This is a genomic window from Mesorhizobium sp. B283B1A, assembly GCF_020165735.1.
Taxonomy (GTDB): Bacteria; Pseudomonadota; Alphaproteobacteria; order Rhizobiales; family Rhizobiaceae; genus Mesorhizobium; species Mesorhizobium opportunistum.
Window position 1 is genome coordinate 1 of sequence record NZ_JAIUIQ010000046.1, and the last position, 47,698, is coordinate 47,698.

At 63.9% G+C, this 47,698-nt stretch carries 43 protein-coding genes, 1 tRNA gene, 2 pseudogenes and 2 riboswitches; of the genes and pseudogenes, 32 read left to right on the forward strand and 14 right to left on the reverse strand.

The annotated features are described in order from the left end of the window. From LB577_RS27945 to LB577_RS27960, 4 genes and pseudogenes are all read right to left on the reverse strand, one after another. Positions 1-590 (reverse strand): annotated as a pseudogene (locus LB577_RS27945) (cobaltochelatase subunit CobN); the annotation flags it as partial. Positions 591-606: 16 nt separating this feature from the next. Next, the gene (gene cobW, locus LB577_RS27950) at positions 607-1,659 is read right to left on the reverse strand and encodes a cobalamin biosynthesis protein CobW (protein ID WP_224689778.1); all 1,053 of its coding nucleotides are present in this window, start codon (positions 1,657-1,659) and stop codon (positions 607-609) included. 2 nt (positions 1,660-1,661) lie between these two features. Then, entirely contained in the window at positions 1,662-2,090 is a 429-nt protein-coding gene (locus LB577_RS27955) for a DUF1636 family protein (protein ID WP_224689779.1), read from the reverse strand. Positions 2,091-2,127: 37 nt separating this feature from the next. Then, positions 2,128-2,334, reverse strand: a riboswitch (cobalamin riboswitch). Between the two features lie 29 nt (positions 2,335-2,363). Continuing rightward, positions 2,364-3,563, reverse strand: coding sequence for a winged helix-turn-helix domain-containing protein (locus LB577_RS27960; protein ID WP_224689780.1), 1,200 nt, complete (start codon positions 3,561-3,563; stop codon positions 2,364-2,366). Between the two features lie 333 nt (positions 3,564-3,896). On the opposite strand from LB577_RS27960, the gene LB577_RS27965 reads away from it, so the two are divergent. The 23 genes from LB577_RS27965 (at position 3,897) to LB577_RS28075 (ending at position 29,052) form a co-directional block, all read left to right on the forward strand. After that, a complete protein-coding gene (locus tag LB577_RS27965; RefSeq protein WP_010910112.1) occupies positions 3,897-4,262 on the forward strand; it encodes an NADH-quinone oxidoreductase subunit A in 366 nt (121 codons plus the stop codon). After that, complete coding sequence (locus LB577_RS27970) at positions 4,253-4,834, forward strand: NuoB/complex I 20 kDa subunit family protein (protein WP_013894808.1); 582 nt, start codon at positions 4,253-4,255, stop codon at positions 4,832-4,834. The genes LB577_RS27965 and LB577_RS27970 overlap by 10 nt, the downstream gene beginning before the upstream one ends. Before the next feature lie 4 nt (positions 4,835-4,838). Continuing rightward, complete coding sequence (locus LB577_RS27975) at positions 4,839-5,441, forward strand: NADH-quinone oxidoreductase subunit C (protein ID WP_023763311.1); 603 nt, start codon at positions 4,839-4,841, stop codon at positions 5,439-5,441. Further along, the gene (locus LB577_RS27980; protein ID WP_013894810.1) at positions 5,442-6,632 is read left to right on the forward strand and encodes an NADH-quinone oxidoreductase subunit D; all 1,191 of its coding nucleotides are present in this window, start codon (positions 5,442-5,444) and stop codon (positions 6,630-6,632) included. Next, a complete protein-coding gene (locus tag LB577_RS27985) occupies positions 6,633-7,913 on the forward strand; it encodes an NADH-quinone oxidoreductase subunit E (protein ID WP_224689781.1) in 1,281 nt (426 codons plus the stop codon). 10 nt (positions 7,914-7,923) lie between these two features. Then, positions 7,924-9,228, forward strand: coding sequence for an NADH-quinone oxidoreductase subunit NuoF (gene nuoF / locus LB577_RS27990; RefSeq protein ID WP_013894812.1), 1,305 nt, complete (start codon positions 7,924-7,926; stop codon positions 9,226-9,228). Between the two features lie 78 nt (positions 9,229-9,306). Beyond that, positions 9,307-9,996 carry an NADH-ubiquinone dehydrogenase gene (locus LB577_RS27995; RefSeq protein WP_224689782.1) on the forward strand — a complete coding sequence of 230 codons (690 nt, stop codon included), beginning with the start codon at positions 9,307-9,309 and terminating at the stop codon, positions 9,994-9,996. A 73-nt stretch (positions 9,997-10,069) separates the two neighbouring features. After that, complete coding sequence (gene nuoG, locus LB577_RS28000) at positions 10,070-12,151, forward strand: NADH-quinone oxidoreductase subunit NuoG (RefSeq protein ID WP_224689783.1); 2,082 nt, start codon at positions 10,070-10,072, stop codon at positions 12,149-12,151. 2 nt (positions 12,152-12,153) lie between these two features. Continuing rightward, positions 12,154-13,197, forward strand: coding sequence for an NADH-quinone oxidoreductase subunit NuoH (gene nuoH / locus LB577_RS28005; protein ID WP_023763315.1), 1,044 nt, complete (start codon positions 12,154-12,156; stop codon positions 13,195-13,197). Beyond that, positions 13,197-13,688: an NADH-quinone oxidoreductase subunit NuoI gene (nuoI, locus tag LB577_RS28010; protein WP_023763316.1), complete on the forward strand. Its 492-nt coding sequence runs from the start codon at positions 13,197-13,199 to the stop codon at positions 13,686-13,688. Before nuoH ends, nuoI begins: the two co-directional genes overlap by 1 nt. 233 nt (positions 13,689-13,921) lie before the next feature. Continuing rightward, positions 13,922-14,542 carry an NADH-quinone oxidoreductase subunit J gene (locus tag LB577_RS28015; protein WP_013894818.1) on the forward strand — a complete coding sequence of 207 codons (621 nt, stop codon included), beginning with the start codon at positions 13,922-13,924 and terminating at the stop codon, positions 14,540-14,542. 1 nt (position 14,543) lies between these two features. Further along, positions 14,544-14,852: an NADH-quinone oxidoreductase subunit NuoK gene (gene nuoK / locus LB577_RS28020; protein ID WP_013894819.1), complete on the forward strand. Its 309-nt coding sequence runs from the start codon at positions 14,544-14,546 to the stop codon at positions 14,850-14,852. Positions 14,853-14,862: 10 nt separating this feature from the next. Continuing rightward, entirely contained in the window at positions 14,863-16,836 is a 1,974-nt protein-coding gene (nuoL, locus tag LB577_RS28025; RefSeq protein ID WP_224689784.1) for an NADH-quinone oxidoreductase subunit L, read from the forward strand. Then, positions 16,836-18,341, forward strand: a complete 1,506-nt coding sequence (locus LB577_RS28030) for an NADH-quinone oxidoreductase subunit M (protein WP_224689785.1) — start codon at positions 16,836-16,838, stop codon at positions 18,339-18,341. Before nuoL ends, LB577_RS28030 begins: the two co-directional genes overlap by 1 nt. Before the next feature lie 18 nt (positions 18,342-18,359). Continuing rightward, on the forward strand, positions 18,360-19,796 hold the full coding sequence (nuoN, locus tag LB577_RS28035; RefSeq protein WP_013894822.1) for an NADH-quinone oxidoreductase subunit NuoN: 1,437 nt from the start codon (positions 18,360-18,362) through the stop codon (positions 19,794-19,796). Positions 19,797-19,801: 5 nt separating this feature from the next. Continuing rightward, positions 19,802-20,623 (forward strand): biotin--[acetyl-CoA-carboxylase] ligase, encoded by an 822-nt coding sequence (locus LB577_RS28040; RefSeq protein ID WP_023763321.1) that lies wholly within the window; start codon positions 19,802-19,804, stop codon positions 20,621-20,623. 94 nt (positions 20,624-20,717) lie between these two features. Further along, positions 20,718-22,388 (forward strand): ribonuclease J, encoded by a 1,671-nt coding sequence (locus LB577_RS28045; protein ID WP_023763322.1) that lies wholly within the window; start codon positions 20,718-20,720, stop codon positions 22,386-22,388. A gap of 101 nt (positions 22,389-22,489) precedes the next feature. Beyond that, positions 22,490-22,894, forward strand: coding sequence for a methylmalonyl-CoA epimerase (mce, locus tag LB577_RS28050; RefSeq protein ID WP_023763323.1), 405 nt, complete (start codon positions 22,490-22,492; stop codon positions 22,892-22,894). Further along, on the forward strand, positions 22,891-23,175 hold the full coding sequence (locus LB577_RS28055; protein ID WP_023763324.1) for a DUF1467 family protein: 285 nt from the start codon (positions 22,891-22,893) through the stop codon (positions 23,173-23,175). The genes mce and LB577_RS28055 overlap by 4 nt, the downstream gene beginning before the upstream one ends. A 654-nt stretch (positions 23,176-23,829) precedes the next feature. Then, positions 23,830-25,158: a proline--tRNA ligase gene (gene proS / locus LB577_RS28060; RefSeq protein ID WP_224689786.1), complete on the forward strand. Its 1,329-nt coding sequence runs from the start codon at positions 23,830-23,832 to the stop codon at positions 25,156-25,158. Beyond that, a complete protein-coding gene (locus LB577_RS28065; RefSeq protein WP_023763326.1) occupies positions 25,155-26,441 on the forward strand; it encodes a lipoprotein-releasing ABC transporter permease subunit in 1,287 nt (428 codons plus the stop codon). Before proS ends, LB577_RS28065 begins: the two co-directional genes overlap by 4 nt. After that, positions 26,438-27,121 carry an ABC transporter ATP-binding protein gene (locus LB577_RS28070; RefSeq protein ID WP_023763668.1) on the forward strand — a complete coding sequence of 228 codons (684 nt, stop codon included), beginning with the start codon at positions 26,438-26,440 and terminating at the stop codon, positions 27,119-27,121. The genes LB577_RS28065 and LB577_RS28070 overlap by 4 nt, the downstream gene beginning before the upstream one ends. A 680-nt stretch (positions 27,122-27,801) precedes the next feature. Further along, complete coding sequence (locus tag LB577_RS28075) at positions 27,802-29,052, forward strand: site-2 protease family protein (protein WP_224689787.1); 1,251 nt, start codon at positions 27,802-27,804, stop codon at positions 29,050-29,052. Positions 29,053-29,073: 21 nt separating this feature from the next. On the opposite strand, the gene lipB is transcribed toward LB577_RS28075, so the two are convergent. Beyond that, positions 29,074-29,817, reverse strand: coding sequence for a lipoyl(octanoyl) transferase LipB (gene lipB, locus LB577_RS28080; protein ID WP_224689788.1), 744 nt, complete (start codon positions 29,815-29,817; stop codon positions 29,074-29,076). 233 nt (positions 29,818-30,050) lie between these two features. Here lipB and LB577_RS28085 point away from each other — a divergent pair. Then, positions 30,051-30,135: transfer RNA gene (locus LB577_RS28085), tRNA-Leu, on the forward strand. Between the two features lie 157 nt (positions 30,136-30,292). Next, positions 30,293-32,731 (forward strand): FAD-dependent oxidoreductase, encoded by a 2,439-nt coding sequence (locus LB577_RS28090; protein ID WP_224689789.1) that lies wholly within the window; start codon positions 30,293-30,295, stop codon positions 32,729-32,731. Between the two features lie 123 nt (positions 32,732-32,854). Here the strand turns inward: LB577_RS28090 and LB577_RS28095 are convergent. The 6 genes and pseudogenes from LB577_RS28095 to LB577_RS28120 all read right to left on the reverse strand — a co-directional run. Then, positions 32,855-33,067: pseudogene (locus LB577_RS28095) on the reverse strand (4-hydroxy-tetrahydrodipicolinate reductase); the annotation flags it as partial. A 176-nt stretch (positions 33,068-33,243) separates the two neighbouring features. After that, positions 33,244-34,143 carry a succinate--CoA ligase subunit alpha gene (gene sucD / locus LB577_RS28100; RefSeq protein WP_224689790.1) on the reverse strand — a complete coding sequence of 300 codons (900 nt, stop codon included), beginning with the start codon at positions 34,141-34,143 and terminating at the stop codon, positions 33,244-33,246. A gap of 14 nt (positions 34,144-34,157) precedes the next feature. Continuing rightward, the gene (locus LB577_RS28105) at positions 34,158-35,342 is read right to left on the reverse strand and encodes a malate--CoA ligase subunit beta (RefSeq protein WP_224689791.1); all 1,185 of its coding nucleotides are present in this window, start codon (positions 35,340-35,342) and stop codon (positions 34,158-34,160) included. Between the two features lie 18 nt (positions 35,343-35,360). Then, on the reverse strand, positions 35,361-36,338 hold the full coding sequence (locus LB577_RS28110; protein ID WP_224689792.1) for an HpcH/HpaI aldolase/citrate lyase family protein: 978 nt from the start codon (positions 36,336-36,338) through the stop codon (positions 35,361-35,363). A gap of 13 nt (positions 36,339-36,351) precedes the next feature. Continuing rightward, the gene (locus tag LB577_RS28115) at positions 36,352-37,542 is read right to left on the reverse strand and encodes an aminotransferase class V-fold PLP-dependent enzyme (protein WP_224689793.1); all 1,191 of its coding nucleotides are present in this window, start codon (positions 37,540-37,542) and stop codon (positions 36,352-36,354) included. Positions 37,543-37,678: 136 nt separating this feature from the next. Further along, positions 37,679-38,347 carry a LuxR C-terminal-related transcriptional regulator gene (locus LB577_RS28120; protein WP_023779197.1) on the reverse strand — a complete coding sequence of 223 codons (669 nt, stop codon included), beginning with the start codon at positions 38,345-38,347 and terminating at the stop codon, positions 37,679-37,681. Positions 38,348-38,721: 374 nt separating this feature from the next. On the opposite strand from LB577_RS28120, the gene mgtE reads away from it, so the two are divergent. Both mgtE and LB577_RS28130 read left to right on the forward strand, forming a co-directional pair. After that, a complete protein-coding gene (gene mgtE, locus LB577_RS28125; RefSeq protein WP_224689794.1) occupies positions 38,722-40,134 on the forward strand; it encodes a magnesium transporter in 1,413 nt (470 codons plus the stop codon). A 141-nt stretch (positions 40,135-40,275) separates the two neighbouring features. After that, positions 40,276-40,662, forward strand: coding sequence for a MerR family transcriptional regulator (locus tag LB577_RS28130; protein ID WP_006203215.1), 387 nt, complete (start codon positions 40,276-40,278; stop codon positions 40,660-40,662). 338 nt (positions 40,663-41,000) lie between these two features. Here LB577_RS28130 and LB577_RS28135 read toward each other — a convergent pair whose 3' ends face one another. Together LB577_RS28135 and LB577_RS28140 are read right to left on the reverse strand one after the other, a co-directional pair. Next, complete coding sequence (locus tag LB577_RS28135) at positions 41,001-41,477, reverse strand: methyltransferase family protein (protein ID WP_224689795.1); 477 nt, start codon at positions 41,475-41,477, stop codon at positions 41,001-41,003. Further along, positions 41,474-42,472: a heparan-alpha-glucosaminide N-acetyltransferase gene (locus LB577_RS28140; protein WP_023779199.1), complete on the reverse strand. Its 999-nt coding sequence runs from the start codon at positions 42,470-42,472 to the stop codon at positions 41,474-41,476. The genes LB577_RS28135 and LB577_RS28140 overlap by 4 nt, the downstream gene beginning before the upstream one ends. A gap of 236 nt (positions 42,473-42,708) precedes the next feature. Between LB577_RS28140 and LB577_RS28145 the strand changes: the two genes are divergently transcribed. After that, positions 42,709-43,908, forward strand: coding sequence for an MFS transporter (locus tag LB577_RS28145; protein ID WP_224689796.1), 1,200 nt, complete (start codon positions 42,709-42,711; stop codon positions 43,906-43,908). Between the two features lie 3 nt (positions 43,909-43,911). Here the strand turns inward: LB577_RS28145 and LB577_RS28150 are convergent, their stop codons facing one another. Next, positions 43,912-45,153, reverse strand: a complete 1,242-nt coding sequence (locus LB577_RS28150) for an aromatic ring-hydroxylating oxygenase subunit alpha (protein ID WP_224689797.1) — start codon at positions 45,151-45,153, stop codon at positions 43,912-43,914. 143 nt (positions 45,154-45,296) lie between these two features. Continuing rightward, positions 45,297-45,496, forward strand: a riboswitch (cobalamin riboswitch). A gap of 35 nt (positions 45,497-45,531) precedes the next feature. On the opposite strand from LB577_RS28150, the gene LB577_RS28155 reads away from it, so the two are divergent. Genes LB577_RS28155 through cobO form a run of 4 tightly spaced genes read left to right on the forward strand, consistent with a single transcriptional unit; the run spans position 45,532 to position 47,666 of the window. Beyond that, a complete protein-coding gene (locus LB577_RS28155) occupies positions 45,532-45,711 on the forward strand; it encodes a CbtB domain-containing protein (RefSeq protein ID WP_023763342.1) in 180 nt (59 codons plus the stop codon). A gap of 15 nt (positions 45,712-45,726) precedes the next feature. Next, positions 45,727-46,527 (forward strand): CbtA family protein, encoded by an 801-nt coding sequence (locus tag LB577_RS28160; protein ID WP_224689798.1) that lies wholly within the window; start codon positions 45,727-45,729, stop codon positions 46,525-46,527. Next, positions 46,520-47,035 (forward strand): bifunctional adenosylcobinamide kinase/adenosylcobinamide-phosphate guanylyltransferase, encoded by a 516-nt coding sequence (gene cobU / locus LB577_RS28165; RefSeq protein WP_224689799.1) that lies wholly within the window; start codon positions 46,520-46,522, stop codon positions 47,033-47,035. The genes LB577_RS28160 and cobU overlap by 8 nt, the downstream gene beginning before the upstream one ends. 1 nt (position 47,036) lies before the next feature. After that, positions 47,037-47,666, forward strand: coding sequence for a cob(I)yrinic acid a,c-diamide adenosyltransferase (cobO, locus tag LB577_RS28170; RefSeq protein WP_224689800.1), 630 nt, complete (start codon positions 47,037-47,039; stop codon positions 47,664-47,666). Positions 47,667-47,698 lie beyond the last annotated feature (32 nt).

Genomic DNA, 47,698 nt, shown 5'->3' on the forward strand with positions numbered 1-47,698 from the left:
GGCCGGACCCTCCCCTCGAGGGGGAGGGGGACGATGCCGCGTGTGGGCTCGTAGTAGCCGACTTTTGGAACTTCGACCGGCTCGGCAATTTCCGCATCCTGCCCAGCCAGCCCCGCCAGCCTCCGCATCAGCGCACTCATATTGGCCGGGCCGCCCTCGCGGAAATAGCCGAGCAGGCTATCCAACTCCTCGCGCGGCAGCGTCGAGGCTTCGATGAGGCGGAGATCCTCGTCGTGGCTCTCACCCGGCAGCAGCGCCAGTTTAATGCCGTGCGCGCGGGCGGTCGCGGCAAGCTGGTCGCAGCCGTAGCGCCACCAGTCGTGGCCGCCGAGGATGCGCACGAGGATGATCTTGGCATGGCGGGCGACGCTGTCGACCCAGAGGTCGACGGACATGGGATGACGCAGGTCGCGCAGTGCGGCGAGCCGCATCGAGGGCAGGCGGCCGGCGTCGGCCTTCCACGCCGCCGCCAGTCCGGCCAGATCGCTGTCGGTGAAGGACAGCGCCACGATATCCGCCGGCGTCTGCCGCAGGTCGACCGGCTCGGCGAGATCGTCGAGCGAGGCGGAAGTCGTGGTGAGGATGTGCATCGCGGCCTGTCCGAGATCAGCCGGCGAGTATTCGTTCGATCGCCGGGCGGTTCAGCCCCTTGAGGCCGATGACGACGAGGCGCGAACGGCGATCGTCCTCAGCGGTCCAGGCGCGGTCATAGTAATGATTGACGCGCGGGCCGACGGCCTGCAGCAAGAGCCGCATCGGCTTGCCGCCGACCTCGACGAAGCCTTTGACGCGCAGGACGTTTTCCTGTTCGGCGGCGTTGGCGACGCGCTTTGCCAGCTCGTCGGGATTGGCGATCGAGGGAATGTCGACGATGAAGGTGTCGAAGTCGTCATGCTCGTGGTCGAATGCGCCGTCATGATGGGACTTGCGGTTCTCGATGTCGTCCTCGACGGCGAGGCCGAGGCCGAGCAGCACGGAGGGATCGACCTTGCCATGCGAGGTCGGCACGATCTTCACGGCGCGGGCGGAGTGTTCGCTGATGATGGCGTTGGCGCGGGCTGAGCCTGCGGCGTCCATCAGGTCGCTCTTCGACAGGATGATCAGGTCGGCGCAGGCGATCTGGTCCTCGAACACTTCCTCAACCGGGTCGTCATGGTCGAGGCTCTCATCCTGAGCGCGCTGCGCCTGCAGCGCGTCCATGTCATTGGCGACGCGGCCTTCGGCCAGCGCGGGACCGTCGACCACGGCGATCACGCCGTCGACCGTGACGCGGCTTTTCACCGTCGGCCACTGGAAGGCCTGGACCAGCGGCTTGGGCAGAGCCAGGCCGGACGTCTCGATCAGGATGTGGTCGACCTTCGGCGTCAGCGCCAGGATCTGGTCGAGCGCCGGCACGAAATCGTCGGCCACGGTGCAGCAGATGCAGCCATTGGCCAGTTCGACGATGTTTTCCTCCGGGCAGGTGTCGATGCCGCAGCCCTTCAAAATCTCGCCGTCGATGCCGATGTCGCCGAACTCGTTGACGATGATGGCAATGCGTTTGCCGCCGGCGTTTTCCAGCAGATGGCGGACCAGCGTCGTCTTGCCCGCGCCGAGAAAGCCGGTGACGACGGTGCAGGGAACGCGAGAGAGGTTGGCGGACGAATCTGGAACAGTCATGGTCAGTCCTTCAGCATGTCGAGGGGAGGGATGCGGGCAACGAGGCCGCGCTTGAGGCTATCGGGCCGGCCACGCCATGGGATGAGGCCGTCGGTCGAGGTGGCGAAGAGCTTTGCGCCGGCGACAAGGTCGGCGCCGCAGGCCGTGGTCAGGTCGCCGAAGACATAGCTCCAGCAGCCGTCGCGCAGGATGGCGGCGCTCAGCCGGCGCTTGCAATTGCCGAGGCATTCGACAGTACGGACGCGGATATCTTCGCCCGAGGCGGCGTTGCGCGTATCCTCAGCCAGCAGTTCGCCGGCGCGGGGATGGGCGTCGGAGCCGGTTTCGTCACGGCACGAGGCGCAGATGATCACGGTGACGCCGGACAAGGCATCGCTGTCGGCGGACGAATTGTCCGCTGTGCCAGCCGAAAAACTGCTGTTCTGGTCCAAAAACCGGGCTCCTTGCCCGGAAACCCGCCGGGCGATCGGATTAGTTGTCGCAGACGGCAGGTCTCCTGGCTCGCGGGTCATCGCCTTGGTTAGCCGCCTTCCCGGGAATTCCCAGTGGCTTTCGGCCTTGGCTCGTCGCTTACAGTTGCGGGGACAGCCGCGGATTTGAGATTTTTCATCCCGCACCGCATTCCCTCTTAGCCCCTCTCATTGAAGAGAAGAGACCGTCTGGAGCGGATTTAGGCTGTTGCAGGCAGGACTGTCAACGCGGGCCTACGACATGGCGATGTCGGCAAGTGACTGTCCGAGGTCGCCGGCGGGCGTCACTTCCATGCGCTCAAGCCCGAGCCAGCCCTGCATTTGCTTCAATTCCTCGAAAAGCTGGGCGGCGGTTTCAGGCGGTGCGCCAGCTTCGGCATAGGCTGCGTGGACGCGTAGCACACTCGCCGGCCGATCGGCCTTGAGATCGACGCGCGCTACAATCCTGTCGCCGAGCAGGAACGGCAGGACGTAATAGCCGTATTGGCGCTTTTCGGCCGGCGTGTAGATCTCGATACGGTAGTGGAAATCGAACAGCCGCTCCGAGCGCGAGCGTTCGAAGACCACGGGATCGAACGGGGCCAGTAAGGCACGGGCGTCGATTTTCCTGGGCAGACGCGCATCCTTGTGCAGGTAAGCGGGCTTATCCCAGCCTTCGACGCGCACCGGCAGCAGCTCACCGAGTTCGACCAATTCCTCCAGGCGGCCCTTCATGTCGGCGGGGGAAAGGCGGAAATAGTCGCGCAAATCGCCTGATGTCGCCACGCCATGGGCGCGGGCGGAGATGCGCAGCAATTCGCGGTGCGCGTCCTCGGCGGCCGGTACGGGCAGGTCGAGAACCGCCGGCGGCAGCACGCGCTCGGGCAGGTCATAGAAGCGCTCGAACCCGCGGCGGTGCGCCGTCGTGATGCGCCCGGCCCAGAACAGCCATTCGAAGGCATGCTTGGCGTGGCTCCAGCCCCACCAGCCGCCCGAGCCTTTCTGGCCTTCGAGCGCGGAAGCAGCGATCGGGCCGCGCGCGACGACCTCGCGGTAGATCTCTTCTCTATAGGCGGCGTGCTCGCGGCCCCATTTGGCCAGCCCCAGATACATCTCTTTGCCTTGCTCGGCGCGCTGCATGCGCCAGCGCATCAGCGGCCAGGTCTCCACCGGCAGGAAGGAGGCCTCGTGCGCCCAGTATTCGAACACCGTGCGCTTGCGGGTGACGGCGGCGTTGTCGAGCAGAGCGAGCGGGTAGGGGCCAAGGCGCGAATAGAGCGGCATATAATGCGCGCGCACCACCGCGCTGACGGAATCGATCTGCAGCAGGCCGGTGCGGGACAGAACGCGGGCGAAATGACGGCGGTCGGGCGTGCCATTAGGGCGGGAGTCGAGAAAACCCTGAGCGGCGAGCGCGACGCGCCGGGCGGTGGCAAGCGGGATCTTTTCCTTCATTCGGATGCGACTCTTGTAACTCGTTGACCGTCGTTTGATGGGTGATTCCTGTCCATGCTAGCAGGGTTTTGGCGGCATCCATGTCAGGAGAGAAAAGTGGAGTAAAAAGCGAAGGAAATCAAACAGGAGCGTATCGGACCAGTTTCTCCGTATATGCCGTCCAGCACCGCCTTTTGAACAAGGTTTGACTTGCTTCGCTGGAAGTGCTGCGCTAACCCTCGCCGCGTTGCAGCATAGGCCCCTTAAAACGGTTCAGCGGTTAAACTGTCACGCTTCCGCATTAAGGTCCGGTGCTGTAATCAAAATGGATTGGCGCCAACGGAAAGCCGCTGCATGAACGCACTTCTCAGTTCGTACCTGCCCATCGTCCTGTTCATCGGCGTGGCGCTGGTCGTCGGTCTGGCGCTGCTGGCCGCACCGTTCCTGGTGGCGTACCGCAACCCCGATCCCGAAAAGCTTTCCGCCTACGAGTGCGGTTTCAACTCGTTCGACGATGCCCGCATGAAATTCGACATCCGCTTCTACCTGGTGTCGATCTTGTTCATCATCTTCGATCTGGAAGTGGCCTTCCTGTTTCCCTGGGCGGTGTCCTTCTCGAAGATCGGCATGCTCGGTTTCTGGTCGATGATGGTGTTTTTGGCAGTGCTGACCATCGGCTTTGCCTATGAATGGAAAAAAGGAGCGCTGGAATGGGATTGAACGACAGTTCAGGCACCCTCGTCGCGCCGAAGCCCAAGGGTATCATCGATCCCAACACCGGCAAGCCGGTGGGACAGGACGATCCCTTCTTCCTCGAAATCAACAACGAGCTTGCCGACAAGGGTTTCCTGGTCACCTCGACCGAGGCGCTGATCACCTGGGCGCGCAGCGGCTCGCTGATGTTCATGACCTTCGGTCTGGCGTGCTGCGCGGTCGAGATGATCCATACCTCGATGCCGCGTTATGACTCGGAGCGGTTCGGCGTCGCGCCGCGCGCGTCTCCGCGCCAGTCCGACATCATGATCGTCGCCGGCACGCTGACCAACAAGATGGCGCCGGCGCTGCGCAAGGTCTACGACCAGATGCCGGAGCCACGCTACGTCATATCGATGGGCTCGTGCGCCAATGGCGGCGGCTACTACCACTATTCCTATTCGGTGGTGCGCGGCTGCGACCGTGTCGTGCCGGTGGACATCTATGTGCCCGGCTGCCCGCCGAGCGCCGAAGCCCTGCTCTACGGCATTCTTCTGCTGCAGAAGAAGATCCGCCGCACCGGCACGATCGAACGGTAAATCCATGGCCGCATCCCTTAGCGAACTGTCGACCTATCTCGGCGAGAAGCTGCCTGGCCGCTTCAGTGACGCGGTGCTCGCCTATGGCGAACTCACCGTCCATGTCGAGCCGCAAAACCTGGTCGAGGTGGTGACCTTCCTGCGCGACGACCCGCGCTGCCAGTTCATCTCGATCATCGATGTCTGCGGCGCCGATTATCCGTCGCGGGCCAAGCGCTTCGACGTCGTCTATCACCTGTTGTCGCCGAGGCAGAATGTCCGCATCCGCGTCAAGGTGCAGGCCGACGAGGAAACGATGGTGCCGTCGATCACCGGCGTCTTTCCGGGTGCCGACTGGTTCGAGCGCGAGACTTACGATCTCTATGGCGTGCTGTTCTCGGGCCATCCCGATCTGCGCCGCCTGTTGACCGACTACGGCTTCGAAGGCCATCCGCTGCGCAAGGATTTCCCGCTGACCGGTTTTGTCGAAGTGCGCTACGACGACGAAGCCAAGCGCGTCATCTACGAGCCGGTCGAGCTCAAGCAGGAATTCCGCAATTTCGATTTTTTGTCCCCGTGGGAAGGTACGGACTACGTGCTGCCGGGTGACGAGAAGGCAAAGCAGTAAATGGCTGAAACCTCCGTCCGCAATTTCAACATCAATTTTGGTCCGCAACACCCTGCAGCGCATGGTGTTTTGAGGTTGGTTCTCGAACTGGACGGCGAAGTCGTCGACCGCGTGGATCCGCATATCGGGCTCTTGCATCGCGGCACGGAAAAGCTGATCGAGGCCAAGACCTATCTGCAGGCGGTGCCTTATCTCGACCGGCTCGATTATTGCGCGCCGATGAACCAGGAGCATGCCTTTGCGCTGGCCGCCGAGCGTCTGCTCGGCATCGAGGTGCCAAGGCGCGGCCAGTTGATCCGCGTGCTCTACTGCGAAATCGGCCGCATCATGTCGCATATCCTCAATGTGACGACGCAGGCCATGGACGTCGGCGCGCTGACGCCGCCGCTGTGGGGCTTCGTCGAGCGCGAAAAGCTGATGGTGTTCTATGAGCGCGCCTCCGGCTCGCGCATGCATGCCGCCTATTTCCGCCCCGGCGGCGTCCACCAGGACCTGCCGCGCCAGCTGGTCGAGGATATCGGCAAGTGGATCGACCCGTTCCTGAAGTCGCTCGACGATCTCGACAAGCTGCTGACCGGCAACCGCATCTTCAAGCAGCGCAATGTCGATATCGGCATTGTTTCGCTGGCCGATGCCTGGGCCTGGGGCTTTTCGGGCGTCATGGTGCGCGGCTCGGGCTCGCCCTGGGACCTGCGCAAGTCGCAACCTTATGAATGCTACTCGGAAATGGATTTCGATATTCCGATCGGCAAGAACGGCGACTGCTTCGACCGTTACCTGGTGCGCATGGAAGAGATGCGGCAGTCCGCGAAGATCATGCGCCAGTGCGTGGATCTCTTGCTCGGCAAGGAAAGCACCGGACCGGTTTCGAACCTCGACGGCAAGGTGGTGCCGCCGAAGCGCCAGGCGATGAAGCGCTCGATGGAAGCGCTCATCCACCACTTCAAGCTCTACACCGAGGGCTATCGCGTGCCGGCCGGCGAAGTCTATGCAGCCGTCGAGGCGCCGAAGGGCGAGTTTGGCGTCTACCTGGTCTCCGACGGCACCAACAAGCCCTACCGCTGCAAGCTGCGCGCGCCCGGCTTCGCGCATCTGCAGGCCATGGATTTCCTGTGCCGCGGCCACATGCTGGCCGACGTCACCGCCGTTCTTGGCTCCCTCGACATCGTGTTTGGTGAGGTCGATCGCTAAATGTCAGTCCGCCGTCTCGCAGAAGCAAGCGTCCAGCCAGCCTCCTTCGCCTTCAACCGGGCAAACGCGGCCGCGGCGAAGCAATGGATCAAGAAATACCCCAAGGGCCGGGAGCAGTCGGCGATCATCCCCTTGCTGATGATAGCGCAGGAGCAGGAAGGCTGGGTCACCAAGGCGGCGATCGAGACGATTTCGGACATGCTCGGCATGCCACGGATCCGCGGGCTCGAGGTCGCGACCTTCTACACGCAATACCAGCTCAATCCCGTCGGCACGCGCGCGCACATCCAGGTCTGCGGCACCACGCCCTGCATGCTGCGCGGCTCGGAAGCGCTGATGGATGTCTGCCGCTCGAAAATCCATCACGACCAGTTCCACACCAACGACAAGGGCACCTTGTCGTGGGAGGAGGTCGAGTGCCTCGGCGCCTGCGTCAACGCGCCGATGGTCATGGTCTTCAAGGATACGTTCGAGGACCTGACACCCGAGAGGCTGGCCGAAATCATCGATCTCTATGACGCAGGCAAGGGCGCCTCGGTGGCGCCGGGACCGCAGAACGGCCGCACCGGCTCGGAGCCGGCCTCTGGCCTCACCACGCTGAAGAGCGAAAAGGCGATCCTCAAGTCGACCCGCGACCGGGAAGCCAGGGAAGCAGCCAAGGCCGCCAAGGCGGCGCCCGACGCGATCATCGCGGCGCCTGTTCCGGCACCCGCCACTGCCCCTGTCGCGCCGTCCAATGCCAGCAAGCCGAAGACCGATGCGGCCGAGACCAGCCCGGCATTGAAGACACCCTCGAAGACCAAGGTGGCGCCGGCGGCGGAGAAGGCGGCGAGCGTTTCGGCGCCGCGGCATTCGGCCGTCAATGCCAACAAGGCGGCCCCCGAGGTCGAGAAGGTTTCCAAGCAGCGCAGCGGTCCGATCGCCAAGGCCGCGCCGGCCACCGCGTTCAAGGCGCCGGAGGCCAAGGTGCCCGTGGCAAAGCCGGCCAAACCCTCGCTTGAGGACAAGAACCGCCCGGCCGGCATCGACAGGCCGGCCGCTGTCGACGACCTCAAGCTGATCTCCGGCGTCGGTCCGAAGATCGAGGGCATCCTGCATACGCTGGGCATCTTCACCTTCGCGCAGGTCGCGTCGTGGAAGAAGGCCGAGCGCGAGTGGGTCGACGGCTATCTTTCCTTCCAAGGCCGCATCGACCGCGATGACTGGGTCAAGCAGGCCAAGGCGCTCGCCAAGGGCGGTGTCGCCGAATACATCCGCGTTTTCGGCAAGAAGCCGGTCTGAGGGACGAAAAATGCTTCAGGACAAAGACCGCATCTTCAATAACATCTACGGCCTGTTCGACAAGTCGCTGGCCGGCGCGATGGCGCGCGGCGCCTGGGACAACACGCCCGGCATCATCGCCAAGGGGCGCGAGTGGATCGTCAACGAGATGAAGGCGTCGGGCCTGCGCGGCCGTGGCGGCGCCGGCTTCCCGACCGGCTTGAAATGGTCGTTCATGCCCAAGCAGAGCGACGGCCGGCCGAGCTACCTCGTCGTCAATGCCGACGAATCCGAGCCCGGCACCTGCAAGGACCGAGACATCCTGCGCAACGATCCGCACACGCTGGTCGAGGGCTCCTTCATCGCCGGCTTCGCCATGGGGGCGGTCGCCGCCTACATCTATGTGCGCGGCGAGTTCATCCGCGAGCGCGAGGCGCTGCAGCGCGCTATCGACGAGGCCTATGAGGCCAAGCTGATCGGCAAGAACAACACGTCGGGCTACGATTTCGACATCTACATGCACCACGGCGCCGGCGCCTATATATGCGGCGAGGAGACAGCACTTCTCGAAAGCCTCGAAGGCAAGAAGGGCCAGCCCAGGCTGAAGCCGCCGTTCCCGGCCAATGTCGGACTTTATGGTTGTCCGACGACCGTCAACAATGTCGAGTCGATCGCGGTGGCGCCGACCATCCTGCGCCGCGGCGCGGCCTGGTTCTCGTCCTTCGGCCGGCCCAACAATGTCGGCACCAAGCTGTTCTGCATCTCCGGCCACGTCAACAATCCGTGCACCGTCGAAGAGGCGATGTCGATCCCGTTCCGCGAGTTGATCGAGACGCATTGCGGCGGTATTCGCGGCGGCTGGGACAATCTCTTGGCGGTCATTCCTGGTGGCGCCTCTGTGCCGCTGGTGCCGGCCGAGCAGATCATCGACACGCCGATGGATTTCGACGCGCTGCGCGACCTGAAGTCCGGTCTCGGCACGGCGGCCGTCATCGTCATGGACAAGTCGACCGATGTCGTGAAGGCGATCGCGCGGTTGTCCTATTTCTACAAGCATGAGAGCTGCGGCCAGTGCACGCCGTGCCGCGAAGGCACCGGCTGGATGTGGCGGGTGATGGAGCGGCTTGTGCGCGGCGAGGCGCAGAAGCGCGAGATCGACATGCTGCTCGACGTCACCAAGCAGGTCGAGGGCCACACGATCTGCGCGCTGGGCGACGCGGCGGCATGGCCGATCCAGGGCCTGATGCGGCATTTCCGCGGCGAGGTGGAGCGCCGCATCGACGAGTTTTCGCGCAATGCGCACCGGGCCGAACCGGTGATGGTGGCGGCGGAATAGAATTTGTGATTTCGGGCGAAAGCCCGGGACGAGACGAACGGGGCGGGGCGAACGAAGAAACGACCAGGAGAACTTTCTATGGCGCCGTATTCGTACTCATTGATGCCCAATTTGGACCAGATCGAGAAGATGAACCAGGACCTGACCAGGATGATGCCGAAGGAGATGGCCAGTGCCGTCAACCTTTTCGCGCACCCTGTCGCGGGTGCCGCTGCAATGTCGGCCTTGAGCCTCGGGCTCGCCAACCACGCGTTCGGCGTCTGGCTGGGCGCGCTTTCGGGAGCCGCCGAGGCATCCCAACGCCTGATGCAGCCGCTGATCGAGGATTTCGAGGCGCGCGTAGAGCAATTCGAGGACGCGAATTCTTCGTCCACCAAGGCGCGGGCGACGGCGAAGACCATGATTGCCGAGGCGCAGTCCTTCGCGCAGGAAGTCACCGACATTGCCGCCAAGGAAGCCGCCACCACAGCGCCGGTGGCCAGTGCCGGCCCGGCAACGGGCGACGTCCCCGACGCATTGTTGCCCGAGGATTTCCGCCAGCCCAAGGCCATGGACAAGCCGGCGAAGCCGTCGGATTTGAAAGCGATATCGGGCATCGGCCCGAAGCTCGAGAAAGTTCTGAACGGGCTCGGCATCTGGACGTATGCCCAGATCGCGGCCTGGTCGCGGCAGGAGATCGCCTGGGTCGACGACTATCTGTCGTTCAACGGCCGCATCGGCCGCGACGATTGGACTGCCCAGGCAACTGCGCTGTCCGCGAAGAAGTGAATGAAATGTCGGGCGCTGCGTCTGTCGCGCCCGGGAAATTGGATTGCGGGAAATCCGCAGGGGTTTGAGGCGAATGGCAAAGCTCAAGGTCGACGGGAAAGAGATCACTGTACCCGACCACTATACGCTGCTGCAGGCGGCGGAAGACGCAGGCGCGGAAGTGCCGCGCTTCTGCTTCCACGAGCGGCTGTCGATCGCCGGCAACTGCCGTATGTGCCTGATCGAGGTCAAGGGCGGGCCGCCCAAGCCGCAGGCCTCCTGCGCCATGGGCGTGCGCGACCTGCGCCCGGGCCCCAATGGCGAGCCGCCGGAGATCTTCACCAACACGCCGATGGTCAAGAAGGCCCGGGAAGGCGTGATGGAGTTCCTGCTGATCAACCATCCGCTCGACTGCCCGATCTGCGACCAGGGCGGCGAATGCGACCTGCAGGACCAGGCGATGGCCTTCGGCGTCGATTCCTCGCGCTATCACGAGAACAAACGCGCGGTCGAAGACAAGTATATCGGCCCGCTGGTCAAGACGGTGATGAACCGCTGCATCCACTGCACGCGCTGCGTCCGCTTCACCACCGAAGTCGCCGGCATTTCCGAACTCGGCCTGATCGGCCGTGGCGAGGATGCCGAGATCACCACCTATCTCGAAAGCGCGATGACCTCGGAGCTGCAGGGCAATGTCATCGATCTCTGCCCGGTCGGCGCGCTGACTTCCAAGCCGTTCGCCTTCCAGGCGCGGCCGTGGGAGCTGACCAAGACTGAATCCATCGACGTCATGGATGCCGTCGGCTCGGCGATCCGCGTCGATAGCCGTGGCCGCGAGGTGATGCGCATCCTGCCGCGCGTCAACGAGCAGGTGAACGAGGAGTGGATCTCCGACAAGACCCGCTTCATCTGGGACGGCCTGCGCACGCAGCGTCTCGACCGGCCCTATATCCGAAAAGACGGAAAGCTGGTTCCGGCAAGCTGGGCCGACGCGTTCGCCGCTATCAAGGACGCTGTGTCGAAGACGACGCCCGAGAAGATCGGCGCTATTGCCGGCGATCTGGCCGCGGTCGAGGAAATCTACGCGCTGAAGCTGCTGATGGCTTCGCTCGGCTCCAGGAACACCGATTGCCGCCAGGATGGCGCCGCGCTCGACCCGGCGCTCGGCCGTGCCAGCTACATCTTCAACCCGACCATCGAAGGCATCGAGCAGGCCGACGCGGTGCTGATCATCGGCGCCAATCCGCGCTTCGAGGCCTCGGTGCTCAACACCCGCATCCGCAAGCGCTGGCGGGTCGGCAATCTGCCGGTCGGCGTCATCGGCGATGTCGGCGACACCCGCTACGAGTATGAATTGTTGGGCGCCGGACCGGATTCGCTGAAGGATCTGGCTGACGGCAATGGCAAGTTTTTCCAGACGCTGAAGAAGGCGACGCACCCGCTGATCATCGTCGGCCAAGGCGCATTGGCACGCGCGGACGGCGCTGCGGTGCTCGGCCAGGCGGCCAAGCTCGCCGCCGCGGTGAACGCCGCACGGGCCGACTGGAACGGCTTTGCCGTGCTGCACAACGCGGCGGCGCGCGTTGGCGGCCTGGATCTCGGCTTCGTGCCGGGCGAGGGCGGCAAGAACGTCGCCGGCATGCTCGGCGAAACGGACGTGCTGTTCCTGCTCGGCGCCGACGAGATCGACATGGGCAAGACCGGCGGCGCCTTCGTCGTCTATATCGGCACCCATGGCGACGCCGGCGCGCACCGCGCCAATGTCATCCTACCTGCGGCCGCCTACACCGAAAAGTCGGGCACCTATGTCAACACGGAAGGGCGCGTGCAGCAGACCAACCGCGCCGGCTTCGCACCGGGCGATGCGCGCGAGGACTGGGCGATCCTGCGGGCGCTGTCGGACGTGCTGGGCAAGAAGCTGCCGTTCGATTCGCTGCCGCAACTGCGCGCCAAGCTTTATGGCGAATACCCGCATCTTGCCCGCATCGACCAGGTCGCGGCCGGCAATGCCGAGGATATCGCCGGGGTGGCGAAGCTCGGCGGGCGGCTGAACAAGGGCACCTTCACCTCGCCGGTCAAGGATTTCTACCTGACCAACCCGATCGCGAGGGCGTCCGCCGTGATGGCGGAATGCTCGGCACTGGCCAAGAGCGGCTTCAAGCAGGCGGCGGAATAAGCATGGACACCTTCTTCTCCTTCTACGTGCTGCCGGCGCTGCTGATCCTCTTGAAATCAGTGGTGCTGATCGTCGTGCTGCTGATCTTCGTCGCCTACATCCTCTACGCCGACCGCAAGATCTGGGCGGCGGTGCAGTTGCGCCGTGGCCCGAACGTCGTCGGCCCCTGGGGCACGCTGCAGGCCTTCGCCGACCTGTTGAAGTTCGTCTTCAAGGAACCGGTCATCCCATCAGGCGCCAACAAGGGCGTGTTCCTTTTGGCGCCGCTGGTGTCGGCGGTGCTGGCGATCTCGGCCTGGGCGGTCATCCCGGTCAGCCAGGGCTGGGCGATCGCCAACGTCAATGTCGGCATCCTCTATGTCTTCGCTATCTCCTCGCTCGAGGTCTATGGCGTGATCATGGGCGGCTGGGCGTCCAACTCGAAATATCCGTTCCTCGGCGCGCTGCGCTCCGCGGCCCAGATGGTGTCCTACGAGGTCTCGATCGGCTTCGTCATCGTCACCGTGCTGCTCACCGCCGGATCGCTCAACCTCAGCGATATCGTGCTGTCGCAGCAAGGCGGGCTTGGCACGCGGCTTGGCCTGCCCAACACCTTCCTCGACTGGAACTGGCTGGCCCTGTTCCCGATGTTCATCATCTTCTTCATCTCGGCGCTGGCCGAGACGAACCGGCCGCCCTTCGACCTGGTCGAAGCCGAATCGGAGCTGGTCGCCGGCCACATGGTCGAATATTCCTCGACGCCGTTCCTGCTGTTCTTCCTGGGCGAATATGTCGCCATCGTTCTGATGTGCGCGCTGGCCACCATCCTGTTCCTCGGCGGCTGGCTGCCGCCCTTCGACTTCGCGCCCTTCACCTGGGTGCCCGGCGTCATCTGGTTCGTGCTGAAAGTCTGTTTCGTGTTCTTCGGCATTTCCATGGTCAAGGCCTTCGTGCCGCGTTACCGCTACGACCAGCTGATGCGGCTGGGCTGGAAAGTGTTCCTGCCGATTTCGCTGTTCATGGTGGTCGCCACCGCCGCCTTCCTCAAGATCACGGGGTTTGCGTGATGTCCGCTTTGTCCCAAGCCGCAAAATCGCTGCTGCTGCAGGATTTCGTCAGCGCCTTCTTCCTGTCGATGCGCCAGTTCTTCGCGCCGAAGGAGACGATCAATTATCCGCACGAGAAGGGGCCGGTGAGCCCGCGCTTCCGTGGCGAGCATGCCTTGCGCCGCTATCCCAATGGCGAGGAACGCTGCATCGCCTGCAAATTGTGCGAGGCGATCTGCCCGGCGCAGGCCATCACCATCGAGGCCGGCCCGCGCCGCAATGACGGCACGCGCCGCACGGTGCGCTACGACATCGACATGGTGAAGTGCATCTATTGCGGCTTTTGCCAGGAAGCCTGCCCGGTCGACGCCATCGTCGAGGGGCCGAATTTCGAATTCGCGACGGAGACGCGCGAGGAACTCTACTACGATAAGGACAGGCTGCTGGCGAATGGCGACCGGTGGGAGCGCGAACTGGCGCGCAACATCTCGCTGGACTCGCCCTACCGCTGATATCGACGCATGGACGGGGCGAGGGGCCTCGTCCAGAGGACGATCCCGAAAAGTTTCGGACTTTTCGAACGAGATCATCCTCCAGAATAGAAGAGTGTCGCATGTTTCTGTCGATCGGGCCTTTCAACCCGATCGGAACATGCGATAGGAACACGCAACTTGCGGCCGGAGGCGGCGGCAAAAATCGAACAGGACGGTTGTCCTGTTTCGGATAGGAACCCGGGGGATCCCCAATGCTGAGTGGACTAGAGGCGGCCTTTTTCTACCTCTTCGCCTTTGTCGCGGTGGCATCGGCGTTCATGGTCATTTCGTCGCGCAACCCCGTGCATTCGGTGCTGTTCCTGATCCTGACCTTCTTCAATGCCGCCGGCCTCTTCATGCTGACCGGCGCCGAGTTCCTGGCGATGATCCTGCTCGTCGTCTATGTCGGCGCGGTGATGGTGCTGTTCCTGTTCGTCGTCATGATGCTCGACGTCGACTTCGCCGAGATGAAGGAAGGCGCCTTGCAATACGCGCCGATCGGCGCGCTTGTCGGGCTGATCCTGGCGGCCGAGCTGATCGTGGTGCTCGGCGGCTACACCTTCGCGCCGCAGCTCGCCTCGACGGTCGCCAAGCCGATTCCCGATCTCGCCGCGCGTTCGAACACGGCCGCGCTCGGCGACATCCTCTACACCGACTACCTCTACTACTTCCAGATTTCGGGCCTCATCCTGCTGGTTGCCATGATCGGCGCCATCGTGCTGACGCTGCGCCACAAGGAAGGGGTCAAGCGGCAGTCGATCGCAGCCCAGGTCGGCCGCACGCCGGCGACCGGCATGGAAATCCGCAAGGTCAAGTCGGGCGAAGGAGTCTGAGATGGTCGTCGGCATCGCACATTATCTGACCGTATCGGCGATCCTGTTCACGCTCGGTGTGTTCGGCATCTTCCTGAACCGCCGCAACATCATCGTCATCCTGATGTCGGTCGAGCTGATCCTGCTTGCAGTCAACATCAACTTCGTCGCCTTTTCGGCGGCGCTCGGCGATCTGGTCGGCCAGGTGTTCGCGCTGTTCGTGCTGACGGTCGCAGCGGCGGAAGCCGCCATCGGACTTGCCATTCTCGTCGTCTTCTTCCGCAACCGCGGCTCGATCGCGGTCGAAGACGTGAACATGATGAAGGGTTGACGGAACCACCATGTATCAGGCCATCGTCTTCCTTCCACTGCTCGGCTTCCTGATCGTCGGCCTGTTCGGCACGTCGCTCGGCGCCAAGGCGTCCGAATACATCACCTCCGGCTTCCTGGTGATTTCGGCCGTCCTGTCGTGGGTCGCCTTCTTCAGCGTCGGCTTCGGCCATGGCGAGGTGTTCACCGTGCCGGTGCTGCACTGGATCCAGTCCGGAGGCCTCGACGTATCCTGGGCGCTGCGCATCGATACGCTGACGGTGGTGATGCTGGTGGTGGTCAACACCGTCTCGGCGCTGGTTCACATCTATTCGATCGGCTACATGCACCACGATCCGAACCGGCCGCGCTTCTTCGCCTACCTGTCGCTGTTCACCTTCGCCATGCTGATGCTGGTGACCGCCGACAATCTCGTGCAGATGTTCTTCGGCTGGGAAGGGGTGGGCCTGGCGTCCTACCTGCTGATCGGCTTCTGGTACAAGAAGCCGTCGGCCAATGCCGCCGCAATCAAGGCCTTCGTCGTCAACCGTGTCGGCGATTTCGGCTTCGCGCTCGGCATTTTCGGCGTGTTCGTGCTGTTCGGCTCGGTCAATCTCGGCACCATCTTCGCCAATGCGGCGACATTCGTCCCCGCTGAAGGCGCGCCGCAAGGAGCGGCCGTGCTTACCTTCCTCGGCCATGCACTGGACAAGCAGGCGGCGATGACCGTCGTCTGCCTGCTCCTGTTCATGGGCGCCATGGGCAAGTCGGCGCAAGTGCCGCTGCACACCTGGCTGCCGGACGCCATGGAAGGCCCGACACCGGTCTCGGCGCTGATCCATGCCGCCACCATGGTGACGGCCGGCGTGTTCATGCTGGCGCGGCTGTCGCCGCTGTTCGAGCTGTCGCATTCGGCGCTGACGGTGGTGACCTTCATCGGCGCCTTCACCGCCTTCTTCGCGGCGACCGTCGGTCTCGTCCAGAACGACATCAAGCGGGTCATTGCCTATTCGACCTGTTCGCAGCTCGGCTACATGTTCGTGGCGCTCGGCGTCGGCGCCTATGGCGCCGCGATCTTCCACCTGTTCACGCACGCCTTCTTCAAGGCCCTGCTGTTCCTCGGCTCGGGTTCGGTCATCCATGCCGTCTCCGACGAGCAGGACATGCGCAAGATGGGTGGCCTGAGAAAGCTGATCCCGGCCACCTACTGGATGATGGTGATCGGCACGCTGGCGCTGACCGGCGTCGGCATCCCGGTGACCGTCATCGGCACCGCCGGCTTCTTCTCCAAGGACGCCATCATCGAGACCGCCTTTGCCAGCCACAATTCGGTCGCCGGCCTAGCCTTCGTGCTGCTGGTCATCGCCGCCGGCTTCACCTCCTTCTACTCCTGGCGGCTGATCTTCATGACCTTCCACGGCAAGCCGCGGGCGAGCCACGAGGTGATGCACCATGTCCATGAATCGCCGCCGGTGATGCTGGTGCCGCTGTTCATCCTGGCCGCCGGCGCGCTGTTTGCCGGTATCATCTTCCACAATTCCTTTATCGGCGAAGGCTATGCCGAGTTCTGGAAGGCCTCGCTGTTCACGCTGCCGGACAACAACATCCTGCACGAGATCCATGAGCTACCGCTGTGGGTCGAGCTGTCGCCCTTCATCGCCATGCTGATCGGCCTGGCGCTGGCCTGGAAATTCTACATCCGCTCGCCGGAAATGCCCGTCAATCTGGCCGCCCAGCATCGCGGGCTCTACGCCTTCCTGCTCAACAAGTGGTACTTCGACGAGCTCTACGACTTCCTGTTCGTGCGGCCGGCCAAGCGTCTTGGCCATTTCCTGTGGAAGACCGGCGATGGCACCATCATCGACGGGCTTGGGCCGGATGGCATTTCGGCGCGCGTCGTCGACGTCACCAACCGCGTCGTCAAGCTGCAGACCGGCTACCTCTATCACTATGCCTTCGCCATGCTGATCGGCGTTGCCGCATTCGTCACCTGGATGATGCTCTGATGACCGCTTGGCCAATCCTCTCGCTGGTCACCTTCCTGCCGCTGGTTGGTGTGCTGCTTATCCTGTTCATCAACGATGACAGCGAAAACGCACGTCGCAACATCCGCGCCATCGCGCTGTTGACGGCAACGTTCACGTTCATCATTTCGCTGTTCATCTGGACCGGCTTCGACAATTCGCAGGCCGGCTTCCAGTTCGTCGAGAAGGTCGCCTGGCTCGACTCCGGCATCTCCTACCATATGGGTGTCGACGGCATTTCCATGCTGTTCGTCATCCTGACGACGTTCCTGATGCCGCTGTGCATCCTGGCGTCCTGGGAATCGATCGAGAAGCGCGTCAAGGCCTACATGATCGCCTTCCTGCTGCTCGAGACGCTGATGATCGGCGTGTTCTGCGCGCTCGACATCGTGCTGTTCTACGTCTTCTTCGAAGCCGGCCTGATCCCGATGTTCATCATCATCGGCGTCTGGGGCGGCAAGCGGCGCGTCTATGCCTCGTTCAAGTTCTTCCTCTACACGCTGGCCGGCTCGGTGCTGATGCTGCTCGCCATCATGGCGATGTTCTATCAGTCCGGCACGACCGACATTCCGACCCTTCTGACCCACAGCTTCCCGGCCAACATGCAGACATGGCTATGGCTCGCCTTCTTCGCCTCCTTCGCGGTGAAGATGCCGATGTGGCCGGTGCACACCTGGCTGCCGGACGCGCACGTCGAGGCGCCGACGGCCGGCTCGGTCATCCTGGCCGCCATCCTCCTGAAGATGGGCGGGTACGGTTTCCTGCGCTTCTCCTTGCCGATGTTCCCGCTGGCGTCCGAGATGTTCGCGCCGCTGGTGTTCACGCTCTCCGTCGTCGCCATCATCTACACCTCGCTGGTGGCGCTGATGCAGGAGGACATGAAGAAGCTGATCGCCTATTCGTCGGTCGCCCATATGGGCTTCGTCACGATGGGCATCTTCGCCATGAACCAGGAAGGCGTGCAGGGCGCGATCTTCCAGATGCTCAGCCACGGCCTCGTTTCGGGCGCGCTGTTCCTGTGCGTCGGCGTGATCTACGACCGCATGCACACGCGTGAGATCGCCGCCTATGGCGGCCTCGTCAACAACATGCCGAAATATGCCACCGTGTTCATGGTCTTCACCATGGCCAATGTCGGCCTGCCCGGCACGTCAGGCTTCGTCGGCGAGTTCCTGACCATGCTCGGCGTGTTCCGGGTCAACACCTGGGTCGCGTTCTTCGCCGCCACCGGCGTCATCCTGTCGGCCGCCTACGCGCTCTGGCTCTACCGCCGGGTGATCTTCGGCGCGCTGACCAAGGACAGCCTGAAGGGGCTGCTCGACCTGTCGCCACGCGAGAAGGTCATCATCTACCCGTTGGTGGTGCTGGTCATCTTCTTCGGCGTCTATCCCGCTCCCGTCTTCGACGCGACGGCCCAGTCGGTCAAGTCGCTCGTCACCAATGTCACCGCATCCATCGGCGCCGCGCAGACCGCGGCGGCGAACTGACCAGAGGTTTTGCGAACCATGACGCCGGACCTTCTCTCCAGCCTGTCGCTCTCGACGCCCGAGCTGATCCTTGCCATCGGAGCGCTCGCGCTGCTGATGGTCGGGGCCTATTCGCGCGCCAACACCGCCAACACGGTGACCGGCCTTGCCGTCGCCGTGCTGGTGATATCCGGCGCCTGGCTGATCTTTTCCACGGGGCAGGGCAGCGCCTACGGCAACGCCTTCGTCCAGGATTCCTTCGCCCGCTTCATGAAGGTGCTGGCGCTGGTCGGCTCGGCGGTGACGCTGGTGATGTCGATGCGCTTTGCCAAGGCGGAGCGTTTCGACAAGTTCGAATATCCGGTGCTGATCCTGCTTTGCACGCTGGGCATGATGCTGATGATCTCGGCCAACGGCATGATCGGGCTCTATCTCGGCCTCGAACTGCAGTCGCTGGCGATCTACGTGCTGGCGGCGATCAATCGCGACAATCTGCGTTCGACCGAGGCCGGCCTGAAGTACTTCGTGCTCGGCGCGCTGTCGTCGGGCATGCTGCTCTATGGCATCTCGCTGGTCTACGGCTACACCGGCAACACCGGCTTCCAGGAGATCGCGACCGCACTTGGCGGCGGCGAGCGTCAGCTTGGCCTGGTCGTCGGGCTCGTCTTCGTGCTGGCCGGCCTTGCCTTCAAGATCTCGGCGGTGCCGTTCCACATGTGGACGCCGGACGTCTATGAGGGCGCGCCGACGCCGGTGACGGCCTTCCTCGCGGCAGCGCCGAAAATGGCGGCGATGGCGCTGATCGTGCGCGTCACCATGGGCGCGTTCAAGCCGATCGCCGCCGACTGGCAGCAGATCATCGTCTTCATCTCGATCGCCTCCATGGCGCTCGGCGCCTTTGCCGCCATCGGCCAGACCAACATCAAGCGCCTGATGGCCTATTCCTCGATCGGCCATATGGGCTACGCGCTGGTCGGCCTTGCCGCCAACAGCCAGGCCGGCGTGCGCGGCGTCGCCATCTACATGCTGATCTACCTGGTGATGACGCTCGGCACCTTCGCCTTCATCCTCGCCATGCGGCGCAAGGAAGGCAATGTCGAGCAGATCAGCGACCTGGCCGGCCTGTCATCAACCAATCCGATCATGGCGACGATCCTGACCATCCTGATGTTCTCGCTGGCCGGTATTCCGCCGCTCGCCGGCTTCTGGGGGAAGTGGTACGTCTTCCTCGCCGCCATCAACGCCAATCTCTATGCGCTGGCGATCATCGGCGTGCTGGCCTCGGTGGTGGGCGCCTATTACTATCTGCGCATCATCAAGATCATGTGGTTTGACGAACCCGTCGGCGGTTTCGTGCCGATGGCCACGGAATTGCGCGTCGTGCTCGGCGTCTGTGGCGCCTTCGTGCTGTTCTATGTGCTGATCGGCGGGCCGATCGGCACCTATGCCGAAGCCGCCGCCAAGACGTTCTTCTAGACGGCATGGTATTTCGGCTGGCTCCAACCTCGGCGTCGGAAGGGTTCCGGCTCGAGGCGCATGACAGCGTCGGCTCCACCAATGCGCTGGCGCTTGATCATGCCCGGGCAGGCGATCCGGGCAGGCTGTGGGTCGTTTCCAAGAAGCAGGAAAGCGGGCGCGGGCGGCGTGGCCGCGTCTGGGCGACGCCGGAAGGCAATCTGGCGGCGACATTGCTCGTCCTCACCGGCGGCGAACTTCGCCTTGCCGCGACACTCGGCTTCGTCGCCGGCCTGGCGCTGGCCGATGCGCTCGACGCCGTGGTGCCGAAGGGCCGCATCGCCATCGGTCTCGACGGCGCCAGCCAGGGCCAAAACCGTTTCGAGCTTAAATGGCCGAACGATGTGCTGGCCTCCGGCGCCAAGCTGGCCGGCATCCTGCTGGAATCGGCCGTCCTGGACGGCGGGCGTTTCGCGGTCGCGGTCGGCATCGGCGTCAATGTTGTGGCGCACCCGCAGGATTTGCCGTATCCCGCGACATCGCTTCACGCATTGGGCGCTGCGTGCGATGCCGAAACGCTGTTCCTGGCGCTGTCGGATGCCTGGAGCGAGAATGCCCGGCTTTGGGATGAAGGGCGCGGCCTTGCCGCCATCCGGCGGCGCTGGCTGGCACGCGCGGCCGGCCTTGGCGGTGAGGTTGCTGTCAGAATTGACGGTAATGTGGTGCGTGGCGTGTTCGAGACCATTGACGAGGACTGCCGTTTCGTGATCCGCGACGATGACGGGTCTGTTTTGACGATCGCCGCCGGCGATGTGCATTTCGGCGCGGTCGCATCCGCGCGGGTATAGCTTTGTTTTTACGCAATTCCGGTAGGAAAGCCGTTACACACTTTTCCTGGAATTGCTTCAACGGCTTGGCCTGAGGGCCAGGAAGGGAAAAATCATGGCGAAAGCGGAAAACGCCGAACTCGTCTTCGTGCCCCTCGGCGGCGTCGGCGAGATCGGCATGAACTTCGCCCTCTACGGCTACGGCCCGCCGAGCGCGCGCGAATGGATCGTCATCGATGTCGGCGTCACCTTTCCCGATGCGGCGCATCCGGGCGTCGACCTGATCCTGCCGGACACGCGATTCATCGAGGAGAACCTCGCCAACCTGCGCGGCATCATCATCACCCATGCGCATGAGGACCACTATGGCGCGCTGCTCGACACCTGGCCGAAGCTGAAGGTGCCGGTGTGGATGACGCCGTTCAGTGCCGGGCTGCTGGAAGCCAAGCGGCAGGGCGAACAGGGTGCGCCGAAGATCCCGTTGACGATCTACCGGGCGGGCGAGAAATTCACCGTCGGCCCGTTCGAGATCGAGGCCATTCCCGTAGCGCATTCGATTCCCGAGCCGATGTCGCTGGCGATCACCTCGCCGGCCGGCACCGTCATCCACACCGGCGACTGGAAGATCGACCCGGAACCGACGATCGGGCCGAAGACCGACGAAGCGCGCTTCCGTGCCTATGGCGACAAGGGCGTGCTGGCGCTGATCTGCGATTCGACCAATGCGCTGCGTGAAGGCGAGTCGCCTTCGGAAGTCGCGGTGGGCGAGGGCCTCAAGGGCGTCATCCAGGCCGCCAAGGGCCGCGTCGCCGTCACCACGTTCTCCTCCAATGTCGGGCGCATCGTCTCCATTGCCAGGGCCGCACGCGACGCCGGGCGCCAGTGCCTGGTGCTTGGCCGCTCGCTGAAGCGCGTCATCGATGTGGCCGATGAGCTCGGTTACATGGACGGCCTGCCGGAGTTCATCGCCGAGGAGGATTTCGGCTTCATCCCGCGCGAAAACCTGGTCATCATCTGCACCGGCAGCCAGGGCGAGCCGCTGGCAGCCCTTGCCAAGCTGTCACGCGACGAGATGAAATCGGTATCGCTGACGGCGGGCGACACGGTGGTGTTTTCCTCGCGTACCATTCCCGGCAACGAAAAGGCGATCCTCGAGATCAAGAACCGCCTCATCGATCTCGGCATCAAGATCATCGAGGACGGCGACGCGCTGGTGCATGTCTCGGGCCATCCCCGCCGCAGCGAACTGCGCAAGATGTACGAATGGGTGCGCCCGCAGATCGGCGTTCCCGTGCATGGCGAGGCCGCGCATCTGGTGGCGCAGGGATCGCTGATGTCGACCTCCGGCATCGGCCAGGTGGCGCAGGTGCGCGACGGCGACATGCTGCGGCTCGCTCCCGGCCCCGCCACGATCATCGACCAGGTGCCGTTCGGCCGCATCTACAAGGACGGCAATTTGATCGGCACCGACCAGGCAATGGGCATTCGCGACCGGCGCAAATTGTCCTTTGCCGGCCATGTCGCGGTCAACGTCGTGCTCGACGACAAATATGAACTGGCCGGCGATCCCGACCTGGTCGCCATCGGCGTCGCCGAGGCCGATGCCCGTGGCGACACGCTGGAAGACCTGATGATCGATGCGGCCGTCGGCGCGGTGGATTCGATCCCCCGCCAGCGCCGAAAAGACCTCGACCTGGTGCAGGAGGCGGTGCGGCGCGCGGTGCGCGGCGCCGCCAACGAAGCCTGGGGCAAGAAGCCGCTGGTGACGGTGTTCGTCACAAGGTGACGAACAGGGGAATAAGGGAGTAGGGCAGTACGGCAATAGGGAAGGCAAGTTGCGTTGTGCTCGTCCCTCGGTCCGTTTGCGTTACTGCCTGAGGAAAACCAATGCTTGAACGGCTGAACCATGTCGCGCTTGCGGTGCCGGATCTGGCGGCGGCAATTGCTGCTTACCGCAATACGCTTGGCGCCGAAGTGACGGAACCGCAGGCTTTGCCGGAGCATGGCGTCACGGTGGTGTTCGTCGATGTGGGCAACACCAAGATCGAATTGCTGGAGCCGCTTGGCGAGGGCTCGCCGATCGCCGCGTTCCTGGCGAAGAACCCATCCGGCGGCATGCACCATCTCTGCTACGAGGTCGACGATATCGTGGCCGCGCGTGACCAGCTCAAGGCCGCCGGCGCCCGCGTGCTCGGCGATGGCAACCCGAAACTGGGTGCGCATGGCAAGCCGGTGCTGTTCCTGCACCCGAAGGATTTCTTCGGCACGCTGATCGAACTGGAGCAATCATGAGCTGGGTTTCGTTCACCGCGCTGTTTTTCGCGACCTGGTGGGTGGTGCTGTTCGCCGTACTGCCGTTCAGCGTGAGGACGCAGGACGACGATAAGGACGTTACGCTGGGCACGGTGCCGAGCGCGCCGCGCGGGCCGCATATGCTGCGCGCCGTGATCCGCACGACCATCGCCACGGCGGTCCTGATGGGCATTTTTTATGGCCTGACGCACGGGCTGGGATACAGCCTCAACGACATCCCGCACATCGTGCCGGATTTCGGCCAGACACCGGCGAAATAGAGCGCCCGGCAAGGCTGCTTGGAAGAGATCGGAGCGGTGCGGATGGGCTTGAAATGCCGCCACGCGCCGCCACCCTGCGCAAGCTGACGCTGGGTCATGTAAGCTGGCAACTCGCCGCGCTAACCAGATGATTGCACAAAAAAAATGCAAGGCACGAGGCCTTGCAATTAAACGCGTCCGATCTGTTTCCGGTTTCCGGCGGCAGCGAGTAACCGCGCCTAGATCGCATCCTCCCAAGACTTTGACCGCGTAGGAGAGCAGATTTGTCTCCGCCCTCTCGGTTATCGCGGGACATTAGCCTAAGCCGAATGAAAATGTCACGAAGAATTTTGCCTCGAAACAGGCATTCTCGTGCTGCACTGCACAATAGTATGGCATGCTTTGCTTTCGAAACGACCAGCAGGGTGCAAGGGAGCCTTTACGGCATGTTCTGCATTGACGCGCGCAAAGAATTGGAGGCCAAATCCGAAGTGGTTCGGCACGCTCGATTGCCAGCGCGGCCTGACCCGCGAACCAAGGAATTCCGGGCCGGAAGGCATTGATGTGCGGCTATGGCCGGGTTTCCATTCCGCCATGAAATGGCTATGAAGCCGGGGCAAGCAAACCTGCGTCGCGCCGATTCTGGCGCGGCCGTTCTCATTCACGGACCAGTCCATGCGTTTGTCGCGCTATTTCCTGCCTATCCTGAAAGAAAATCCGCGCGAGGCCGAGATCGTCTCGCACCGGCTGATGCTGCGTGCCGGCATGATCCGCCAGCAGGGGCAGGGCAGTTTTTCCTGGCTGCCGCTCGGCAAGCGGGTGCTGGACAAGGTCTGCCAGATCATCCGCGAGGAGCAGAATCGCGCCGGTGCGCTGGAAATCCTGATGCCGACCATCCAGTCGGCCGATTTGTGGCGCGAAAGCGGCCGCTACGACGACTACGGCAAGGAGATGCTGCGCATCAAGGACCGGCAGGACCGCGACATGCTCTACGGTCCGACCAATGAGGAAGTGGTCACCGAAATCGTCCGCGCTTACGTCAAGTCCTACAAGGACCTGCCGCTCAATCTCTACCACATCCAGTGGAAGTTCCGCGACGAGGTGCGGCCGCGCTTCGGGGTCATGCGCTCGCGCGAATTCCTGATGAAGGACGCCTATTCCTTCGACCTCGATTTCGAAGGCGCCAAGGCGGCCTATAACAGGATGTTCGTGTCCTATCTCAGGACCTTCACGCGCATGGGCCTGCAGGCTATCCCGATGCGGGCCGATACCGGGCCGATCGGCGGCGATCTCAGCCACGAATTCATCATCCTGGCCGACACCGGCGAGAGCCAGGTCTATTGCGATCGCGATTATCTGTCGCTCCAGGTGCCCGGCGAAAACACCGACTTCGCCAATGACGGCCAGATCGCCGACATCGTCAAGACGTGGACGACGCCTTACGCCGCCACCGACGAGATGCACGACGAGGCGGCGTGGGACAAGCTCGGCGAAGCCGACCGGGTCTCGGCGCGAGGCATCGAGGTCGGCCACATCTTTCATTTCGGCGACAAATATTCCAAGCCCATGGGCGCCAAGGTGACCGGCCCCGACGGCAAGGATCATTTCGTCTCCGGTGGCTCCTACGGCATCGGCCCGTCGCGGCTGGTCGCGGCGATCATCGAAGCCAGCCACGACGAGAACGGCATCATCTGGCCGGAAGCCGTGGCGCCGTTCGACATCGCCGTGATCAACATGAAGGTGGGCGATGCCGACTGCGACCGCGTGTGCGACGAGCTTTATGCCGCCTTTGCCGATGCCGGCAAGGATGTGCTCTACGACGACACCGACCAGCGGCCGGGCGGCAAGTTCGCCACCGCCGACCTGATCGGCCTGCCCTGGCAGGTGATCGTCGGGCCGCGCGGCGTCGCCGCCGGCGAGGTCGAAATCAAGAATCGCAAGACCGGCGAGCGCGAGACGCTGCCGATCGCTGAGGCGAAAAAACGCTTCGGTGCCGCCGCATGAGCGAGGCGGCCGCGGCAAGATCGGCGGGCGCCGGTCCCTTTTCCGTCTTCGAACGCACGGTCGCATGGCGCTACCTGCGTTCGCGGCGCAAGGAGACGGTGATCTCGGTCATCGCCTCGATCTCCTTCCTCGGCATCATGCTGGGCGTCGCGACGCTGATCGTGGTGATGGCCGTGATGAACGGGTTCCGCGCCGAACTGTTGACGCGGATTCTCGGCGTCAACGGCCATTTGATCGTGCAGCCGATCGATTCGCCGCTCGAGGATTACGCCCAGGTCGCCGGCCGCATCAACGGCGTGCCCGGCGTCAAATACGCCATCCCGCTGATCGACGGCCAGGTGCTGGCGCAAGGCAATGTCGGTGGCGGCACCGGCGCGCTGGTGCGCGGCATACGCAGTGAGGATCTCGGCAAGATCGCCATCGTCGCCAACAACATCAAGCAGGGTTCGCTCGCCGATTTCGACAGCGGCGAGGGCGTTGCCATAGGCAAGCGCATGGCCGAGAATCTCGGCTTGACGCTGGGCGACACCATCACGCTGATCTCGCCCGATGGCGACGTGACGCCGATCGGCACGACGCCGCGCATGAAGGGCTACAAGATCTCGGCGATCTTCGAAGTCGGCATGTCGGAATATGACACTTCCATCGTCTACATGCCGTTCTCCGAGGCGCAGCTCTATTTCAACATGGACGGGCGCGCGCAGACGATCGAGATCTATGTCGACAATCCCGATAATGTCGACGCGCTGAAACCGAAGGTGGAAGAAGCGGCGCAGCGGCCGATCGACATGGTCGACTGGCGCCAGCGCAACGAGACCTTCTTTTCCGCCCTGCAGGTCGAGCGCAATGTCATGTTCATGATCCTGACGCTGATCGTGCTGGTGGCGGCCCTCAACATCATTTCCGGCCTGATCATGCTGGTGAAGGACAAGGGCCGCGACATCGCCATCCTGCGCACCATGGGCGCCTCGCGCGGCGCCATCCTGCGCATCTTCCTGATGACGGGGGCTGCGATCGGCGTCACCGGCACGCTCGCCGGCGTGCTGCTCGGTGTCGTTATCTGCACCAATATCGAATCGATCCGCCAGTTCTTTTCCTGGATGACCGGCAAGGTGCTGTTCAACCCCGAGCTCTACTTCCTCAGCCAGCTGCCGGCAAAGATGGATCCGCGCGAGACCACCTATGTCATCATCATGGCGCTCGCCCTGTCCTTCCTGGCAACGGTGTTTCCGGCATGGCGGGCAGCTCGCCTCGATCCGGTCGAAGCCTTGAGGTACGAATAATGGCCGAGGTCATTATCGAGCTGAAGAGCGTCGAGCGGCACTATGTCCAGGGGCCGCGCAAGCTCACCATCCTGAACGGCGCCGATTTTGCGCTGCGGCGCGGCGAGATGGTGGCGCTGGTGGCGCCGTCGGGCACCGGCAAGTCGACGCTGCTGCACACGGCGGGCCTGCTGGAACGCCCCGACGCCGGTGACGTCATCCTGTCCGGCCGGGCCTGCGGGCGGCTGTCCGACGATGAACGCACCTCGATACGCCGCAACGACGTCGGCTTCGTCTACCAGTTCCATCATCTGCTGCCGGAGTTTTCCGCGCTGGAAAACATCATGATGCCGCAACTGATCAAAGGGCTGAGCCGCAAGGAAGCGTCCGAGCGCGCCGCGCAACTGCTCGACTACATGCAGATCGGCAAGCGCGCATCGCACCGGCCGGCCGAGTTGTCCGGCGGCGAGCAGCAGCGCGTCGCCATCGCGCGCGCGGTCGCCAATGCGCCGCTGGTGCTATTGGCTGACGAGCCGACCGGCAATCTCGATCCGGTCACCGCCTCCTATGTTTTCGAGGCGCTGGAGGCGCTGGTCCGCCAGTCGGGCCTCGCCGCGCTGATCGCCACCCACAATCACGAGCTGGCCTCGCGTATGGACCGGCGCGTCACGCTGGCCGACGGCAAGGTGGTGCCGCTTTAGGGGCACTCGCTGCTGGGGCGAGTCTAACCTGGACACCTCCAGCGAGAGTTTCCGCGGATATAGGTTGTCGCTAGGGATTCCGATCTCTCCGAGAGTCCCAGGCTCAGAACCGCCAGTGAGCATTCAGTGCGATCAAGGTGGAAGAGATCGCGACCATCGCCAGGATGAGCAGCCAGGTTACAAAGTTGCGAGAGAGGCGCCACCGGCGGCCTTGTCTCATGCGCTTTCGCCAGCGATCAGCTTGATTGGCGCCTTTGTGTTCCCCCACGTCCATCACTCGGTATTCACACGGCTGCCTCACTATTGTCTCGGCCGAGACTGAGCGCAAGCAGGCGTCGCCTGTTGATAAGGTGCCGCGCCGTCAACCTTTTCTTAACCCTGCCGATTTGATCGCTCGAAGATTCCGGCCGCGCGCGGATTCTGCTCGTTGACTTTGAAACAAAATTAGAACAAATTGCGAACATATCAACAACAGGAGAGAGTTATGACCGATCTGGTTCAGGATGTCGTCTCGCTGGTTTGCATGAGTGCGTTTCTCGTTTCCATGGCGATCTGGATCGGAGCCATGTGATTTGGCGGCTTTCGCCGCAGTTCCGGCGGGCGCAAGGCCGCCCCGCCGTTAAGCTTTTCTTGCCGCCGCGACGTTAGGGTTCTCCTCCAAGGCAGGGAGCAACGTCCAGGTGTCGCCCATCATCACCGCCATTCTGGTGGTCAGCAATCTCGGGCTGATCTTTCTCTTGATAACCGTGCCGCTTGGTTTGCGAACGGTCAGGTCCACCCGCGTGGTTGCCATGGACCGGCAGCGTCTCTGGCAGGCGTTGTGGCCGCTCGGCAACGATGCCGGCTGGTCCGGCGAGATCCTGTCGGCGCAGATGCTGGACGGGGAGGGCGAGGCTCGCATCATGCTGTCGTGGGAAGGCCGCGACGGCAAGCCGATCGAGCGCAGGTCGAAGCTCGAAGACGTCGTCGAAGGCAGTAGCTTCACGATGCGCGTCATCGAGGATACCGCCCTCGATGGCTCGTTCTGGAAGGATTATAGCGAAACCACGGATCTCGCTTCGGAAGGCGGCGGCACGCGGGTGACGCTCGGCCGGACCGACCGCTACCGTGGCGTCGCCTTCCTGGTGTTCCGTTATTTCGCCATGCGCCGCGAACTTTCCAAGCTGCAGCGCTGGGCGGTCACCGGGCAGTATCGCAAGGGCGGCTGGTTCGAGCATCCGCTGAGCCAGGTCGGTTTCGCCGTGCTGTCGGCATTGATCCTGTGGCCGTTCTTCGGGCTGCACCTCGGCGGGCTGGCGCTGGCCTCGATCCTGACGTCGGTCGTGGCCTTGCACGAGCTTGGCCACATGGCCGCGTTCCGGCTGATGGGCCACCGCAAGGCGCGGATGATCTTCATCCCGCTGCTCGGCGGCATCGCGATTGGCGGCCGGCCCTACAACAGCCGTTTCGAGGTGGCCTTCGTGGCGCTGATGGGGGCGGGCTTCTCCGCCTTCCTGGTGCCGATCGTCATTGCCGCCAGCGTGTTTGCCGGCGGCGAGGGGCACAAAGCCGCCGCAGCGCTGCTGGCGGCGCTGGCCGGCTGTGCTGCCCTGTTCAACATCGCCAATCTGGTGCCGGTGTGGAAGTTCGACGGCGGCCAGGTGCTGCGCCAGATCTGCCCGGGGCCGATCGTGCTGGCGCTGGCCTCGTTCTTCCTGCTGTCCGCCTTCCTGGCGCTCGGCCGGCAGGCCGGCTTCTCGTCAGGGTTCCTGATCGTCGCGGGAGCGGTCTTTTCGATCCTCAGCCTGCTGACGGTGGGCAGCGGGGTAAAGCCGCGTCACGAACTGGAGCCGATCCGCACGGTCGACCGCTTCGCTATCGCCGGCGCGCTGCTGGCGGTGTTCGTCATCCATGGCTGCGGTGTGTTGTGGGCATCCGCGCAGCTCATCTAAGCCGCCCCGAATTGGAAAGGCTCAACCGGCCTTGCGGGCCGCTTCGATAGGCAATGCGATGGCCGGGCCGAAGACATCCTCGAAGGCGGATTTCAGCGCCAGATCGAGGTCGGCCATGCCAACGGGAAGGCCGAGGTCGACGAGGCTGGTGACGCCATGGTCCTGGACACCGCACGGCACGATGCCGCTGAAATGGGTGAGCTCGGGCTCGACATTGATGGCGATGCCGTGAAAGCTCACCCAGCGCCGAAGCCGGATGCCGATGGCCGCGATCTTGTCTTCGGCCGGTGAGCCGTCCGGGAGTGCGGGGCGATCCGGCCGCACCACCCAGACGCCGACCCTGTCCTCGCGGCGTTCGCCGCGCACGTTGAAGGCGGCGAGCGTGCCGATGATCCACTGTTCGAGCGCGGCGACGAAGGCGCGCACATCCTCGCGACGCCGCTTCAGGTCGAGCATCACATAGGCAACCCGCTGGCCCGGCCCATGATAGGTGTATTCGCCGCCGCGTCCTGCCGAAAAGACCGGAAAGCGGTCAGGCTCGATCAGGTCCTCGATGCGGGCGCTGGTGCCGGCGGTGTAGAGCGGCGGGTGTTCGACCAGCCAGACCATTTCGCCGGCGGCACCGCTGCGGATCGCCTCGGCGCGCGCCTCCATGAAGGCAAGCGCGTCGGGATAGGCGGTGAGGCCCGGCTCGATATGCCATTCGACCGGCGCTGACCCGGGCAGGGGCAGGAATGACGTGGCGATCTGGCTGCGTTCTGTCATGGCGTGTCGCTTTTTGCCCATGCATACCATAGCCCAAGACCGCCTTGCACTTCCGGGCGACATGCATTTGCTTCCATATGGCCTCAACGGGCAAAACGTCCAGTTCCGGCCCAGTTTTCCAATCCTGTGGACCGTTATGCCAATCGCTTGAGATTATTGCTCGCGGCGCACTTGTTTCGCCGGAAACGATTTGCTACACGCCGCGAGCCGGTCGGTTCCGGCTCCTACCACGTGCGGTCGTGGCGGAATTGGTAGACGCGCAGCGTTGAGGTCGCTGTGGGGCAACCCGTGGAAGTTCGAGTCTTCTCGACCGCACCATTCTCTCTCTCCGTTCCGGCTTGCCTCGGCGACGATGCGCGCCAGCATGCAATGGTGCACCAATCGCCATTCGCCACGCCAGCGTCGCAAATGGCGTGACCGACGAGATCGCGCTTGCCTATAGTGCCCAAGACAACTCCATCCAGGGGCATCGCGTATGTCGGGCAATTTTCGGGCCGTTGTCGTCGGTGGCGGCTGTGTCGGCGCAGGCATTCTTTACGGCCTGGCGAAGCGCGGCTGGAGCGATGTCGCGCTGCTCGAGCGAACGCAGCTCACCGCCGGTTCGACATGGCATGCGGCGGGGCTGATACCCTCCTATGCGCGCAGCCTCAACGTCGGCCGCATGATCGCCAAGTCCATCGAGATCTATGAAGGGCTCGAAGCCGAAACCGGCCAGAAGGTCGGCTGGCACAAATGCGGCCAGCTGCGCATCGCCAACACACGCGACCGGCTCGATGAATACCGCAGCTACATGGATGTCGCCGAAGTGCAAGGCATCCGGGCGCGGATCGTATCGCCCGCCGAGGCGCGCGAGATCTGGCCGCTGCTGAACAACAACGACATGCTGGGCGCGCTCTATCATCCCGATGACGGCCACATCGCGCCCGCCGACGTGACCCAGGCCATGGCCAAGGGGGCGCGCGACCTTGGCGCCAAGATCCATCTCGGCACCGCAGTGACGGGGTTCGAGCGGCTGCCGGGCGGCGAGTGGAAGATCAGAACCTCGCGTGGCGACATGATCTGCGAACACCTCATCCTCGCCACCGGCAACTATGCACGCCAGACCGGCGCCATGCTGGGCCTCGACATTCCGGCCATCCCGATCGTGCATCAGTACTGGATCACCGAGGCGGTGCCCGAAGTGGTGGAGCGCAAGCGGCTTGGCCTTCCGGAAATGCCGATCCTGAGGGACGAGGGCTACGAGGGTTATCTGCGCGAAGAGGGAGACGGGCTGATGTTCGGCCCCTACGAGCGCACCGAACAGCTCAAGCTGTTCGCCGAGAACGGCGTGCCGGAATGGTTCGGCGCCGACCTGCTCGATGAGGATTTCGACGCCGTCTCCTGGAACTGGGAACGGGCGAGCGAACTGGTGCCCGCGCTTGGGCGCGCCGGCATCAAGCGGAATGTGCGCGGACCTTTCCAGATGACGGCCGATGAACTGCCGCTGATGGGGCCGGCCTGGGGGCTTCAAAATGTCTGGCTCGCCGAAGGTGTGCCGGGCGGCATCCTGTGGGGCGGAGCGATCGGCCACTATCTTTCCGAACGCATTGTCGAAGGCGGCAACAGCATCGACACGGCGGAACTGGATCCGCGACGCTTTGGCGACCATGCCAACAAGAACTGGACTCGGGAGAAGGTGCGGGAAGCCTGGGGCACCCATGCGGCACAGCATTATCCGGGCCAGGACATGCCGGCGGCACGGCCGCAGAAGACGGCTCCTTCCTACGAGCGCCTGAGCCAGCTCGGCGCGGTGTGGGATGTGCTGAACGGCTGGGAAATGCCAAGCTGGTTCGCGCCTTCGGGTGTCGAGGCCCGCAATTCGTACAGCTGGCGCTGGACCGCCAAGGGCACCTATGTCGGCGAGGAGGTCCAGGCCGTCCGGCAAGCCGTTGGCCTGGTCGAAATGACGCCGATGACCAAGTTCGAGGTTAGCGGCCCGGGCGCCGAGCGCTGGCTCGACGGCATCCTTGCCAATCGCTTGCCGAGGCTCGGCGGCATCGCGGTCGCCCATCACCTGACGCCGGCCGGCGGCGTGCAGGCCGAGTATGTGGTGGCGCGGCTGGGGAGCGACCTGTTCTACCTCGTCTCGACACCGCGCGCCGAGCGCTGGAACCACGACGACCTCAGCCGGCTGCTGCCGAAGGACGGCAGCGTGCACCTGCGCAATGTCACCAACGATCGCGGCAGCTTCACGGTGGTCGGACCCAAAGCGCGCGACGTGCTGCAGCCGCTGACCGAGATCGATCTGTCGAACGAGGCTTTCCCGTGGTTCAGCGTCAAGTCGGCGACCGTTGGCCTCGCCAGCGACGTGCGGCTGATGCGCGTCAACTATTCGGGCGAACTCGGCTGGGAGCTTTATCATCCGCTCTGCTACCAGCGGCATTTGCTGGATGCGCTTCTGGCGTCGGGACAGGCGCATGGGCTCAGGCTGGTCGGGCTGCAGGCGCTGGAATCGTTGCGTCTCGACAAGTCCTACCGCGCCATGTACCGCGATATGAACCTCGAATTGTCGGCTTGGGAAAGCGGTCTCGACCGCTTCGTGAGGCTCGACAAGGGCGACTTCATCGGCAGCACCGCGCTGGCTGCGAAGCAAAAGCAGGGCACGACGCGCCGGATCGTCACGCTGTCCATCGATACGGACGGTGCGAGCGCCTTTGCCTATGAGGGCGTCTATCGCGACGGCAAGCTTGTCGGCCGCGTCACCTCGGCGGGCTACTCCTATACGTTTGGCCACGACATAGCGTTGGTGCTGCTGCCGCTGGAGCTTGGCACGCCGGGGACAACGCTGGAGGTTTCAATCCTCGGCGAGCGACGTCCGGCAAAGGTGATCGCGGACTCTCCCTATGACCCGGAAGGCGCGCGCGGGCGCATGTAGGGATCCCCAAGCACGTGGCCGTCCTATAAAGGCTGGACCTTTGGTCCGTTCGGCAGATCGATCGTAACAACGAGGCCGTTTGGCTCGTTGTCCTGCAACTCGATCTTGCCGCCGTGGCCCTGGATGATGTCCGGCGTCCCAGTCGTTGGGATCGAGCGCTCTCGATGCTTCTTCGACCAATCCGACCAGCATGTTCAGCCCCACCGAAAAGCTGCTGGAGCGTAAGATGGCGACGGTCTTGGCGGCCTCGGCTAGTTCGGGGGCATCGAATTCGGTCGAGCCGATGACCAGGGCTGGCCCACCGCGGGCGGCACACAATCTTGCCAGCGTGTTTGAGAGCCGGCCCGCCAGAACGACAGGCTGGCAAGCCGGCCCGCCAACCGCCGTCCTGAACTGAACCGGCGTCAAGGCGCCGGCCCGCTCGACTGTTTGGAAGAGGGCATTTGGGCGGCGCATTCAGATCGCGCCGCCTCCTGCTCCGGCAACTGCCGCAGGCCGGCTGTTCCCGGAGGTTACGCCGCCTTCTTCATCCTGGCCAGCGTATCGGCCACAACCTCGCCAAACGATGACGGCGTCGGCACGATTATCACCCCGGCCTCTTTCAGGATCTCGACCTTCTCCTGCGCCGATTCGCCGAAGGCGGAGATGATGGCGCCGGCATGGCCCATGCGGCGGCCTTTCGGGGCGGAAAGGCCGGCGATGTAGGCGACCAGGGGCTTGCGCATGTTGTCGCGCGCCCAGATCGCGGCTTCCGCCTCCTGCGGCCCGCCGATCTCGCCGATCATCACCACGGCGTCGGTTTCGTCGTCCTGCTCGAACAGTTTCAGAATGTCCTTGAAGGAGGAGCCGTTGATCGGGTCGCCGCCGATGCCGACGCTGGTCGACACACCGATGTCGAGCGCCTTCATCTGCGAGGCGGCTTCATAGCCCAGCGTGCCGGAGCGGCCGACGATGCCGATGCGGCCGGGCAGGTAGATGTTGCCGGGCATGATGCCCATCAGCGCCTGTCCGGGCGTGATCACGCCGGCGCAGTTCGGCCCGATCAGCCGCATGCGGTCTTCGAAGCGGTAGCGGCGCATGTAGCGCTTGACCTGCATCATGTCCTGCGAGGGGATGCCGTCCGTGATGCAGATGCAGAGTTTTATCCCGGCGTCCGCCGCTTCCATGATCGAATCGGCGGCGAAGGGCGGCGGCACGAAGACGATGCTCGCCTCGGCGCGGGTCTCGCGCACCGCGCCCTTGACCGTGTTGAAGACGGGCAGGCCGAGATGCTTCTGGCCGCCCTTGCCGGGGGTGACGCCGCCGACGAGCTTGGTGCCGTAGCGTTTCATGTCCTCGGCGTGGAAACTGCCGATCTTGCCGGTAAACCCCTGGACGATGACGCGGGTGCTGCGATTGAGCAGGATTGCCATTTTCTCGACCTCCCTCAGGCTGCTTTTTTCTTGGCGGCCGCGCGCCAGGCGGCGACGGCTTTTTCGGCGGCTTCGGCCAGCGTGTCGGCGACGATCACCGCCTCGCCGGAATCGGCCAGGATGCGGCGTCCTTCCTCGGCCTTGGTGCCGGAGAGCCGCACCACCAAGGGCACGTTGACGCCGACCTCGCGGATCGCCTTGATGACGCCCTCCGCAACCCAGTCGCAGCGGTTGATGCCGGCGAAGATGTTGACCAGGATGGTCTCGACATTCTTGTCGCCGAGCACGGCGCGGAACGATTTCGCCACCCGCTCGGGCGAGGCGCCGCCGCCGATGTCGAGGAAATTGGCCGGCTCGCCGCCGGCGATCTTGATCATGTCCATCGTCGCCATGGCGAGGCCCGCGCCATTGATGATGCAGCCGATATTGCCGTCGAGGCCGACATAGGAGAGGCCGCGATCGCTGGCGAAGGTCTCGCGCGGGTCTTCCTGGCTCTTGTCGCGCAGCTCGGAGATTTCCGGACGGCGGAACAGTGCGTTCTCGTCGAACGACATTTTTGCGTCGAGCGCGATCAGGCTGCCGTCGCGGGTCACCACCAGCGGATTGATCTCCAGCATGGAGGCGTCGTAGTCGCGAAACACTTGGTAGCAGCTGAAGATGGTCTCGGTCGCCTTGCCGATCAAATCGTGGTCGAGGCCGAGCCCGAAGGCGATCTCGCGTGCCTGGAAGCGCTGCATGCCGACGCCGGGATCGACCGATGTGCGCAGGATGGAATCGGGGGCCTTCTCGACGATGTCCTCGATCTCCATGCCGCCGGCGGCCGAGGCGACGATCATGACGCGCTCTTCCTTGCGGTCGAGGACGAAGCCGACATAGAGCTCCTGCGCGATGTCGACGGCTTCCTCGAGATAGAGCCTGGAGATCAGCTTGCCGCGCGGGCCGGTCTGCTGCGTCACCAGCTTGCGCCCGAGCATCGCTTCGGCGGCGTTGGAGATCTCCTCGTCATTGGCGCACAGTTTGATGCCGCCGGCCTTGCCGCGCGCACCGGAATGCACCTGCGCCTTCAGCACCCATTTGCCGCCGCCGATCTCGCGCGCCCGGTAGCTCGCCTGCTCGGGGCTGTAGGCCAGCCCGCCGCGCGGCACATGCACGCCGTGCCGTGCCAGCAGTTCCTTGGCCTGATATTCGTGGATGTCCATTTTTTCCTCCCTGAACAGTCAAAGTGCTGCGACGCGCGGCTCTCGTTGAGTAAGTTGGCCCGCGCGCTCGATCGCTTCGTTGACCACCAATACGTTTCTGGCCATGCGTTCCGACGCGGCGTCGATCATCTTGCCGTCGAGCGCGGCCGCTCCCTTGCCCTGGGCCTCGGCTTCCTTCAGCACTTCGAGGATGCGCCTGGCGCGCGTGACCTCTTTTTCCGGCGGCGAGAAGACATCGTTGGCAAGCGCGATCTGCGAGGGGTGGATCGCCCATTTGCCTTCGATCCCGAGAGCGGCGGCGCGCCTGGCGCCGGCGATGTAGCCTTCGGGATCGGAGAAATCGCCGAACGGCCCGTCGATGGCGCGAAGCCCATAGGCGCGGCAGGCGACGGTCATCCGCGACAGAGCGAAATGCCACTGGTCGCCGGGGTAGTCGGGGTTGAGGCCGCCGATGTTGACGGTGCGTGCCTTGCAGCTCGCCGCATAGTCGGCGACGCCGAAATGCATGGCTTCCAGCCGGCCAGGCGTAGCGGCAATCGCCTCGACATTGGCCATGCCGAGCGCGGTCTCGATCAACGCTTCGAGGCCGACGCGGGTCTTGAAACCCTTGGCCATCTCGATCTGGTTGACCATGGCCTCGACCATATAGAGGTCGGCCGGCACACCGACTTTCGGCACCAAAATGGTGTCCAGCCGGTCGCCGGCCTGTTCCATCACGTCGACCACGTCGCGGTACATGTAGTGGGTATCCAGCCCGTTGATGCGCACCGAGACGGTCTTGCCCTTGGCGCGCCAGTCGATGTCGTTGAGTGCCTGGATGATGTTCCTGCGGGCGCGCTCCTTGTCGGGCGGCGCGACCGCGTCCTCGATGTCGAGGAAGACGAAGTCGGCGGCGCTGTTGGCCGCCTTGTCGATCATCTCGGGGCTGGAGCCGGGAACCGCCAGCTCGCTGCGCTGCAGCCTCAGTTTCTTCAAATGGTTGATGGTGTGGCTCATTGTCGGTTCCCTCTCACGCCGCTTCGGCGACCGGCACCGCGGCCGAGGCGCGAAAATGCTGGATGGCGGCGCCGACGCCGGAGCCGGGCGCCAGCCGAACGCCGCAATCGAGCAGCGCCATTTCGGCCGCCGACAGCGAGGCGAGCACCATCACCTCGTTCAGCCAGCCGAGATGGCCGATGCGGAAGACCTTGCCGAACACCTTGTTGAGACCGCCGCCGAGCGAGGTCCGGTAGGTCTGGTAGGCACGCTTGACGACGTCGCCGCTGTCGATGCCTTCCGGCACCAGGATGGCGCTGACCGTGTCGGAATGCCATTTCGGCGCCTTGGCGCAGAGTTTCAGGCCCCAGGCGTCGACCGCCTTGCGTACGCCCTCGGCAAGGCGATGGTGACGGGCGAAGATGTTATCCAGCCCTTCCTCGGCGATCAGGTCGAGTGAGGCGCGCAAGCCGCGCAGCAGTTGCGTCGCCGGCGTGTAGGGGAAATAGCCGGCGTCGTTGGCGCGGATCATGTCCTCGAAGGAGAAGAAGCAGCGCCGGTGGGTCGCGGTTCTGGAAGCCACGAGCGCCTTCCTGCTGACCGACAGGAAGCCGAGGCCGGCGGGCAGCATGAAGCCTTTCTGCGAGCCGCTGACAGCGCAGTCGACGCCCCATTCTTCCTGGCGGAAGTCGATCGACCCGATCGACGACACGCCGTCGACGAAGAGCAGGGCAGGGTGGTTTGCATCGTCGAGCGCCGCGCGGCAGCCGGCGACGTCGCTGGTGACGCCGGTCGCGGTCTCGTTCTGCGTGCAGAAGACCGCCTTGATGCGGTGCGTCTTGTCGGCCTTCAGCCTCTCCGCGTAGAGTTCGAGCGGGACGCCGGTTCCCCATTCGCAGTCGATGATTTCGACCTCGAAACCCAGCCGCTCGGCCATGTCGACCCACAGATGCGAGAACTGGCCGAAGCGCGACATCAGCACGCGGTCGCCGGGGCTGAGCACATTGGTCATCGCCGCTTCCCAGGCGCCCGTGCCCGAGGACGGGTAGATGAAGACGCGACCGGTCTCGTTCTTGAAGACGCGTGCGATGTCCTCGAACAGCGGCAAGGTGAGATCGGGAAAGGACGCGGCGCGCATGTCCTCCATCGGCAGGTTCATCGCCTGCCGGACCTGTTCGGGAATGTTGGTCGGCCCGGGAATGAAAAGATGGGTGAAACCGGCCATGGTGCGAACTCCTCCTGATCCAGCAAAGCGGTGATGGGGAGTTTCGTTTCGATGGCCAATGCCGACAACACCTTGGTGGGTAACTTCTCGCCGCGCGCGGGTGGGGGCCGCCTACCCGGTTGGCCTACCGGTTGCCTTAGCCGAAAGGCTGCTTCTGGGTGCGCCTCTCGCGTGAATAGAGCGCGACGGCCATCGCCCGGTTGCGGACGTCGAGCTTGTCGTAGAGATTCTTGAGGTGGTACTTCACCGTGTTCTCGGAAATGCCGGTCCGTGTCGCGATCTGCAGATTGGTCCAGCCGTCGGAAAGTACCGCAAGCAGCTCGCGCTCGCGAACCGTGAGCTGCGCCAGGGGTGTGTCGTTGACCTTGTTGATGTCGATGTAGGGGATGCAGATGCGTCCATGCGCGACCGCCAGGATCGTCTCGAAGATGATATGCGGATCGTCGAACTGGAAGCAGTAGCCCTGGGCCCCGAGCCGCACGCACTGCTTCAGGATGCCGATGTCATGGTCGTTTGAAAACACGGCGATGCGCACGGGGAGCTTGCTGGCCTGGATTTCGGCCAGGACATCGGCGCCGTCCATGTCGGCGAGCTTCCAGCCGATGACGGCGACGTCGAATTCGCGTGCCGTCGCCAGTTCCAGGAAATGCTTGCCGCTCTGCACCGATGCCAGGAGTTCAAAGCGTCCGTCGCATTCCAGCATTTCGCGCAGGGCCGATATGACGAGCGGATTGCGTTCGGCGACGACCACGCGAACGCGCCGGTCGCCAACTGCCTTGCTCGTTTTCCCGGGTTTGCTGTTCAAGGGCGGTTTTTGTCCTGGGCTGATCGTGCCGCAACTCGGAGGCCCGGCTTCAGGCCCGGATCCGTATCATGACAATTCTGCCGCAATCGCGCCGGGGTGCTCTTTCCCCAGCGACATCGGCTGTCGCGCCGTCTGAAGCCGGGATTCGCTGGTTTTGATGGGATAGGCATTCCCAGGTCAGGCATCGGCGATGTGCTCGCCAGGTGGCGTGGAACAAGCGTTTCGTTTGATATTCCGTGCCTTAGGACGATAAGTTCTCAAATCGAATCGCGTCTTCAAGCAAGATGCAACGGATTTCCGCCAAACCGGTTTTCGCTTTAAGGTTCGATGCTCTAGACCTAAGACAGAATTTTTCGGGATGGCGGGAGGCGCTGATGGAGGACAAGCAGACGACCTCCGGCAAGGCGGCTGACGACATCCACGCCGATATTTATGGCGAGGATGGCGCGGTGCTTTCGTCCTTCCTTGCCCAGATCGGGGCCGCGATCGCCGACCGCGATACGCCGACGCTCAAGCACGAAGTCGACCACCTGCACCAGTCGGAACTCGGCGACTTGATCGAGGCGCTGCATCCCGAACAGCGGCGGACCCTGGTCGAGCTCCTGGGCGCCGATTTCGACTTTTCCGCGCTGACCGAGGTCGACGAGGCGATCCGCATGGAGATCGTCGATCAGCTGCCCAATGCGCAGATCGCGCAGGCGGTGCAGGAACTCGATTCCGATGACGCGGTCTACATTCTCGAAGACCTCGAGAAGGAAGACCAGGACGAGATCCTGTCGCAGCTGCCGTTCACCGAGCGGATCAGGCTGCGCCGCTCGCTCGACTATCCGGAGGAGACCGCCGGGCGGCGCATGCAGACCGAGTTCGTCGCGGTGCCGCCGTTCTGGACCATCGGCCAGACCATCGACTACATGCGCGAGGACAAGAACCTTCCCGACCGCTTCAGCCAGATCTTCGTCATCGATCCGAGCTTCAAGCTGCTCGGCGCCATCGACCTCGACCAGATCTTGCGCACCAAGCGCACGGTCAAGGTCGAGGAGGTGATGCACGAGACCCGCCATGCCATCCCGGCCACCATGGACCAGGAGGAGGCGGCACGGGAATTCGAACAGTACGACCTGCTTTCGGCCGCCGTCGTCGACGAGAACGAGCGCTTGGTCGGCGTTTTGACCATCGACGATGTCGTCGACGTCATCCAGCAGGAAGCCGAGGAAGATCTGCTGCGCATGGGCGGCGTCGGCGACGAAGAGCTGTCGGACAGCATCCTTTCGACCTCGCGCTCGCGCGTTCCTTGGCTGCTGGTCAACCTCCTGACCGCATTCCTGGCGGCTTCGGTGATCGGCCTGTTCGATCACACGATCGAGCGGATCGTGGCGCTTGCCGTGCTGATGCCGATCGTGGCCGGCATGGGTGGCAATGCCGGTTCACAGACCATGACCGTCACCGTGCGGGCGCTGGCGACCAGGGACCTCGACATCTACAATGCCGGCCGCATCATCCGCCGCGAAATGGGGGTGGGCTTCATCAACGGCATCGTTTTCGCCATCCTGATCGGCATCGTCGCGTCCGCCTGGTTCCACGATGCCAATCTGGGCGGCATCATCGCGGCGGCGATGATCATCAACATGTTCGTCGCCGCACTCGCCGGCATCCTGATCCCGCTGCTCCTCGACCGGTTCAAGATCGATCCGGCGGTGGCGTCGGCGGTGTTCGTCACCACCGTCACCGATGTCGTCGGTTTCTTTGCCTTCCTCGGCCTTGCGAGTTGGTGGTTTGGGGTCCGGTGATCGAGCTCAATTGACTTTTACGTAAATGCCGTGCGACGCTCGCGCGGGGTGCCGTGTCGATTCCGGCGCGGCAAGGGTTTTGGTTTGGGACGAAAGGCGACGCACGGCGATCGCCAGGGTTTCCGGCGTGTGGGAGTGACGATGCGGGAATATTATTCGATCACCGAACTGACCCGCGAATTCGACGTGTCGACGCGGACACTGCGTTTCTATGAAGATGAGGGGCTGGTGCAGCCGGTGCGGCGTGGCCGCACGCGGCTGTTTCGTCCCTCCGACCGCCACCTCATCCGGCAGATCATGCGCGGAAAACGGCTCGGCTTCTCGATCAACGAGATCCGCGAAATCATCCAGATGTACAAGGAGCCGCCGGGCGAGGTCGGGCAGCTCAAGCTGATGATCAAACGCATCGAGGAAAAGCGCGAGGATCTTCGGCAAAAGCGCCGCGACCTCGAGGAAACGCTGGCCGAACTCGACCAGGCCGAGGAGTCCTGCGTCGAGCGCCTGGTGGAACTTGGGGTGAATACCTGAGGGGCCAGATTCTATCGCGCGTTTGAGCGACAAACGTTCGTGACTGGCCGGAGCGTTTCGAACTTCGTCATCCTAGGGCGGAGCAGGAGCGAAGCTCCGTCGCGGAGACCCTAGGATCCATGCCGTTACCTCCGTCGTTGAGTGCAGCGGAGCAGAATTCTGCACTGTAGCGACGCTCAGATGTCGCGGCATGGATCCTCGGGTCTGCGCTGTGTCGCTGCGCTCCTTGCTCCGCCCGTGGATGACGACGGGATAGGCGTTCGGCCAATCCCCGAGGTATGCCGCCCCATCGGCCAAGAGCTGTCAAAATCTCTGCGCCGCGGAATACAGGCCCCGGCTCAGATCCAGCGCCGTACTCTCTTTGCATAATCCCGGTATTTCTTGCCGAACTTTGCGGCGAGCACCTTTTCCTCGCCCTTGATGGCGAGCTTCTGTGTGGCGAAAGCCGCTATGAACGCCAGTGGCAGAAACCAGACGATGCCTGTGACGAAGGCGACGCCGATCAACAGCAGTGTGTTGGCCAGATACATCGGGTTGCGGGTGATGCCGAAGGGCCCCGACGTGACGAGATGGTCGGGCACCGCGTTGGGATTGAGCGTCGTCTTGGCCCGGACCATCGTGCGGATCGCCGTGAACCAGAGTGCCGCGACGCCGAACAGCGCCACCCAACCGGCGGCGAACAGGATGTCGCCCAGGAGGTCGCCGATCCAGGGCAGGGGATAGAGCACGTCGAGAACGATGCTGATGGCGATGGCGGCGGTGTAGATCACCGGCGGCCACGGTATCCCTCCTGGCTTCGGCTGGCTGTCGGTCATTGCTGTCCCCCCTCGGTCATCTTGTCGTCGGTCTGGGCCGTGCAGGTGCCGGCCAGATCGCCCAGATGTGCCTTCCACTGCGCAGTCTGATCGTTGTTGTAGAGCCGATCAAGCGAGGATTCACCCTCCAGCGTGTCGAGCATGCAGCTACAATAGCTCGAACAGAACTTGGCGTCGCGCGACTGCTCGCACGAGATCTGGCAGGTCTTCAGGAAATTCACCTGAGGGGTTTCGACCTTGGCTGGCATCACCTGCGAGAACAGCCAGACGCAACCGATCAGCAGCGGCTGGTGGATCAGGTAGAAGGCGAGGCTGTGTCGGCCGATGAAGACCAGTGGATTGGCCCAGCGGCCGGCCGTCAGGCTTGCCAGGCGCGCCCGCATGCCGGAAGCGGAGGCAAGTTTCGCGACACCGATGCCGACAAGCACCGCGCCGAACCATGGAAACAGCGGCACATAGTCGTTAGAACGGGGATTGATCGCCGACAGGCCTATCCACCACAGCCAGGGATGATCCAGGGCCTCGAAGCGCTGATAGACCGGCGCCGCGATAACGAGTGCCGCCACAAGCAGGGTCAGCAACGCCGGCAGGCGCAGGAAGGCGAGGCCGAGCAGGCTGGCGAGCGCGATCTCGTGCAGGATGCCGAAAAAGATGAAGCCGTCCGGCGTCGCGATGCGGGTGACGATCGAGATGGCGACCGCGGCGCCGGCAACCATGGCGAACCGCTTCCAGAAGCCGTTCCAGCGGATTTGCCGGCCATGGGCAAGGTACAGGCTGACGCCGACCAGGAACAGGAAGGTCGAAGCGATGCAGCGGGCGTAGATCTTCCACCAGCCGAAGGCTGTGAGGCCGGGGTCGGTGTAGCCGAAGAACTCCAGATCCCAGGTGAAGTGGTAGCTCGCCATGGCGAGCAGCGCGATGCCGCGCAGGATGTCGATGGCGACGATGCGTTTTGGCTGATTCTGGACGGGTGCGGTCGGCGTGTCGATGGTCATGGTCTCGCGATCTGATTCAGCCCCGCCTTGAGGACTATCACGGTTGGCCGGGACAGAAGAAGACCGGGTTCCTCGGCACGGCGCCGCGTGGGCGCAGGCCATGTCGGATGCCGCTTTGGGCCAGCGCCGGAAAGGCTTTGACCAACTCGCTTTTCGCCACCTGCGCGTCGGTTTCCTCTTAATGGCCCGGAAACGGCCAAGGCAGATTTGACGGGTGATTCTGCTTTGGGGAAGCAATGTCGACCCATGTGCGCCATCCGATCTGGCTCCCGGCCCTCAAGGCCGCGGACGCGCGCACCTTCGCCTCGCTCTACGCAGTCGAATCCTTTGCGCGCGCCACGGTGTCCAGCGTCATTCCGATCCAGGCCTATGAAATACTGCACAACGAGCAGATGGTCTCCATCCTCTACACCATCGTGGCGCTGCTTGGCCTGTCGGTGACCCTGTTCATGCCGATGCTGATCCGCCGCTTTGCGCGGCGCTGGGTCTACACCGCAGGGGCCTGCCTGCTCGCCATCGGCTCGCTGTTCTTCGTCACCCACACGCTTGCCGGACAAGTAGCGGGGATGCTGTGCCGGGTGATGGGCGCCAGCGCGCTGTCGATCACGCTCAACCTCTACATCATGGACCACATCCGCAAGACAGACTTCATGCAGGCCGAATCGCTACGCATGGCGTGGTCGATGTTTGCCTGGACCGGCGGGCCGACGCTCGGCATTTTCCTCTACGCGCATTTCGGCATCTATGCCGCGCATGGCGCGGTGGCGGTGTTCGCCGTGGCCTTGCTGGCGCTGTTCTGGTTCTATCGGCTTGGTGACAACCAGTCGATCCAGCCGGGCAAGACACGACCGGTCAATCCGCTCGCCAATATCGGCCGCTTCGTCGCGCAGCCGAGGCTGAGGCTAGCGTGGCTGATTGCCTTCGGACGCTCCTGCTTCTGGACGACCTTCTTCGTGTACGGCCCGCTGTTCATGGTGATCACCGGCGAAGGCGAACTGACCGGCGGTCTGCTGGTCTCAGCCGGCAACGCGCTGTTGTTCATGGCCATCTTCTGGGGCAAGGCCGGAAAACGTTTTGGCGGCCGGCGCACCATGACGTTTGCCTATTTCGCCATGTCGGCAATGCTGCTGGCCGCGGGCACAGTGGGAGCGACGGCGCCGCTGCTCACCGGCGCCTTCCTGCTTGGCGGCGCGTTCTTCACCATTGCGCTCGATGCGCTGGGCTCGACCGCCTTCATGCGCTCGGTACGCTCCTACGAAAGGGCGCAGATGGCGGCGGTCTACCGCACCTATCTCGATTTTTCCGAGCTGACGCCGCCGCTGGTCTATTCCGTGGTGCTGATCTTCTTCGGGCTCGGCTCGGTGTTCGTCACGCTGAGCTTGCTGGCCGCGGTTTGCGGCTTCCTGACCTGGCGTTATCTGCCGAAGTCACTGTGACGGTCACGGCGAAAGCGCCGTGTGGCGCTCGCGCACCCAGTTGTGGAAGCGGTGCAGGTCATATTCCTCGGGCATCAGCACGCCGGCTTTGTGGCGCATGGAGCGCAGGCCCTTCTGGTTGACCTCGCAGATCGCCGCGTCCTCCTCCAGCACCTGCGTGCCGAAGGCGACGATATTGTCGATGTCGGCCGACGGGTCGCCGAGCGCTCCGGGCGCGAACAGCCATTCCGCGACCAGCCCGGTCTGTTCGGGGCCGAGCGGCACCAGCCGCACGGTCCGGACATAGTCGACGTGACCGACGATGAACATCGAAGGCAGGCTGGTGGCGTAGGTCTGGCCGGCGGCGCGCTCGGCCGGCGTCAAGCCCGCGAAGACCGGTGCATGGGTCTTGCCGTCGCGCGACCAGGTTTCGGCGCCGACGCGCAAACCACCCGAAAATTCCGGCGCGTCATTGTCGGCGTGGCGCACCCATTCGGGGTCGTCATGCCGGCTCATCAGGCCGCGGCCATAGATCGGCACCAGCCGCGACAGATCCTTGTGAACGCCGGGGCAGTGCAGGCATTCGTTGAAGTTTTCCCAAAAAATCTTCCAGTTGCAGTTCATCACCTTGCGCAGCACATGGCCTGATACAAGCGTCTCCAGCGGCCAATTGCCGAGATCGCCGGAGGCGGGATCGAAGGAGGCCTGCGCCGAGCCCGCCGCGCCCTCCTGCAAATTCGCGTCCTCCTGCAAATTCGCTCCCTCCTGCAAATTGACGAACACGAAGCCGCGCCACACCGAGAGCGCGACGCGATAGAGCGGATGGTCGGCCTTGTCGAAGCCTTCGGGCAGCGATTTCGATGGCACGCGCACGAGGTCGCCGCGCAGCGAATAGGACCAGGCATGATAGGGGCAAGTGATCAGCCGCGCCTTCAGCCGGCCTTCGCTTTCCTGGCACAGCTGCGAGCCGCGATGCCGGCAGGTGTTGTGGAACGCGCGCAGTTCGCCGGTCTCGTCGCGCAGCACGACGATTTCCTGCGTGCCGACGCGGAAGGTGCGGAAAGCCAGCGGTTGGGCGAGATCGGCTTCCCGGCAGACGAGCAGCCAGCTTCGATACCAGATCGCATCGAGGTCGCGCTGATAGCTCTCGCCGTCCCAATAGGCCGATGACGACAACGTCGCTTCAGCCCGGGTCAGGCCGTTGTAGCGATCGCGTTCGCTGGCATTGGGCTGCAGGACTGGTGGCTGCAGGGCTGGAGGCTGCATGGCTCGCTTCCCGTGAAGTGGCCAGCCGACACCCGGCCGGGATGATTGTCAATTGTGGTGCCGAGAACGGCCGATGTCGCCGGCATGGCGCAATCGCGCTGGTTGCCGGCGGAATTTGGTTTGCCGCGTGTCGTGATTTTCCGTATAGTCACGCTGTCGTCGGTTCCGTTTTGGAGCCAAGAGGGAATGCGGTGCGGGCTCAATTGTCGCCCAATGCCGTGGCTGCCCCCGCAACTGTGTGCGGTAGTCCTCTCCATATGCCACTGAAGATTTTTTCTTCGGGAAGGTGGAGAAGGGCGCTGATCCGCGAGCCAGGAGACCTGCCGGCGACAGGAAACTGACTTCGATACCCTCGGGTGGAGGGTGAAAGGACAAGACATGAATACTGCCTCCGTCTCCCTCGGCGCCTCGGTCTCCTCGCAGTCGCGCTTCATGCAGCTCGCGCTAGCCGCGCTGCTCGGCATCTTCGTCGTCGGCTTCGTCGGCTTCTCGCATATCGATGCGGTCCACAATGCCGCCCACGACTATCGTCATTCGATGGCGTTTCCCTGCCACTGACGAGGATTTGACATCATGAACCTGTTTCGCAACGTCGTGTTCATCGCGGCGATCGCAGGGCTTGTGGCCGGCGTCGTTCTCGCCTGCATGCAGGCCTATGCCACCGTGCCGCTTATCCTCAAGGCCGAAGTCTACGAGCAGGCCGGTGGCGGCCACCATCATGACCAGGCCGCGCCCACTGCCGCGGATACCAATGCCATGAGCACCGCCGCACCGGCGGGGCATGCCATGAGCTCCGCCGCGCCGGCGCCGGCCGAAGCCGCCGCTCCGGCGGAAGACGAAGGCTGGGCGCCGGCCGATGGTTTCGAGCGTTTCGGCTTCAGCGTGCTTGCCAACATCGTCACCGGCATCGGCTTCGCGCTGGTCCTGGTCGCGGTCTCGGAATTCGCGGGCGGCATCGGCAATTGGCGCCAGGGTGTGTTCTGGGGCCTGGCAGGGTTTGCCGTGTTCACGCTGGCGCCTGGCCTCGGCCTGCCGCCGGAACTGCCGGCGATGCCGGCGGCCGAGTTGCTGCCGCGCCAGATTTGGTGGGTCTCGACGGTGGCGGCCACGGCGATCGGTCTTGGGCTGATCGCCTTCCGCAAATCGCTGCCGCTCGCGATCCTCGGCGTGGCTTTGATCGTCGCCCCGCATATTGTCGGTGCGCCGCAGCCCGACAGTTTCGAGACGCCGATCCCGGAAGGCCTGCATCATCAGTTCGTGGTGGCGGTGACCGTAACCAATCTGGTGTTCTGGCTGGTGCTCGGCGCGGTCGTCGGCGTGGTGCGCGGCCGCTTCACCGGCACCGCGACCAGCCTGCGCGACAGCTTTGCCTGATCAAGGCAAGCTGACTTTCATCATTGGTGGCGCGCGCTCCGGCAAGAGCGCGCACGCCGAGACCCTGGCGACGGCGTTGCCTTCGCCATGGACCTATATCGCCACGGCTGAAGCCTATGACGACGAGATGCGCGAGCGCATCGCGGTGCACCGCTCGCGGCGCGGCGAAGGGTGGTCAACCATCGATGCACCACTGGACCTCGCCGGCGCGCTCGAGGCTTTGCCCGACAATCAGCCGGTGCTTGTCGACTGCCTGACCCTGTGGCTGACCAATCACATGCTGGCCGAACACGATATCGAGCAGGAATGCCGGCGGCTGACTGACGTGCTGTTGCGACCGCGCGGGTCCTGGTTCGTGGTGTCCAACGAAGTCGGGCAAGGCATCGTGCCGGACAACGCGCTGGCGCGTCGGTTCCGCGATGCCGCCGGCCGGCTCAACCAGCAGGTTGCGGCGATTGCCGATACGGTGCTTTTGATGGTGGCCGGGCTGCCGCTCAAGGTGAAGTGAGATGACTGATATAGACGGCAAGGCCAGTGAAAACAGGGATGAAGAGCGCCACCGCGCCAAGATGGCCAAGCGCAAGGCGGTGCAGGACGCCGAGGTTGCGAGCAAGACGGTCGAGAAGGGCCTGCTGATCGTCAACACCGGCCCCGGCAAGGGCAAGACCACGGCTGCGTTCGGCCTGGCGCTGCGGATGCTCGGCTATGGCAAGCGGGTCGGCGTCGTCCAGTTCATCAAGGGCAAATGGCACACCGGTGAGAAAGACGCTTTCGCCGCTTTCGGCGACCGCGTCGTCTGGCACGCGATGGGCGAGGGTTTCACCTGGGAGACGCAGGATTTGAAGCGCGATATCGCGGCGGCCGAGGCCGCCTGGGCCAAGGCGCTTGAATTGATCGCCGATCCGTCGATCAGTCTCGTCGTGCTCGACGAGCTCAACATCGCGCTGCGCTACGATTATCTCGATCTCGACAAGGTGGTTGCCGCGCTGAAGGCTCGTCGCGAGGGTCTGCATGTCGTCGTCACCGGCCGCAACGCCAAGCCGGCGCTGGTCGAAGCGGCCGATCTGGTCACCGAGATGGGCGTGACCAAGCACCATTTTTCCGCGGGCGTGAAGGCGCAGCAGGGGATCGAGTTCTGACCGTTCCTTACCCTCCCCCTTGTGGGGAGGGT

Bases quoted from the DNA above. Each gene is read 5' to 3' on its own strand.
- LB577_RS28090 (WP_224689789.1), top strand. From the start codon at position 30,293: ATGTCGGGCAATTTTCGGGCCGTTGTCGTCGGTGGCGGCTGTGTCGGC.
- LB577_RS27975 (WP_023763311.1), top strand. From the start codon at position 4,839: ATGGCCGCATCCCTTAGCGAACTGTCGACCTATCTCGGCGAGAAGCTG.
- mgtE (WP_224689794.1), top strand. From the start codon at position 38,722: ATGGAGGACAAGCAGACGACCTCCGGCAAGGCGGCTGACGACATCCAC.
- LB577_RS27995 (WP_224689782.1), top strand. From the start codon at position 9,307: ATGGCGCCGTATTCGTACTCATTGATGCCCAATTTGGACCAGATCGAG.
- LB577_RS28045 (WP_023763322.1), top strand. From the start codon at position 20,718: ATGGCGAAAGCGGAAAACGCCGAACTCGTCTTCGTGCCCCTCGGCGGC.
- nuoN (WP_013894822.1), top strand. From the start codon at position 18,360: ATGACGCCGGACCTTCTCTCCAGCCTGTCGCTCTCGACGCCCGAGCTG.
- LB577_RS28055 (WP_023763324.1), top strand. From the start codon at position 22,891: ATGAGCTGGGTTTCGTTCACCGCGCTGTTTTTCGCGACCTGGTGGGTG.
- LB577_RS28030 (WP_224689785.1), top strand. From the start codon at position 16,836: ATGACCGCTTGGCCAATCCTCTCGCTGGTCACCTTCCTGCCGCTGGTT.
- LB577_RS28130 (WP_006203215.1), top strand. From the start codon at position 40,276: ATGCGGGAATATTATTCGATCACCGAACTGACCCGCGAATTCGACGTG.
- LB577_RS27985 (WP_224689781.1), top strand. From the start codon at position 6,633: ATGTCAGTCCGCCGTCTCGCAGAAGCAAGCGTCCAGCCAGCCTCCTTC.
- LB577_RS27960 (WP_224689780.1), bottom strand. From the start codon at position 3,563: ATGAAGGAAAAGATCCCGCTTGCCACCGCCCGGCGCGTCGCGCTCGCC.
- nuoI (WP_023763316.1), top strand. From the start codon at position 13,197: ATGTCCGCTTTGTCCCAAGCCGCAAAATCGCTGCTGCTGCAGGATTTC.
- LB577_RS28150 (WP_224689797.1), bottom strand. From the start codon at position 45,153: ATGCAGCCTCCAGCCCTGCAGCCACCAGTCCTGCAGCCCAATGCCAGC.
- nuoG (WP_224689783.1), top strand. From the start codon at position 10,070: ATGGCAAAGCTCAAGGTCGACGGGAAAGAGATCACTGTACCCGACCAC.
- LB577_RS28110 (WP_224689792.1), bottom strand. From the start codon at position 36,338: ATGAGCCACACCATCAACCATTTGAAGAAACTGAGGCTGCAGCGCAGC.
- LB577_RS28135 (WP_224689795.1), bottom strand. From the start codon at position 41,477: ATGACCGACAGCCAGCCGAAGCCAGGAGGGATACCGTGGCCGCCGGTG.
- nuoK (WP_013894819.1), top strand. From the start codon at position 14,544: ATGGTCGTCGGCATCGCACATTATCTGACCGTATCGGCGATCCTGTTC.
- mce (WP_023763323.1), top strand. From the start codon at position 22,490: ATGCTTGAACGGCTGAACCATGTCGCGCTTGCGGTGCCGGATCTGGCG.
- LB577_RS28145 (WP_224689796.1), top strand. From the start codon at position 42,709: ATGTCGACCCATGTGCGCCATCCGATCTGGCTCCCGGCCCTCAAGGCC.
- LB577_RS27965 (WP_010910112.1), top strand. From the start codon at position 3,897: ATGAACGCACTTCTCAGTTCGTACCTGCCCATCGTCCTGTTCATCGGC.
- LB577_RS28040 (WP_023763321.1), top strand. From the start codon at position 19,802: ATGGTATTTCGGCTGGCTCCAACCTCGGCGTCGGAAGGGTTCCGGCTC.
- nuoL (WP_224689784.1), top strand. From the start codon at position 14,863: ATGTATCAGGCCATCGTCTTCCTTCCACTGCTCGGCTTCCTGATCGTC.
- LB577_RS28140 (WP_023779199.1), bottom strand. From the start codon at position 42,472: ATGACCATCGACACGCCGACCGCACCCGTCCAGAATCAGCCAAAACGC.
- LB577_RS27980 (WP_013894810.1), top strand. From the start codon at position 5,442: ATGGCTGAAACCTCCGTCCGCAATTTCAACATCAATTTTGGTCCGCAA.
- lipB (WP_224689788.1), bottom strand. From the start codon at position 29,817: ATGACAGAACGCAGCCAGATCGCCACGTCATTCCTGCCCCTGCCCGGG.
- nuoF (WP_013894812.1), top strand. From the start codon at position 7,924: ATGCTTCAGGACAAAGACCGCATCTTCAATAACATCTACGGCCTGTTC.
- proS (WP_224689786.1), top strand. From the start codon at position 23,830: ATGCGTTTGTCGCGCTATTTCCTGCCTATCCTGAAAGAAAATCCGCGC.
- nuoH (WP_023763315.1), top strand. From the start codon at position 12,154: ATGGACACCTTCTTCTCCTTCTACGTGCTGCCGGCGCTGCTGATCCTC.
- LB577_RS28115 (WP_224689793.1), bottom strand. From the start codon at position 37,542: ATGGCCGGTTTCACCCATCTTTTCATTCCCGGGCCGACCAACATTCCC.
- cobO (WP_224689800.1), top strand. From the start codon at position 47,037: ATGACTGATATAGACGGCAAGGCCAGTGAAAACAGGGATGAAGAGCGC.
- LB577_RS28160 (WP_224689798.1), top strand. From the start codon at position 45,727: ATGAACCTGTTTCGCAACGTCGTGTTCATCGCGGCGATCGCAGGGCTT.
- LB577_RS28105 (WP_224689791.1), bottom strand. From the start codon at position 35,342: ATGGACATCCACGAATATCAGGCCAAGGAACTGCTGGCACGGCACGGC.
- sucD (WP_224689790.1), bottom strand. From the start codon at position 34,143: ATGGCAATCCTGCTCAATCGCAGCACCCGCGTCATCGTCCAGGGGTTT.
- LB577_RS28065 (WP_023763326.1), top strand. From the start codon at position 25,155: ATGAGCGAGGCGGCCGCGGCAAGATCGGCGGGCGCCGGTCCCTTTTCC.
- LB577_RS28155 (WP_023763342.1), top strand. From the start codon at position 45,532: ATGAATACTGCCTCCGTCTCCCTCGGCGCCTCGGTCTCCTCGCAGTCG.
- LB577_RS28015 (WP_013894818.1), top strand. From the start codon at position 13,922: ATGCTGAGTGGACTAGAGGCGGCCTTTTTCTACCTCTTCGCCTTTGTC.
- LB577_RS27970 (WP_013894808.1), top strand. From the start codon at position 4,253: ATGGGATTGAACGACAGTTCAGGCACCCTCGTCGCGCCGAAGCCCAAG.
- cobW (WP_224689778.1), bottom strand. From the start codon at position 1,659: ATGACTGTTCCAGATTCGTCCGCCAACCTCTCTCGCGTTCCCTGCACC.